Origin of the sequence: Cohnella boryungensis, assembly GCF_042651945.1 — a bacterium.
Taxonomy (GTDB): domain Bacteria; phylum Bacillota; class Bacilli; order Paenibacillales; family Paenibacillaceae; genus Cohnella; species Cohnella boryungensis.
Genome location: NZ_JBHSED010000012.1, coordinates 1 through 56179, shown reverse-complemented (window position 1 = coordinate 56179; position 56179 = coordinate 1). Strand labels below are relative to the sequence as shown.

Below are 56179 nucleotides of genomic sequence, written 5' to 3'. Positions count from 1 at the left end.
GAGCGCGGCCAGCGCGACCGCAGCCGCCATCGCGGCCAGCGCAGCGCCGGAGCGCCACGCGAGCTGCGCGCGCGGGGCAGGCAGGCGCACGCGCTGGCGCAAGGACAGCGCGTTGAGCAGCGCAGCAATGGCGTAGGCGGCCGCCATCGCGGCGGCGGCGCCTTCGATGCCGTAAGCGGGCACAAGCGCGACGTTCAACGACAGCTTGAACAGCGCGGCGGCGGCCAGATTGACGGCGGGCGCTCGCATCGCGCCCATCCCCTGCAGCAGCGCGGCGCTGACCGCCTGGAGCGTGCCGCCCGCCGCCGCCAAGGCAACGAGCGCCATCGCGGCGGTTCCGCTGTCATCGCCGAACAACGCAGTGTTAATCGGCCCTGCGAGCAGCGCAAGCCCTACGGCTGCGGCGCAGCCCAGCCACCAGGCGAACCGCATCGCGAACACGGCCCGCGAGACGAAAGCGCCATCGTCTCCGCGCGCACGGTCCGTCGTCAGCGCAGGCACGATGGCGGCAGCGGCGCCCGCCGCCCCCATAATGATTAATTGAAGCAGCGCCACGCCGCGATTATAGACGCCGAATTGCGTCATCGTCCAAGCGCCTTCCCCTCCATCCTCCTGTAATAAGCGCGGAATGGAGAAAGCGTCGATCAGGCCGAACAACGGCGCTACTACCGAGGCAACGGCGACGGGGATGGCGACCCTTACGATTTTCTTGACCAGCGCCGGCCGGCTTTCCGGCAAGGTCACCGGACGTACGGCGGGGCGGACCGTCCCGCCTTCCGCGTAGTTTTTCCTCAGCCCGACCGCGCTCAGCGAGAGGGGACGGCGCTCGCCCGCTCTTGCCGCAAAGATCAGCATAACGGCCAGACCCGCAAGCGCGCCGGCCGCCAACCCTCCATGCACGGCTGCCGCCGTGGACGAAGGCGACCATGCCGCATCTACAGCCAGCAGCAAAGCCCCGAGCATGAAGGCCACCCGTGCGGTTTGCTCGACAAGCTGGGAGACGGCCGGTCGAAGCATATTCATTCTGCCCTGGCTGTCGCCTCTAAGAACCGCAGTTGCCGGCGCGAACAGCAGCGCGAGCGATGACATGCGAATCGCGGCAGCCGCCGATTCCTGCCCCATCCAGCGGGCGAAAACGTCTGCGCCGGCCCACAGCAATCCGAACATCGCCAAGCCGCTGCCGATCAGCAGCAGGAGCGCCCAGCGCAGCACCCGACGCGCGCCTTGCTCGTCGCCTTGGGCCGTTCTCTCGGCCACCAGAACGCTCACGGCTACCGGTATCCCCGCCGCTGCCAGCGTCATCCACATGACCGCCAGAGCATATACGGCGCTGTACAGACCGAACACTTCGTCTCCGGCTATATTTTGCAGCGGAATTTTCTGCAGGGTGCCGATCAGCTTGGACAGCAGCGCCGCTCCGCCAAGGAGAGCCGCCCCTTGCCAGAGCGCCTTTTTCCCGGGATCTCCGGTTCCTGCGTCATACTGGACTCGCATCGCCTTCCATTCCCCATTCCGTTCCCGATCGCTCCGGGCTTCACTTGCCCATCCGGTACACTACCCGTTCTACGATTATAATCCAAAGACAGCAAGCAAAAAAGCTCTCCGGCGAACAAGCGGCTTGCTGTCCGGAAAGCTTCTGCCTTGAACGATATCGGTATGCCGTCTTATTGCTCCATTTGCTTGGCCAGGAAACCCGCCGCCGTCTCGACCATCTTGCTTTCCATTGCCCCCATGCTGACAGAGTCTTCCTTGCTCAGCAGAATGACTGTACCGATGGGGTCTCCTCCGGCTACAATAGGCGCCGCGGCAATCGAGCCCAGCGTCTCGCTCACGTCCCGCTGAACCTCGTAGCTTCCCGTTTGGGTCTCCAGCAAGATCTTGCGGTTTTCCATGCAGCCTTCCAGCAAGCTGCCGATCGGCTTGTCCAAATATTCCTTCTTCGAGGCTCCCGCAACGGCGATAAAGGTGTCGCGGTCGGAGATTAACGCGATGTGGCCCGTGCTTTCGTAGAGGGATTCCGCGTACTCCTTGGCAAAGTCGCCCAGCTCGCCGATCGGGGAATATTTTTTGAGGATAACTTCACCGTCGCGATCCACGAAAATTTCAAGCGGATCTCCTTCGCGGATGCGAAGCGTGCGGCGGATTTCCTTGGGTATGACGACTCGTCCGAGGTCGTCGATGCGGCGTACAATTCCGGTTGCTTTCATAGCTCGTGTTGCCCCACTTTCATTGGTGTATTCGCTCTGCTGCTGCCGGCGCGAATGACTGGCCGACCTGTATGACGAACGCTTTAACAATCGGAAAAAGGTGTCATCGAATCGTAAGGATAGTATTCAACCTCTCCCATTTTCTTATGCGTTCGCCCTCGGCTGGTGTAATTCTCCATACGGAAGGGATACCCCCTGCACCGGCGGGGTGGGTGGGACGAGACCTCAGGTTCTCGTTCACTCTTAGCTTATTTTAGCATGTCTGTGGGGCCGATTTCCTCTTTCCGCCAGTCCCGCTTCCGCCGATACGGGTGCGCTAAGCGCGTGAAATCCGCGATTCGAGCCGGCTTTTGGCGATTTTCGAACTCATCCGCCCGTTCTCCCTGTGTTGCCCGGATTTCCGTTCTTCGGCGAGGCAGACAGCTCCGCTTACTTGTCGGATACCCAACATTTCGTCCGTTTAAACATATCGAGTCAAATAGAAAATCGCCCGGACGCCGCCGTCAGTTGCAGCGATGCCCAGGCATGGCACTCTTCCGTACTTATAAGGTCAAATGCTTGAGCACCGCCGGATTGTCCAGATCTTCTCGGGCGCCCTGCCAGACAATCGTTCCCTTCTCCATGATATAGAAGTAATCCCCGACGCTGCGAACGAAGTCAAGGCTCTGCTCCACCAGCAGAATCGCCGTCTTGCCTTCGTCCCGGATTGAACGGATGACCTCCTGGATATCGTCGACGATAGAGGGCTGAATGCCCTCGGTAGGCTCGTCAAGGACGAGCAGCTCGGGCTCCGAGATCAGCGCCCGGGCGAAAGCGAGCTGCTGCTGCTGGCCTCCGCTCAGATCGCCCCCCCGACGCTTGTAGAAGGTCGGCAGAACCGGAAACCTGTCGATGGCCTCGGCGGGAATTTCCTTGCTTCGACGCTGAGCCGAACTGCGATGGGCCTCCATTCCGATTCTCAGATTCTCGTACACCGACAGCTGCGGGAAAATCTCCCTCCCCTGCGGGACGTACCCGATCCCTCTTTTGGCCCGATCCCCCGAAGCCCGCTTCGTCACATCCTCGCCCTTGAAGATCACCCGGCCTTGCCGCGCCTTAAGCAGCCCCATGACGCTCTTCACCAAAGTCGACTTCCCTACCCCGTTGCGTCCCATCAGGCACACCACCTGACCAGGCTCCACCGCAAGCGATACGTCCCGGAGAATGACGCTTTCTCCGTAGCCCGCTTCAAGCCGTTGAACTGACAACATCGTAATCCCGCCTTTTTCTGCCCAGATACACCTCCGCGACCCGGTCGTCCCGCTGCACCTCGTCCATGGTTCCTTCCTTCAGCAGCTTCCCTTCGTGCATAACGGTTACTTTGCTGGCGAAGTTTCGCACGAATTCCATGTCATGCTCGACCACGACAACCGTTCGCTTGCGGACGATTTCCTGCAGCAGCTCGCCCGTTTTCTCCGTTTCCTTGTCCGTCATTCCCGCCACCGGCTCATCCAGCAGCAATATTTCAGGCTCCTGCAGCAGCATCATTCCGATCTCCAGCCACTGCTTCTCTCCATGAGAGAGCAGACCTGCGCGCAGCTGCCGCTTATGGCTTAACCCGATTAACGCCAATTCCGCATCGATTCGCTCCCGGTCCCGCGGCTTCATCGAAGCCCGCAAGGCGGCCCACACGCTCCGGTTTTGCGACATGGCAATTTCCAGATTCTCCTCGACCGTTAAGCCGGAGAAGATAGACGGCGTCTGGAATTTCCGGCCGATGCCGAGCTGCGCGATCTCATGCTCCTTACGCCGGGTGACATCGACCTTGCCTCTGCGGCCGTTGAATTCCACGCTTCCTCCAACCGGCTTCACCTTGCCGCATATCGCATCCAGCATCGTCGTTTTCCCTGCTCCGTTAGGTCCGATCAGAAACCGCAGCTCTCCGGGAGCCAGCTCCATGCTCATTTCCTGAACCGCCCTGAAGCCGTCAAACGACACCGTTACCTTCTGACACGACAGAATGGACCTGGATTTCATTCTCGCTTCGCCTCCTTAGAATCTTTTGGCGCAATTGCCGGATCAGACCGACAATGCCGCCGGGCATGAACACCGTGACCGCGATAAACAATGCTCCGAGAAAGAATAGCCAGAAATCCGGATAGGTCGCGCTGAGCTCGCTTTTCCCTTGCGTCATGATGACCGCTCCGATAATCGCCCCGATCAGCGTGCCGCGGCCTCCAAGGGCCACGAGCAATACCAGCTCGATCGAAGGCACGATAGCCATCATCGTCGGAGAGATAATGCCGACATGGAGCACGAAGAGCATGCCCGCGAGTCCCGCCAGCCCCGCCGATACGGCGAACGCCGTCATCTGATATCGGGATGGATCGTAGCCGAGAAACCGCGTCCGATTCTCCCCGTCCCGGATCGCTCTCAGCACCTTGCCGAAGCGGCTCTTGACCAGCAGCCTACACAAGAGGAAGGCGGCGAGCAGCGCTGCGACCGTAGCCAGGTAGAGCACCGTCTTCGCCATATCGGATTTCAGGCTGTAGCCGAACATTGTCGTAAACCCCGTTAACCCGTTCGTGCCTCCCGTATAGGCTTGCTGCCCCACGAACAGCGTAACGGTAATGATTACGAGCGCCTGGGTAAGAATCGTAAAGTAAACTCCCCGGATGCGGTTCCGGAAGGTAAAGAAACCGAGCACCAGCGCCAGCAGGGCGGGAACAGCTATGCCCATCAGCGCTGCGAAGAGAAAGCTCTTGAAGGGCTCCCAAAACCAGGGAAGCTGCTTCAAGCCCATCCAATCCATAAAGTCGGGAAGCCGAGAACCGCTGGAGACGAGCTTCAGATGCATCGCCATCGCGTAAGCTCCGAGCCCGAAAAATACCCCGTGACCCAGACTCAAAATTCCGGTGTAGCCCCACAGGAGATCCAACCCGAGCGCCACGATGGCGAAAGCCAGACACTTGGCCAGCAGGTTTAATCGAAAATCGCTTAAATAAAGCGGCGCCGAGAACAGAACGGCCGAAGCGGCCGCATAGCCGAGCAGCAGCCAGACCCGGCGCGACAAGTAAGACGCAAGCTGCACTGCGGTCACCTTCTTCCTTGCGAGAATCAGACATCAATCCAGGGAACGGGTTCGAACCGCGAACATTCCCATCGGCCTCCATTGCAGGAAGGCGACAATGCCGAGAAATACAAGCACCTTGCCCAACGAGGCGTCCGTCCACCATTCGAACATTGTGTTGAACAGGCCAATGCCCGACGCCCCCGCAACCGTGCCGATCAGTTTGCCGACGCCGCCCAGGACAACGACCATGAACGCGTCAACGATATAATAAGTGCCGATAGACGGGCCGATGGGGCCGATGAGCGTCAGAGCGCAGCCCGCAATGCCGGCGATGCCGGACCCGATTGCGAAGGTGAACGCATCCACCCGCCTTGTCGAGATGCCGAGGCAGGCCGCCATGTCCCGGTTTTGCATGACAGCCCGCATCCGCCTCCCGGCGTTGCTGCGATAAATATACAGATACATGGCGATCAGGCAAATCGCGACGAGCGCGAGGATGAACAACCGCTTATAGGGAAGCACGACGCCGGGGATAAGCGTCAGCCCGTCGTTCAGCCAGGAAGGACTCGCCACGGCAACGTTGGGCGCTCCAAAAATCGTCCGCGCAAGCTGCTGAAGCATCAGCCCGACTCCCCAGGTCGCGAGCAAGCTGTCCAGCGGCCGATCGTATAGAAAGCGAATCAGCGTTACCTCCAGCAGATAGCCTATGGCGAAGGCCAGAATGAAGCTGACGGCAATCGCCACGGGAAAATAGGCGTCAAACACGTTCTGCGGCAGAGCGGCCTTGAAGATTTGCTGGGTCATATACGCCCCGTAAGCGCCGATCATGATAAACTCCCCATGGGCCATGTTGATGACTTTCATCAGACCGAACGTAATGGCCAAGCCGAGCGCGATCAGCAGAAGAATGGAGCTGACGCTTAGTCCGTTAAACACTTGGGATATCCAGATTTCCATGGCGTTGCCTCCCGCTCTCGTTGCCGCCGCTTCGGAGAAGCGAGGGGAAGCTCCGGCTTCCGCCGAACACTTCCCCTTTCCGGCCGCAACCGACTCTCTTCTTTATTCGCTCAGTCCTTTGGCCCAATCATAGGTTTTCAGATAAGGGTCGGGCTTTACGGGCTCGCCGGAATTCCATAGCTCCACAATTTGACCGTCGGCTTTAATCTCGCCGATCCGAACCGTCTTGTAGATGTGCTGATTGTCCCCGTCAATCGTAACCTTGCCTTCCGGGGCGTTAAATTCAATCCCCTTGGCCGCTTCCTTCACCTTGTCTACGTCGAAGGAGCCGGCCTTCTCGGCTGCCGCCGCCCACAGATAGACCGCGACATACCCCGCTTCCATCGGATCGCTCGTCACGCTATCCGCTCCGTACTCTTTCTTGAAATTCTCGACGAACACCTTATTTTCCGGCGTATCCGTCGTCTGATAGTAATCCCAGGCGACGAGGTGACCGACCAAATATTCGGGCCCGATGCCCTTCACTTCTTCCTCGGCGACAGACACCGAGACCGTCATCAGGTCGGCGGCCGTAAGGCCCGCGTCCTTCAACTGCTTGAAGAAGGCGACATTGCTGTCTCCGTTCAGCGTATTGTAGACAACGTCCGGCTTCGCTTCCTTGATCTTGGCAATGATCGTCGTATAGTCGGTATGCCCGAGCGGCGTGTACTCCTCGGCGACCGTCTCGCCGCCGTTGGCCGCAAGCTGCGCTTTGATTATCTTGTTTGCCGTTCTCGGGAAGACGTAGTCCGAGCCCAGCAGGAATACTTTTTTCTTGCCTTTCTCAAGCAAGAAATCGATGGAAGGGATGATTTGCTGGTTCGTGGTGGCTCCCGTATAGAAGATGTTCGGAGAAGACTCCAGGCCTTCATATTGCACCGGGTACCAGAGCAAGCCGTTCAGCTCCTCGAATACGGGAAGCATCGCCTTCCGGCTGGCGGACGTCCATCCGCCGAATACGGTGGCGACTTTATCCTCCGAGATCAGCTTGCGGGCCTTCTCGGCGAACGTGGGCCAATCCGATGCGCCGTCCTCGACTACAGCTTCGATCTGCTTGCCGAGCACGCCGCCCTTGGCGTTGATTTCCTTGATCGCCATCAGCTCGGAATTCTTCACCGTCACTTCCGAGATCGACATCGTCCCGCTTAAGGAATGCAGGATTCCGACCTTTACCTTATCCCCGCTTCCCGCTGCCGACGATGCCGGGGCCGAAGACTCCGCTCCTGACGACGCCGGCGAGGAGGGCGAGGCTCCGCCCGATTCCTTGTCGTTGCCCCCGCATCCTGCCAGCACCAGACTTGCCGTCACTGCGATTACGAACCCTTTCAACCCGTTTCCCTTCCTCATCCTTCCACTCCCCGATCCTTTGTATTGGTTTCTCTCTATATCCGAACGTTTTGCTCTCTACTGGGCTCAACCGTTCGATAATTAACATTATATGGTTCGTGTAGATTTTATGTCAATATATCTTACATAATTTATAAAAAACAAACCGTAAACTTAATTTTGTGTATTCTATGTCATATAATATAACTCAAATGTGGAAATAACTCCGGTGTTGAGAAATAAGCGGCAACATTGTGTCATATATTTTAAGCACAAAAAAATGTACTCAACAAGTGTAAGCGTTGAGTACATTTGAAAAATTAAAGGATGAAGACCTCTACTCGATTTGATACGCAGCTTGCAAATACTTAATTCTCCTAATCACTTCAATTCGAACATGTTCAGGCTCAACACAAATACATTTTTCTCCAAACCGAAGGAGAAAACCATACCCATGGTCATCTTCAATAAAAGGAAAGTCAACCATCCAATGCTTCGAATCATAAGCTTTAATGCAATCCTTGCCACAGTATTCGGTCATAATATCTAATAATGATTCGTTAACCAAGAGCTTGATGGTGATCGTTTCTCTTTCGGATTTTGCTTCCAATGCAGACTTGAATTCTCTAGGAATAAAATGCTTATCAAGGACCCTTAAAAAGGAAATTCTGGTCAGTCGGAATGTCCTAAAGGCTTCCTTCGTTGTACAAAAGCCCTGAAGATACCAATTCGTGTCCTTCATTATTAAACGATAGGGTTCGATTACGCGTTCCGTGCGCATGCCATTTTGATCTGCATACTTAAAAGAAAGTAAGCGCCTCTCTTTTATTGCGCTGTTCATTTCGTCAAAGTTAGGCTTTGGATATTTCAGTCCATACCAGGGGCTGTTGTCCACTATGACTTGATTATCGAAATCTCGAACATCTTCTTCAGAGAGCATTCCTTTTATCTTGGTGATTGTTTGGTGAATTTCATCGCTAGACATGGAAGATTGAATGCTGTTTAAACCGATCAAGAGCGTATTAATGTCAGAACTCGTAAACAGCTTCTTTTTTATTTTATAATTCTCCATTATACCAATACCGCCATGATTGCCAGGGTATGAAACAATGGGAATCCCCGCTTTATTGATGACTTCTATATCGCGGAAAATCGTTCGCGTTGAAACCTCAAACATCTTTGCTAGCTTTGAGGTACTCACTCTGTCGCTTTCCAACAATAGCATGACGATGGATAATAATCGATCGATTTTCATTCTTATCATCCCTAAATTTATTTAATTCGTTAAACAACTATGCCATATAGTTGTCATATATAGATATGCTAGATTGTGTTTGTCGATACTTCTCGATAGAATCGAACAAACCATTTGGAGGGAATAGTTTAATGGCTACAGTTTTGTTCATCACAGCGCATCCGCAAGATAACGGTTCTTCTTATAGTATGGCCGTTGGTAAAGAGTTTATCAATTGCTACAAGGAAACGAACCCAAGTGACGAGATCGTACATTTGGACTTGTTTAAGATGGATATTCCTTATATCGATAGCGATGTATTAAATGCTCGAGAAAAACTTATGGTTGGCAAACCTTTTGAAGAATTGACTGTTTCCGAGCAAGCAAAATTGGCTCGTATGGAGGAGTTGGCAACGCAATTTTCCAAAGCAGATAAATATGTTTTTGTTTCACCCTTGTGGAACCTGTCCTATCCGCCCGTTGTAAAAGCCTATATTGACGCCATTTGCCTTGAAGGCAAAGCAGTGCAACATACAGAAACAGGTGTTATTGGACTTCTGACAAACAAAAAGGCAGTGCATGTTCAGGCCAGCGGGGGCTTTTACTCAGAAGGGCCTTTTGCCTCTTTTGAGAGTGGTCATAGCACGCTTAGAAATTTCATGCAGTATGTTGGTGTTGCTTCTTTCCAAGGTATCTTTATCGAAGGTGTATTAGCTGTTCCACATCAAGCAGAAGCAATTAAGGAAGCTGCAATCATAAAAGCTCAAGAAATGGCAAAGCTTTTCTAATGGCTTAATCCTTACGGATCTTCTGATCTACTTGGTCCGTTAACGAAAAAAAGACGCTTGCGCGAACCCTCCGACAGAGTCTCGATCGGAGTTCGCACAAGCGTCTTGGTCAGGCTATTCGTTTGTTATTTCGCAGCCGATGCCGACGGCGATGCGCTTGGCGACGCAGATGCCGAAGGGGACGCTGACGGCGATGCGCTCGGAGAACCGGAGGCGCTAGGCGACGGCTCTTCCGGCAGCGTAATCTTGATGCCCAGCTTGTCCTGCTCCGCAGTCAAAAATTCGTTCAATTTTGTCGAGGCAAGCTCTTCCTTGATCAAGTCTTTGGCTGCATCCGAAAGCTTGTCCGCAGACGTAGCTTCTTCGCGGCTTTCAACCTTCATGACATGATAGCCGAACTGGGTCTTAACCGGCGCCCCGATCGCGCCGATCGGTTGCGTGTTCGCCGCTTCCTTGAATTCCGCTACCCAGCCCTTGGCGACCTGCTTCTCGTACAAACCGCCGTTTTCCTTGGAGCCTTCGTCCGTCGAATACTCCTTAGCAAGAGCAGTCCAATCCCCGCCGGCCTCCAGCTTGGACTTGACTTCCTCGGCCGTCTTCAGCGCTTCCTCTTCCGACTTGAGCTCGGCTCCCGTATTCGGATCATTCGTGCCGATCAGAATATGGCGTACCGTCACCACGTTGTAGTCGGAAGGCGCCTTGTCGAATATCGTTTTGATTTCCTCATCGGTTACCTTGCCCTTAAACTCCTCGGTCTTGGCCGCGAACACCGATTGGAACTCGACCGTCTCTTGATAGAAGGCAATGGCCTCTTTGACGGAAAGGTTGTCGGTATCCATCTGCTTCTTCAGATCGGGGTTCGTATTTCTGGCTTGCTCCAGCTGTGTCTTGAACGTATCTGTCGCGGTCTTGGCTTTGTCCTTGTCTTCTGCCGATATGTCTTTAACTAGAACCTTGCTGACGATGTACTGCTTGATGATCTGCTCCTTAATTTGCGGAATCGAAGCATACATAGCCATCTGGTTGCCTAGAATCGTTGCTTGAAAAGCAATGTACTTGTCGAAATCCTTGTCCGTAACTTCCCCTCCGTTATAGGTGGCGATTACGGTCGCTTTGTCTTTCTTGCCGCAGCCGGAGATCAATGCGACAAGCATGACCGCCGCCAAGGCCAACAGCGCCAACCGGCGATACGGCATGCCCTTATGGTGCAACATCCTGTAGTTCCCCCTTCAATTTTGTAGCTTCTCTGTATTGTACCAGAAAATCCTCTGCAAGCGCCAATAAAGCGTTCTCATCGAGCCCCCGCACCTTGAAACGAATTAGGGGCTGTGCCTCCCCAAGGGCAGCGCTCATTCGTCCCTGGAATTTGGCTTCAAGCAGCTTCAGCTTTTTCTCGTCTACCTCGGCACGCTGACGCTCTTCCAGCTTTAACGTCAAATCGTCCCCGCGGCGAATCATCGACTCAATGCCATAGAAACGCCCGTACACCTTCAAGCGCGCGACCGCCATCAGATTGAGTACGGCTTTAGGCGGCTCTCCGAAACGATCGATCAGCTCCTCCAGCAAATCTTCGACATCCGCGAGGGAAGCCGCTGTCGCGACCTTCTTGTAGATTTCGATCTTCTGAATGCTGTCGTATATATATTCCGGCGGCAGATAAGCGTCTACGCCCAAATCGAGCTGCGTATTGACCGGCTGAGGCGGCTGCGCCTCTCCGCCCATCTGCAGCTTGCGGCTCTGGATTTCCTCTGCGAGCATCTGGGAATACAGATCAAAGCCGACCGAAGCGATAAAGCCGTGCTGCTCCGCGCCAAGCAGATTGCCCGCCCCGCGAATCGACAGATCCCGCATGGCGATCTTGAAGCCGGAGCCCAGCTCGGTGAATTCCTTGATCGATTGAAGACGTTTCTCCGCGATCTCCGTCAACACCTTATCCCGCTGGTAAGTGAAATACGCGTAGGCAATCCGGTTGGAGCGCCCTACCCGGCCTCTCAGCTGATACAGCTGGGAAAGCCCCATCTTGTCAGCGTCGTGCACAAGCAAAGTATTCACGTTGGGAATGTCGACCCCGGTCTCGATGATGCTCGTACTGACAAGCACGTCATATTCCCCGTCAAGAAAATCCAGAATAGTGCGCTCCAGCTCCTGCTCGGTCATCTGCCCATGAGCGACGGCTACGCGGGCTTCCGGGACGAGAGCGGTAATCTGCTCGGCCATCTGATAGATGCCCTGCACGCGGTTGAACAAATAATAGACCTGCCCGTTCCTAGCCAATTCGCGCTCCACAGCCTCGCGAATAAGCGTTGCGCTGTACTCGACGACATAGGTTTGAACAGGAAAGCGATTTTCCGGCGGCGTTTCGATGACCGACAGATCGCGCACTCCCAGCATGGACATGTGGAGGGTTCGCGGAATCGGCGTCGCCGTCAACGTCAGAACGTCTACATTCGTCTTTATTTTTTTCAGCTTCTCTTTGTGAGTCACGCCGAAGCGCTGCTCCTCGTCGACAATGAGCAAGCCCAGATCCTTGAACAGAATATCCTGGGACAAGAGCCGATGGGTCCCGATCACGACATCAACCGTGCCGGCCTTCAAGCCCTTGGTCGTCTCAGTCTGCTCCTTGCGGCTACGGAACCGGCTCAGCACTTTGATGTTGAACGGGTAGCCCGAGAAGCGCTCGCGGAAGGTCTCATAGTGCTGCTGCGCGAGAATGGTCGTCGGCACGAGGAGCGCCACCTGCTTGCCTTCGATCGCCGCCTTGAAGGCAGCGCGAATGGCGACCTCCGTCTTGCCGTACCCCACATCTCCGCACAGAAGACGATCCATAGGGCGAGGAAGCTGCATATCCTTCTTGATCTCGCGTATGGCGCGAAGCTGATCGGCCGTCTCCTCGTAAGGGAACATCTCCTCGAACTCTTGCTGGTATGGCGTATCGTCGCCGAAGCCGAATCCCGTCGTCGCTTGCCGCTCGGCATACAGCTTGATCAAGTCGTCGGCGATATCCTGCACGGATGAACGGACCTTGGACTTTGCCCGGTTCCATTCCGCTCCGCCCAGCTTGCTGATCTTCGGCTCCTTGTCTTCATTCCCGACATACTTCTGAATCAGGTCGAATTGCTCAACGGGCACCGACAGCCGATCTCCTGCCGCGTAGACGATATGCAGGTAATCTTTATGAATGCCGCCGACTTCCAGCGTCCCGATGCCAAGATATTTCCCGATGCCGTGATTCTGATGTACGACGTAGTCGCCCACCTTGAGCTCAGTATAGCTTTTAATGCGCTCGGCATTGTCAAGATGACGGTCAACCCGTCTAGCCTTGCGCTGCTTCTGAGTGAACATCTCGCCTTCCGTGATGACAACCAGCTTGATCGAAGGCAACTCAAATCCACTCTGCAGATTGCCTTGCAGAATCTCCGGCGGTTCGATCTGATAATCCTCAAGCACGCGCCTCATTCGATCGGCCCGCTCCGAATTGCCCGCAAGCATGAGAATGCGAATGCCGCTCTTGCGCCAGCGCTCCGTCTCGGCCTTTAATACGTTCATCTGCCCGTGAAAATTTTGCATCGAGCGGCAGACGAAGTTAAGGATATTCTGCGGCTGAGTATGCGGGATTTGACGTACGAACAAGGAAAGGTACAGCATTTGGAAGCCCTTTGGATAGAGCGCCTGTTCAGCGGACACAGCCAGCACGAATCCCGGCAGCGACTTGCCCTGCTGCAGCAGATGGGTCGTCCATTCCGACTCGTCGCGCTCCAGCTGGCGCGCGGTTTCGGCCAGCCTGTTCGGTTCGTCCATCAGAATAATCGTATCCTTAGGCATATAATCGAGCAGCGTCTGGCGCTCGGGATACAGCAATGAAATATACTTGTAAATTTCGGGAAAATAAACATTTTGGCGCAAAAGCTCGATTTCCCGGGAAATCTCGGAGCTTAACCGTTCCTTGGCCTGCCGATCGGTCATTTTCTCCAGTTGCTTATCCAGCAGATCGCTGGCATGCTGGGCCGCGTTCTGAAATCTCCGTTCTACGGCGATCCATTCCCGGCTTGGCTGTACCGTGTAGGCGTCCAGCTTGTCAATCGAGCGCTGATCGGCGGGATCGAACGTGCGAATAGAGTCGACCTCGTCATCGAACCACTCTACGCGATAGGCGTTCGCAGAGGCCAACGGGAAGAAATCGACAATGCCCCCCCGCACGCTCAGGTGACCCTTCTGCTCCACTCGGTCGACCCGCTCATACCCTAGCTCGATCATTCTTCGCAGAAACTGATCCATAGGCAGATGCTCGCCGACGCGAAGCTCGATATGCGCTTCGGACATCGTCTTCAGGTCGGGCAAAAATCTGCGAAACCCGGCGAACGGCACGACAATAACGCCGCGGAAGCCTTCGGCAAGCTTCAGCACGGCATCCAATCGACGCGCGGATGTCTCCGGACTAGAGATCGCCGTCTCGGCCGCAATGAGCTCATTCGCGGGATAGAGCAACACTTCGTCCGGAGATAGACATTCCTGCAGATCGTCGGCGATTTTCTGGGCGGAGAACATGTTGTGGGTCACAACAAGAATCGGACGCTTGATTTCCCGGTAGATTCCGGCAATAGCCGCTTGACGCGCAGAGCCGGACAAGCCTGCGACAAGCTGTTCCCGCATTCCGCCCTTCAGCCCTTGGATAACGCTAATAAGATCCGGATCCATAACTAGCGATTGGATTAGCGGCTTCATGGCATTTCCCCTCTCAAGACCAACGCTTCGTCCGTCCGGCGCGCCCGTGCGCGAGATGCCGCCGGATCGTCGAAGCCAGTATATAGAATCATGCTTACATCCGTTCCGCAAAATCAAGAAAAAAGCCCCGGCACAAGCCAAGGACTCCTGGAGGATGTCGGAACGTGAGGCTCGCGGCGCTTATTGCAGCGGATTAGACAGCAACGCCAGCTCGGGATGCGCCTCCAGAGTCTGGCTGCAATAATCGCAGATGACCCTTACAGTCACGTCCCCGTTGGAATTATACGCTATTATACGCTTTCGCTCTTCGGGGGTCAAGAATTGCAAGCCGAGCCGATATTCCGGAACCTCCGTATTCTCGAACTTTCCGAGCGGCATGGAGCAATGCCGGCAAATATAGTTCACAGCCATATGTATGCCTCCTGGGGTTGGCTTATGCGGCGCTTGCCGCATCTTCTCCCCAGTATGCCCCGCGCCCCCGCGTTTTAAGCGTATTACCCTTTTCCGTTATATTTGGCCATCGTTTGCTCGAACGTGTTGCCCAGCGCGAACTCGATCGCGTCGCAGGCCTCCTGGATGGAGCTCTGAAGGCTTTCCTGCTCCGACTTGGCGAAGGCCGAGAGCACGTAATCGGAGATCACCATGCCCTGCTGCGGCCTGGAGATGCCCACGCGAACCCGGTTAAAGGTTTGGGTGCCCAGATGCTGAATAATAGACTTGATGCCGTTGTGCCCGCCAGGGCTTCCCTGATACCTCAGCCTGATTCGGCCTACCTCGGTGTCCAGATCGTCATATACGACGATCAAATCCGCTATATCCGCCTTGTAGTAGTCCATAAAGGCTCGGAGAGATTCTCCCGACAGGTTCATGTACGTCATCGGCTTCAGAAGCGCGACCTTCTCGCTTCCGATTCGTCCTTCTCCGATTAAAGCTTTGCATTTATTCGTTCCAACCTCTACGCCCATTCGACGGGCCAATTCGTCAATAACCTTGAATCCGGCGTTATGCCTTGTATGGACATAAGCGGAGCCCGGGTTTCCCAATCCGACAATCCATCGCATTAGCGCGTATCTCTCCTTCGACAATTTCTAAAAATAATTATTTCCCTCATGCAACGAATGCCAGTCCTCGCGTGTCCTAAAGGATACAGAACTTAAAGAGAAAGAGGGGTGAATTGATGTGTACATGAACGGCCAGATGATCTACGACGATCAACACTTCCTGGATCATATGTGTTCGCAAGTCCCCGTGCAAATTTATTGCGGGAGACGGCATAGTGACATCGGGTTCATCGAATATTATGGCAAAGAATTCGTTCAGGTCAACAACATTTTCTACAATCGCAAACAATTTACCTTCGTGTCCAGACCCGGTTATTAAACGGTTGTTTCTCTCAACACGATTCTAACATAAAATAAAGGCCGCGCAGCCGCGCGGCCTTTTCTATTCCAACCCACTCAACTGCCCGCTTCAATCCTTCTCCACAGCCAGCGCAGCCTCCGAATGCTTGCGATCTTCCTCTGCCTCGTCCTGCATCGCTTCAAGCTCCTCTTCGGTGCGCTCTTTCTGCGGAGCCAGCACAGCCACCACAATCGCATCCGGCTCTTGCGTCGCGACAACGCCGCTGGGCAGCGCCAGATCGCCGACAGTCAGATGCTCGCCCATCTCCAGCGCGCTCACATCGGCTGTAACGGCTTCGGGAATATCCTTCGGATAACACTCGATGCCGATCTCGTGAAGAACAACCTGAAGCATGCCGCCTTCCTTCTCCCCGGGGGATACTCCGGTCACCTCTAGCCGCGCAGAGGTCGAGATCTTCTTATTCATGTCGATTCTGCGAAAATCAACATGCATGACCTCGCGGGAAATCGGGTCTCTCTGAAGCTCAGAGAGCATGACAGGCTGCTTCCCCGCCCCGGGTACCTCCATATCCATAACGGCATACGGAGAGCTTCTCAGCATAGCCGATAATGCCTTGGCGTCTATCGTAATCATGGCAGGCGTGTCCATTCCCTTGCCATAGACCACTCCGGGAACCTTCCCCGAATTCCGAATATTCCTCAGTTGACCCTTAGTTGAAACTTCTCGCGAATGCGCTTGAAGTGTCGCGCTCATGCTTGATCCCCCCTCAAAAGGTATAGCCTTGTTTTACCCCAGGGGGAGACGCATTAAACATGGGGCTCGAACAGATCGCTCAATGACCGTTGCTCATGCACCCGGACGATCGCTTCTGCCATAAGGGGAGCAACGGACAATACCTTCACCTTATCGGTACCGCAAGGCATCTTAAGCGGAATCGTGTCCGTCACAACGATCTCCACCAGGGGCGCCGAGTGCAGACGTTCGATGGCCGGCCCGGACAGCACCGGGTGCGTGCAGCAAGCATAGATCGCTCCGGCTCCGGCCTGGGTGAGCGCATTCGCCGCAAGAGCGATTGTGCCCGCGGTATCGATAATGTCGTCGATCAGGATCGCCGTTCTGCCGGATACGTCCCCGATAATATTCATCACCTCGACGACTCCTGGCTCCGGACGACGCTTATCGATGATCGCAAGCGGCGCTTGAAGGGTATCTGCTAGCCTGCGGGCGCGAACGACCCCGCCGTGATCCGGCGACACGACGACAGGCGAGGCTAACCTCTTGCTCTGGAAATAATCTCCGAGAATCGGCACGCCGAGCAAATGATCGACGGGAATGTCGAAGAAGCCCTGAATTTGCATCGCGTGCAGATCCATAGCGATTACACGGTGCGCCCCTGCGGTCTCGATCAGATTCGCGACCAGCTTGGCGGTAATCGGATCTCGGGAACGGGCCTTTCGGTCCTGTCTGGCATAGCCATAATAAGGCATGACCACATTGATCGTCTTGGCGGAAGCCCGTTTAAGGGCATCCACCATGACGAGCAGCTCGATTAGATGATCGTTCACGGGAGCGGATGTGGACTGAATGACGTATACATCGCTTCCCCTGACGCTGTCTTCCAGCTGAATATGAATCTCCCCATCGCTGAACCGATTCATGATGGCATTGCCCAGCTCGACTCCGATATGGCCGGCGATCGACTGAGCCAGCTTGGGATTAGAGCTGCAGGAAAAGAGCTTAAGCGTTGGATCCGAATAGGCCATTGCGCATTACCGCCTTTGTTTATTCGGTGACTTTGGCTTTCTTAGCCCGTGCTTGTGCACGGATTCTCTCTGCATAGCCCGGCTTGTTGACCTGCCGTTCGCGGGCGATCGCGAGATCGTTCTCCGCCACATCGTGCGTGACCGTAGAGCCCGCCACGACGTAGGCTCCGGTGCCGATCTTGATCGGTGCGATCAGATTGGCATTGCTGCCGATGAAGGCATTGTCGCCAATCTCGGTGATTGACTTATTATATCCATCGTAGTTGGCCGTAATCGCACCGCAGCCGAAGTTGACTCCGGAGCCGATGACGGCGTCTCCGATGTAGCTCAGATGAGGCACCTTGCTATCTTCTCCGATTGTCGCGTTCTTAATCTCAACGAAATCGCCGACCTTGACGCGGCTGCCCAGCTTCGTTCCGGGACGCAGGTATGCGAAGGGGCCGACATTGCAAGCTTCCCCGAGCATGGCGCCTTCGGCAACGGTCTGACGCAACGCAGAACCGTCTCCTACGACCGTATCGGTAAGATCGGATGCCGGACCGATGACGCAGTCCGATCCGATCGCGGTACGTCCTCGAAGATAGGTGCCGGGGTATACAATTGTATCCGCACCGATAGTGACATCGCTCTCGATATAGGTGTTAGCCGGATCGATCAGAGTTACGCCGTTAATCTGGTGCCGCGTCATGATTCTGGTGCGCATGAATTTCTCAGCCTCGCCTAAGGCGATACGATCATTTACCCCGATTGCCTCGGATGAATCAGGCGCAAGATAGGCCGCGACCGTATGGCCTTCCTTTCTCAGGATGGCAATCACATCGGTCAAGTAATACTCGCCCTGGGCATTGTTGTTCGTTACGTGCTCCAAGGCCTGAAAGAGCTTGCGATTGTCGAAGCAATACGTTCCCGTATTGATTTCCTTAATCGCCGCCTCTTCGGCCGAGCAATCTTTATGCTCCACGATCCGCTCCGCTCCGCCGTCCGCGCCTCTCACGATTCTCCCATAGCCGGAAGGCTCCGCCAGCTCGGCTGTCAGTATCGTCGCCGCCGCCCCCTGGCTCGTATGGAGGCCGATCATCGCCTGCAAGGTTTCCGATCTGACGAGCGGCGTATCGCCACAGATCACGATCGTTACCCCCTCCTCGTCCTTCAGCAACGGGGCCGCTTGCAGAACCGCATGGCCAGTACCTAATTGCTCTTCCTGACGGGCATACTCCACCTGCTCTCCAAGCTTTTCTTGAACCGCCTCGGCCCCATGTCCCACAATTACGACCGAACGCTCGCAAGAGGCTCCTTTTACAGCATCCAGCACATGCTCTACCATCGGCTTGCCGCATACGGCATGCAAAACTTTATATAGCTTCGACTTCATACGCTTGCCCTGTCCCGCAGCAAGCACGATCGCCATTTTTTTCATCGGTTGAGTAAACCCCTTTCTTCCAATCCGCTTTCATACTTTCTCCAGCATCATAGCTTATTCTAACACAAATGAAAAGAGAGCCTGATTAAGGCTCTCTTCTCTAGGCATTCACTATTAAGCCCCTTCAACCATAACTTCTTCATCTTGCGCAGCCCGCTCATATTCAGCCAGCACTGCGGCTTGAATTTTCTCGCGCGTTCCGGAAGAAATTGGATGAGCAATGTCCCGAAACTCGCCATCCGGGGTCCGCTTACTCGGCATAGCGACGAACATGCCATTGTTCCCGTCAATGACGCGAATGTCGTGTACCACGAATTCGTTATCGATGGTGATCGAAGCAATGGCCTTCATGCGCCCCTCCGAATTGACGCGGCGGAGTCGTACGTCTGTAATTTGCACCTTGTGTTCACCACCTTTGTCCCATCAGAAAGACTTGGTGTAATATTCCACAAAATCGTGCAGATTCCTTCTTAAATATGGAAAAACTATTGCTAAAAATCAAATAAATTTTTAATTCTTTACAGTTTCGACAGGGATCGCCGCGATCAATTCTATTTCGACAAAAACATCCTTTGGCAGTCGAGCAACTTCGACAGTCGACCGTGCAGGCGTATGCGCCCCGAAGTATGAAGCATAGACCGTATTGAAGTCCGCAAACTGATTCATGTCCTTCAGAAACACGGTCGTCTTAATGACATCCTGGAATCCGGCGCCCTCAGCAGCCAGAACAGCCTTCAGGTTAGCCAGTACCTGATGGGTCTGTTCCTGAATGGTTCCGACGACCAGTTCGCCTGCCGGAGTCAGTGGAATTTGTCCCGAAGTGTACAGCATATTTCCTGTGCGCACGGCTTGCGCATAAGGTCCGATAGCTGCCGGAGCCTCGGTGGTGGAGACAATTTTAAGAGCCATGTTGTAACGTCCTCCTTCTAGTAGAAAAAGTTGCCTGGCTGAACCTTGATTTGACGCGTCTTCAGATCAACTTCCGTCAAGCGGGCCAACGAGACGTAATCATGCAGCAGCCGCTCCTCGTTATCGACCTCGCCGGATTCCGCGAATACGCCGACCCCCGCGACGACGGCCCGGAATTCGTACAGCAGATCGACCATTCCCTGAATCGTGCCGCCCGCCTTCATAAAGTCGTCGATGATGAGCACACGCGACTCTTCCTTCAGCGCCCTGCGCGCCAGAGACATCGTCTGAATTCGCTTGGTCGAGCCGGAAACGTAGTTGATACTTACCGCGGAGCCCTCGGTCACCTTGTGATCCCTGCGCACGATAACGACCGGCAAATTCAAATACTGCGCGGTCGCATGCGCAAGGGGGATGCCCTTCGTCTCTACGGTCATGATGACGTCGATATTGCGATCGGCGAACGCCGAAGCGAACATCCGCCCCACCTCTTGCATCAGCGAGGGCTGTCCCAGCAAATCCGTCATATACAAGTACCCGCCCGGCAGCAGCCGATCCGGCTGTTCCAGCTCGCGGCAAATCAAGCCCATGCGCTCCAGAGCCTGATCCTTGCGGCACTTCGGCACGAATCGTACGCCGCCGGCCGCTCCGGCAAGCGTATTCAACTCTCCGATGCCTTCGTCCTCGAATACTTCTTTAATAATCGCCAAATCCTCGCTAATAGACGACTTGGCCGACTGATACCGCTCCGCGAAAGCTGTTAGGGAAATTAACGTATGGGGACGGGCCAATAAATACTGCGTCATCTCCACGAGCCTGGCGCTCCGTTTCAATTTCTTCACGTTCCCCTCTCCCGTCCAAATCCGAATAATTTACCTGTATCATAACACTTTTATACGGTTTTATACAAGGTAAGCACAAGGAACTGCCCTTTCGGGAAGTATTATGTCAACATTCTTGCCACATAGACTTCCTTGCAAAATCCTCTTAGCCCGTTATAAACCCTAGCCACCTTGACTTCCTTCGAGACCAACCCGAATACGGTAGGGCCGCTCCCGGACATTAATACACCATCCGCTCCCGCCTTGATCATGCAATCCTTAATCTGTTTGACCTCCGGATAGCGGTTCAGCGTGACATTCTCCAGCACATTGCCCAGCTCTGCGCACATGTCCGGGAAGGATTGCCTGGAAAGCGCGCTAAGCATGTTCGGGATCGACGGATGCTCCTTCAACTCGTTTACACGAAACTTGCCGTACACATCTGCCGTGGAGACGTTGATTGGCGGCTTGGCCAGAATCACCCAGCACTGCGGCGGAGGAGAAAGACTCTCCAGCTTCTCGCCGCGTCCACGCGCAAGCGCGGTTCCCCCGCGAATGCAGAAGGGCACATCCGAGCCCAGCTCTGCGCCCAGCTCCTCCAGCTCTGCCGTGGGCAGCTCCAGATTCCACAGCCGATTAAGCCCTCGCAGCGTCGCGGCCGCATCGCTGCTGCCCCCAGCCAGCCCGGCGGCTACCGGAATTTGTTTGTCCAGGTGGATATAGACGCCGCGCTTGACTCCGTAGCGTTCTTTAATCAGTCTGGCTGCCTGAAAGGCCAGATTCTTCTCATCGAGGGGAATAAAACCCACTTGGCTGGAGAGCACGATTTGATCCCGCGGAAGCTCCTCCATCTCAAGACGATCCGCCAGATCGACCATGGTCATGATCATCTCAACCTCATGGAAGCCGTCTTCGCGCTTTCGCAGCACATCAAGCACCAGGTTAATCTTGGCGGGTGCTTTCTCGTATATTTTCGACAACGTATCCTCACCAACTTCCCCAAGCATAAACAGTCTGTTGCGGCATAGAAGAGGGCGTGTCCAGCCCTCGGAACCTTTACATAATTATAGCAAAGGAACTCTTCAAATGCGAAAAGAGAGCGAACCCCCGCAGCCATGCGGGAATTCGCCCTCTCCTTCGAGTCGGCGGCTACGGACGCGAAGAACGGGCCGCCGCTTGCTCGGCGATCTCGATCGCCCTCTTGACCATGTTCCCGGCGTCTTTCGTGCGTATGCCTCCCCAGCCCTCGCGCTGGACCGTATCATAGATGCCCAAGTCCTTCGCAAGCTCCGCCTTGAATGGCTCCGACATAACGCTTCTTCTTCTGCCCATCGTAGTTTTCGCCTCCTGTATCGCAGGTGTCGTCGAATGCGGCCCCGCACTCGTTAGAATGCCTCCGGCTTTCCCCGCGCATGCAAAACGGGCAGCATAGCGCTGGGAACCCGGCGCGATGCTGCCCGTACTATTCAACCGTGTCAATGCGATAAATAATTGATGCGAACCTGGCCATCGTCATTGCAGAGCATGACTTCCACGGATTCGGTCAAGATATCGGCATAGCTGTACGAAACCCGCTTAAACGTGTGCTGCTCTTGATCCAGCTTGACAATGAAAACCGATGGGTAGATTTCTTCCAGTACCCCCGTGCGTTCGATGGTCTTGCGTCGTCCACCGTTGGCGCGGAGCATGATTTTGGAGCCGACATGCGGTTCCAAGCTTCGTTTGATCTCCAGAAGCGCATTTTTAGCCATGATCCACTACCACCTCTTTCCCTGTAAATTATATCTAAAATCAGGGGAGGTGTCAAATGAATCAAAATATTATAACAACGATGCTGATTTTCTGTCAACGGTCATTTTCCTTGAAGGGACAGGCCTTTTTACAAACCTGCATTTTTCCCCTTTTTTTCCGTCACAAAATGTTCACATTTTGTTCGCTCTCCACCGTTTTCAGATTAGGGACCCCTATCCGATAGCGCCCCATCGTTTCAATGCCGCCTACTCCCTGCCTGCCGCTGATCGTATGCGCGATGACATCGGAAATGTTGATCGTATCGCGGAACGGCGTAAAAGACGCCCGTACGGCCACATAGACGGGGTCTAGCGCATGAATCATGATTCGGCCCGGCGAGCTTGCGAAATTCGCTCCTGCCTGCAGCAGCGCTTCAAAATGAGATTGGCAGGCTCCCGCTACAACGACCAGCGAATCGCGGCTGCGCTCGTATTCTCTGGCTACGTTGACGGCCTGAACGAAGTTCAAGGAGTTTTTGTAGCTGCTTAATTGCTGAAGGTCCTCTCGCTGCTTCAGCACGCCGTCATGACCTGTGATCACGACGATGTCCGGCTGGAACTGGGGCAGCATCCGCAGCAGCATATGCGGCATCTGCGACTCGTGGCAATGAATGCCTTCCGCAGGCACTTTGAGCTGCGCGTATACCTGCATGCTCTTCTTCAAATAATTGGCGTCCCCGTCCAGATGGAGCACCTTGCCCGGCATTTCGAAGAAGGGTTGACGACGATCGTCCGGCGCCGTCGTATAGCCTGCACGATCGGCTTGACGGCTCCGTTCTTCGCGAATCCGCCGCAGCGATTCATTCGCCTGAATGCGCGCCAGGCGCGTCCCTCCGAGCTCGTCCGGATTTCGTACCGTTCGAAGATCGGCGACCGGCGCGTCGGCCAACAAGCGGTAATCCATCCCTCTCAATACGGCTTGCTGCGCAGTGAAAGCCGCAACGCGGAACAAGACGTCCCCGCCATAGGATTTCCGTACGACTAGATCCCCCTGCTTCATGGGCCAATCACCTCTTCGTCTATCCTATGGGGCGGAGAGGCAATGGGTGCGCGTCCGGATACAGATCCCCGCTAACTGAGCAGACCTTCCCGGCTCAGCATCTCGCAGAGCCGCGCAAACTCCTCAAGAGACAGCGTCTCGGCCCGACGCTCGGGCTGAATCCCGCACTCCCGGAGCAAGTCGGCAAGCTCTCCCTTGCGCTCCTTGCCAGATAGAGCGGTCAGGTTGTTCGACAGCGTCTTCCGACGCTGAGCGAAGGAAGCCTGAACCACGCGGAAAAACTTCGCCTCATCCGGTACGCTTACCGCAGGCTCCGATCTGCGCTTCAGCTTGATTACAGCCGAATCGACGTTTGGGGCGGGAATAAACGCCTTGCCCGGGACGACGCACACAAGCTCAGGCTCGCAATAATATTGGACGGCAATGCTTAAGCTGCCGTAATCCTTGCCTCCAGGCTTGGCAGACATCCTTAGCGCGACTTCCTTCTGCACCATAACTACGATGTTCTCGATGGGCAGATGCTCCTCCAGCAGCTTCATGATAATCGGCGTTGTTACGTAATAAGGCAGATTAGCCACGACGCTCACGCCGGAGAGACCGGTGAATTGCTCTTTCCACAGCTGCGTCAGATCCGTCTTGAGAATGTCTCCCTGCACAATGCTGACATGGGCGTGCGGAGCCAGCACATCGCGCAGGATCGGAATCAGCCGCCGGTCGATCTCGACCGCTGCAACCTTGCCTGCGGCATGAGCCAGTCGTTCGGTCAAGGACCCGATGCCCGGACCGACCTCCAGCGCCCCGCGCGTCTCGTCCAGCTCCGCGGCTGCGATAATCTGATCCAGTACGTTCTTGTCGATCAGGAAGTTCTGGCCCAGGCTTTTCTTAAACGTAAAGCCGTGCTTGCGAATAATTTCGCGAGTTCGGTTTGAAGTTGCGATATCTTGCATAATTATCTATCGTCCTTCCTGCTCCATCTGCTCCAGAGCGGCTGCAAATTCAGCCTTCGTAATCCGGAACATGAGACATCTCTTGTGAAATTGCTTGCCGTTCGCATATCCGATGCCCAGAAGCTCTCCCATCCGCTCTCTGCGGCGCGCCGAGGCCTGATGAACGATTAGCCCCGCTTGCAGCAGATCGCTCCATTCGATCTCCGAAGCCCTGTCCTCGTTCGTCTCCGGGCCTCTCACGCGCTCCAGCGCGCGGCGAATCGCTTCATCCGAGGCGTGCTCTACGCCGATTCCTTTGCTCGAACGCGCTTCGTCCTTCGTCAGAAACGCATGCTTGCAGCCCGGCACACGTTCGGAGACGATCTTGCGGATGCGTTCGCCTGGAGCGTCCGGGTCGGTAAGCACGATGACGCCCCTGCGCTCATAGGCGAGCTCAATACGTCTGAGCACGTCCTCTCCAATCGCGGAGCCGCCCGTCTCGATCGTATCCGCCCCTACCGCCCTGCGGACCGCAGTCGTGTCGTCCTTTCCTTCCACGACAATCATTTCATGAATCATCTGTTTTCATTCCGCCTTTACGAAACCGTTCCTACAAGCGTATACGAGATTGAAGAAGACGGCAAGTCGCTCTCGCCTGGAAGCGGTGAATGCAAAAAAATCGGGAAGGCGCCCGCAGGCCCTTCCCGATTGCACGCTTATATAATCGCTTGCCAATAGATGCCCACTAGTCTGCGGACGGCTTGACCGGACCGATCACGTACACCGTAAATCCGCGCTTCAGGCCAAACTTGTTGACATGCGCTTCGCTATCGTAGTAGACGTCGATCTTCTTCCCTTTAATCGCACCGCCGGTGTCCTCGGCCCTACGGAAGCCTATGCCTTCGATGTATACCCACCAGCCGATCGGAATAACCTTCGGATCGACCGCGATCGTGCGCCCTTCCTTGACGATGGCGCCTGACGATGTCACGCCATAGCCTACGTCGCCCTTGGATTTCCCAGTAGAAGCGAATCCCGCCGAATAAGCGGTCAGCGTTACATTGCTGAGCATCCGCTTTATTTTGACGCTTTTGCCGTTCAGCTTGACGACCTTGGCCTCCCCCGCCGACGGAGCCCCATTGTAAGACAGCGTCACGACTTCCGCCTTCTTCTTCGTGCCTACGGCTACGACCTTCTGTACGGCAGGCTGAGCCACCGTTTTCTCAATCAGTTCCTGACTGACCAGCTTGCCATCCTCGTAGACGCGCTCGGTCTTGAAAACGACCAAACCGTTCTTGCCTGCGGAGATGACTTTTGTATTGCCTTCTTCGAGCTCTGCGTTGTTTTTTTCTACGATCTTGAAGGCGATCGGATGCTTGGTCTCTGTGACTTCTTTACGCACCCGGACGACCGATACGGTCATCCCCTCCTCCAAGGGTTTATCCGATGCCGGACTGATCCGGTCATGCTCGGATAGGTTGATGTTCAACGAGTCGATGACTCCCCCAACGGTATCTTCCGTCGAATAAGCAATTTGCTCACGTCCATCGGCCTTGATCTTGACGCTGACCGCGCGGTCAATGACCAATCGGCTTCCCTCTTGCAGGGTGTCCGTGGCATTCATCGAGACCCGATCATACGGCCCGATGAAGATGTTCTGCTCTTCCAGAAATCCAAGCACATTCGAGGTCTTGGTTTTCAGAACAGTTGTGATGCCTCCGTCCACCATTGTGACATTCTTGGTCGCCGCCTTCTGCAGCAATGACACGAACATGATGGTAACGGCAAAAACGAGTATTGCGCCTAATAAGGCTGCACGCAAATGCTCATGCTTCCAACGCAGTGCGAAAAGCTTGCCGGTCGGTCGTTGATCATGGGTTCCCTCAACAGGAATAATGCCCATATCCCGTTCCTCCTTCATAGCCCCGCCGTCGACTGTAATGCATGATACTTTGTCAGACGCGACTAATCCAAAATGGTTAACGACGCTTCGCTGCTCAGACCGAATTTTCGCGGTTTCGGCTGAGTCGGCTAAAGGCCGCCTTCCCCAGTTGTTCGCGCTCTTTTTTGAAGAGCACGAGCCTCAGCATCCTTTTTTTCAACACAAAAAGCCACCGAGACAGAGGATCTGTTCGTGGCTTCCGCATGTAGAAAGAAGTTGGAATGTTGCGGCACGAGGTTGACCTCTCTCTATCACGCTGGCGGGGTTAGCTGTCGGATTCGGGCAAAGAGAGTTGCCCTAACGGCTGCATGGCAGGACGAGTCACTCAGATAGAGGCGCGTCTTGACACTTGCCGTATTCACCCCAAGATTGCTCGGACCGCTTTGGACGCCTGAATTCATCGTCGCCGCGTTGGGTCCCCCACTCTTCCGTTCGGAAGATTAAGCGCACTGGAAAAGGATTGTCATATTCAAACTTTCTGTTGAAGATCATAACCTCTTTACGATCTAGGTGTAAAGACGTTGCATTGGACGAATTTGACCGTTTTCACGGAAAATCGCTTCAATGGGGAGGATTATACGGACTAAAAGCCAGTTTTTTCTTCAAACCAGTCCGTTTTCCTCCCTAATATTCCGTTTATCTCGTTAAGCCCAAACAGCGCCGCCCGTTTTCGCTAGTTATTTTTTCAATTTCTTCCACGGATATGGATTTAATTTCAGCTGCAGCCTCAGCAACCAGGCGAACGTAAGCGGACTCATTTCGCTTTCCACGATATGGGTGAGGAGCCAAATATGGGGCGTCCGTTTCCAGCAATATGCGATCCAACGGAACACGTTCGAGCACTTCCTTAGGTACCCTCGCGTTCTTGAAGGTAACCGGTCCGCCGAACGAGATATAGAAGTTCATATCCAGGCATTTTTTCGCCGTCTCCCAGCTGCCCGAGAAGCAATGCATGATGCCTCCCACCTCTTCGGCCTTCTCCTCCTTCAATAGTCTGACGACATCCTCATGGGCATCGCGATTGTGAATGACAATCGGCTTGTTCAATTTTCTGGCCAGCCGAATCTGTTCGCGGAACACCGTATGCTGAATCTCCTTCGGAGACGTGTCCCAATAATAATCCAGCCCGATCTCCCCGATCGCTACCACTTTCGGATGACTGCAAAGCCGTTCGATCCAGGCCAGATCCTCCTCCAGCCTCATATCCACAGCGTCGGTCGGATGCCAGCCGACTGCCGCGAAGATATACGGATATTTCTCCGCCAGCGCCATGGTTGAAGGAATCGTTTCGCGGTTAAAACCTATATTGACGATCGTATCGATCCCGGCCTCAAGAGCGCGGGCAATGACCTCCTCGCGGTCGTTGTCGAACTTGGGTGAATCCAGGTGAGCGTGCGTGTCGATCAGCATGTCGCAAGTTGTCTCCTTCTATAGGTAAATTCAAACATCCCATACTATTTTCTTCTATTATATAGACAGCTTCTTGCGGGTTTCGGGACTGAGCCGATCCGCGAGCGGCAGCACCTTCTCCGCCGGGTAATAGATGTAATACTTTCCTCGGTGCAAGCCTGCGATAGAGCGGATAATATCCGATCTGACGGAGATTTCCGCAAGCTCCTCCTGCTCGTCCAGAAGCAGGATGGGAGGCTTCTCTTTACTATCCGGCAGAGCGCCCGGTTGATATACGTCATAGGGGGAATCCTCCGGCGTATCGACCTCCATGTGGTAGTCCGGGTGAAGTCCGATCCTCTCCCATTCCTGGCGTACGTGATCCAGCCATTCCCGCTCTTCGCCGACCAACGGAACGTACTTGTAAAGCTGCCGATTCAGGAAGCGGCCGCAGAGGTCGGAGAGCAGATCATCCCGTTCTTCCGACCATTGCCCGAAGGCGGTCTGGACCATCGCTTCATCCAGCTTCAAATATTGACCCAACGTAAGCGAGCCGGACAGCAGAGCCCGAAGCGGCGGCAGCAGGAAATCGAATTTGTACCCGGCATGGTACAGCTCGCTCGCTCTCCGAAAAATTTGTCGCAACAAAATGTCGGAGCTTCGGGTCACAGGGTGAAAATACACCTGCCAATACATCTGATATCGGGACATCAGGTAATCTTCCACGGCATGCATCCCGCTTTCCTTCACGACAATTTTCCCTTGATAGGGCCTCAGTACGCGAAGAATGCGATCCAGGTCGAATGTTCCGTAGTTGACCCCGGTAAAGTAAGCGTCCCGCAGCAGGTAGTCCATGCGGTCCGCGTCCAGCTGGCTGGAGACGAGACTGACGACAATCGGCTTCTCGTATTTCTTGCGAATGACCGCTGCAACCCGTTCAGGGAAGAGAGAGTCCACCTCGCGAAGCACGCGGTTGACTTCGGTGGCTCCCAGTACGATCTCGCAGGTCCATTGTTCGTGGTCAAGCCCGAAATTTTGCTCCAGAGAGTGGGAAAACGGCCCGTGTCCGACATCATGCAACAAAGAAGCGCAAAGACTGAGCAATTTTTCCTCTTGCGGCCAATCGACATATCCATTACGCTCAAATTGCGAAATGATTTTCCTTGTAATTTCATATACACCCAGCGAATGGGAGAAACGACTGTGCTCTGCCCCGTGAAAAGTAAGATAGGAGGTGCCTAATTGACGGATTCTTCGAAGTCGCTGGAACTCCGACGTATTGATCAGCTTCCAGATGGTTAAATCCTGCACGTATACCGAATTGTGCACCGGATCCTTGAATACTTTTTCCTCGTGTAATTTCGTCAACATGAACCTCACCTCGATTTTAGTCGTCTTTCGACAAATTCGACCGATTATATCGACATTTGTCGAATAAAGTCGAATAACGTTTTCTTTGCGCCTCGCGTTCGCCAATCTCTTGAATTGCTTAACAATCGCTTGACTGGATAGGATTCTCAGCAATTTTTCATTTATTTTATGCCATTTCAGACCCGCTGATAGGTTGACTTTTTTGGGAATCGTTGGTACGATAGAAAACGGAAAAAAGAGAACTTTGTCGAATGTTGGCGAAAACTTGGACAGGCTTTAATCAAGAGCCGGTTGTTTTTATTTTTTACTATACGAGAGGGGTACTGCCAAATGATGAAATCTACTGGTATCGTGCGTAAAGTTGATGAACTGGGACGTGTCGTTATTCCGATCGAGCTGCGCCGCACGCTCGGAATCGGAGAGAAGGACGCGCTGGAAATCTATGTGGACGGAGAGCGCATCATGCTCAAGAAATACGAGCCCGCCTGCATCTTCTGCGGCAACGCGGAGAATGTAACTTACTTCAAAGGCAAAATTGTTTGCAGAGAATGTTTGAAGGATTTGCCTTCACCTGTGACAAATTAGAGAAAATAGTTTATAATAAAAATTGCATTCAAATAATTGTTAATTCCAACCTTTTTATACTCCTTGCCCCTCCCGGTTTCTCGTCTCGGGAGGGATTTTTTTTGTATTCCTTTCTTAATCTTCCCCGTTCTGCTCCAGCAAAGCCTGATAGACATCCCGCTTCGACAGCCCCCGGTCCGCGGCCGCCGACTTCATCGCCTCTTTGCGAGCTTGTCCCAAGCCTTCATAATGGGCAACATGCCGGGCAAGCGTCATCGATTGCCACCACGCCTCCGTTGAAAGCTCTCTCGTGGAGCTCCCAGGCTCGTTTTCCGAACGCGTTCCTTCTATTATTAGACAGCACTCTCCGAGCGGCTTATTCTGTTCAAGATAGGACAGGCACGCTTGAACCGTTCCTCTCACAGCCTCCTCATGCCGCTTGGTCAACTCCCGCACGATGGCCATCCGCCGTTCACCCCAACGCTCGCTTAAGATAGCCAGCGTTTTCTTAAGTCTGTGGGGCGACTCATAAAAAATTAGCGTGCCGGTTTCCCTCTCCAGTCCGTCCAGCAGCTTGTTAAGTCCTTTACGCTCCCTCGGCGGAAAACCGACGAACAAAAAGCGATCCGTCGGAAGTCCGGACATAATCAGCGCGGACAGAGCCGCATTCGCACCAGGGATCGGTACGACGGGAATACCCGCCGCAACCGCGTCCCGTACAAGCTCCGCGCCGGGATCCGAGATCGCAGGAATGCCCGCATCGCTTACGAGTGCGATGTGTTGTCCCTGCAGCAGCAGCCGGATCAATTCCGGGCCGCTCGCATCCCGATTATGCTCGTGATAGCTCACCAGCCGATTCTGGATGTCGAAGTGAGTCAGCAGCTTGCGTGTCTGCCGGGTATCCTCGGCCGCGATCATCTGCACTTCCTTTAAAGTGCGAATCGCCCGATAGGTCATATCCTCCAGATTCCCGATCGGCGTGGCGACCAGATACAGCGTGCCCGGCGCCTCGCGCACGGAGAAGCTGCGCTGTACGGAAGCCTCTTCGTCCGATTGCTCCACTCGATACCCGCTCTTCTTCACTGTGCCGTCCCCTCCTTTGCTCCAGTCTTCTTCGGCGAGCTTGGCTCACGGCCATTCGGTCGCTTGAAGTCCGGCAGCTCCGCTGCACGGCCATAGAATACCGCCAACAGCTCGGGGGTATACTCCCCGTCTTCCTCGTATACGATAAGCGGCGGCTGCAGTCGTACTTCGGGCTTGCCGTCACGCGTTCCTTCTATTAATACCATATTCGCCTCGGACTCCCTTCTTGGATGCACGAAACGGATTCTTTTCGGTTCAAACCGATAACGGCGCATGAGGTCGAGAATATCGACAAGCCGACTGGGTCTGTGAACCATGGCGACTCTTCCTCCGATTCGAACGGAGCGCGCGCAAGCCGCAATCACATCCTCCAGCTTGCAGCCGATCTCGTGCCTGGCCATCGCCTGATGGTAATTTTCCTTATAATCCCCGCTGCGAAGCGGCAAGTAAGGCGGATTCACCGTAACGACATCGTATCGTTCGCCTTCCGGCTTCCATTCCCGCAGATCGCCCTCGATGATCGTTACTCGATCTTCCAAGCGGTTGCGGCCGACGCTTCTGCGCGCCATATCAGCCAGCCTTGGCTGGATTTCGATCCCGTCGATGACGGCCTCGGTTCTCGTCGTGAGCAGCATCGGGATTACGCCGTTGCCGGTGCATAGGTCGAGAATGCGCCCCTTCGCCGGCACGCCGACGAACCTGGCCAGCAGAACCGCATCCAGAGAGAAGCTGAATACTTCCGGGCTTTGAATAATTTGCAAATCGTGCGTCAGGAGATCGTCCAACCGTTCTCCGGGATGCAGGGGAAATTCCTCATATGGCTCTTCGTTCATGATCGCACACCTTCAATAGAAATAGCTTCAACTGCCTCTGACCCTAGCTTAATCAAATTCACCAGTGGTTGCAAACCTATCGGGCGGTTTCATTACCCTTCAAAGAATGCCAAATAGATACGCTTAACGCCAATCCTAGCACCGTCATCCATAATACGCCGGCGATGACAACAGTCTGAATAGAACCCCCTGTAGCTGCAATTCCGAATAAGACGGTCGTGACGGCAATGAGAATCGCTTCGATAAAGCCGTTTACACTGCCTACGCGTCCCATAATCTCAACTGGAATATGGTTTTGATAGTAAGTCGCAAATCCGGTATTGGCGAAAGCCAGAAAAAAAGCGAGGACAAAAAAGCCCACGGCCGCGACATTAAAAGACGAGGAGAAAGCGTAAACGATGTACCCGCCGCACATCCCCATAATCCCTCCAACAATCATCCAATCCGTGGTGACGCGGTTAACTATTAACGTATTTACGCTTGCTCCGATAACAATTCCCACGCCTGCGATACTCACCAGAATGCCATAGTCGCCTTCGGACAGTCCCAGTATCAAGGTGGCGAATGCCGCCTCCAGGGAGTCTACCGCGGATGCCATAACAATCGTTACGCTGCTGAAGAGAATACAAATAACCATAACCCACTTATGCCGACGGTAAAAGCCATGAACAACGTTCCAATCTTTCTTAATCAGTGTCCAGGTTATTTTGCTATCTGCGACACCGCCGGAGGTTTGCTCAAGATTGGGCATGAACATCGTCACCACTCCCGACACGCCAAGGGCTGCCGCATTTAGAAGGATGGCGATAGAAGGTGTGCCCGTCATGAACAGTAATCCGGCAATCGCCGGACCGATCAGGAATGCGCCGGACCCGATCAGTCCATTCAAGGAGTTAAAGCGCCGTCTTTGTTCAACGGGCATCAGTTGAGTAATATACGTGCTGGACACCGGCCCGAAGACGGACCCTGCCATATTAATAAAGAAAACGATGAGATAGATGTAATAAATCGTTGAGAACAAGGGCAGCAAGGCAATTAACATCGCCCTCGCCATATCAAGGAAAATCATCAGATTTCTTTTGCTCATGCGGTCAATGAAGCTTCCCGACCATATGTTCGTACACAGCGTGGACAGTGGCTTTAGAACGTACAGAACTGATACTGCGAAAACGGATTGCGTCATATCCAGCACAATTAAATTAAGCGCGATAAAGTAAATCCATCCGCTCACATTGGAAACACCGATTCCGAAGAGCAGCAGCGTCGGATACTTCCACGACTTCAGCAACGATTCAAGCTTCATGCCGATTACCCCTCTCGTAGATGATAATTCGACAACGGCTAACGCCGTCTTTAGAGATGGCGGTCAACGTTTATGTCTGAGACATTTGAGTAGGAATTAACCATTTTTCACTTATAATCGTTGGAACAAAAAAATCCCACCCCCAAGACCGAAGTCTTGGGGACGAGATTCGTCATCGTGGTACCACCCCAGATTCGCCAATCCGTCACCGGATCAGCCTCGTCGAGTACGGCATAGGACATGCTTATACTCTAGCTCTGTAACAGGAGCTCCTGTCACACCACCCCCGCAGACGAACGCGGTTCCGATGTGATGCTCGGAGGCTTGTTTCCATAAGCCCTTCTTTACTCCGTCTCAGCTCTCGGAGCTCTCTGTCAAAGAGGTGGCTTTATGTACTCTTCTCGTCATCGCATTTCGGCTATAATACACGACTGGGACTTAATTGTAAATAACCTCTTCGCAAGCACAACAAAGAACAAACAATGAACAAGAAAAAGGACTGTAATCGTCCTCTCGTTCTGTTATACTGACTCCAGCTTTAATGCCAATCGTTAAGGATTGGATGACCTGCTTGATATTCGCAAGATATACTCAATATCCATAGCGAGGAGAGGGAATGTCATGAAAAAGATCAGATGGGGAGTCATGGGCACGGGGGGCATCTCGAAAAGCTTCGTTTCCGACTTTCCTTATGTTACCGGTGGAGAGTTGCTTGCAGTCGGCTCCCGTTCGCAAGAGAGCGCCGATCGGTTCGCTCAGACTCATCAGATTCCGCGCGCTTATGCAAGCTACGAAGCTCTTGTAAGCGATTCCGAGATTGATGCGATCTACATCGGCACGCCCCATCCTTATCATAAGGAGAACGCGCTAATTGCATTGCGCGCCGGAAAAGCCGTTCTGTGCGAGAAGCCCTTTACGATGAACGCGCGCGAGCTGGAAGAGCTGATCGCCTGCGCAGCGGAGCATAAACAATTTCTTATGGAAGCGATGTGGACGCGGTTCCTTCCGGTCTTCCGCAAGATTAGAGAATGGATTGACGCCGGCAGAATCGGCGAAATCCGTCAGGTCAAAGCGGACTTCGGCTTCCGGCTTCCCGACGATTACGATCCCCAAGGCCGTCTGCTTAACAAGGAGCTGGGCGGAGGGGCCTTCCTGGATGCCGGCATATATCCGCTGTCCCTAGCCTCGATGGTATTCGGCGCGGAGCCGGCGAAAGCCGTAAGCACCGTACAGATCGGGCCGTCCGGAGTGGACGAGCAATACTCTATTCTGTTGACCTACCCAGGCGGTCAAACTGCGCTGCTTAACGGGGCCGTACGTCTTGCCCTTCCGAACGAGGCTTATCTGATCGGAACGAAGGGATATATTCATATCCCGGCTCTCTTCCTCAACTCCAAGTCCGCTACTCTCCACTTGCACGGAAACGAAGAAGGGAACGAAACCTACGTAGACGACCGAGCTTCTTCCGGCTACAGCTTCGAGATCGAGGAAGTCAACCGGTGCTTGCAGGCAGGGCTTAACGAGAGCCCTGTTATGCCGTTGCAGGAGTCCTTGGACATTATGCAGCTGATGGACAGAATCCGCAAGGACTGGGGCTTGCAGTATTCCGCCGATCTCAAGTAGAGTTCTGATCGTCCGAGGAAACAAGAGGACCCGTGTCTTGTGCTAATTCCAGATCAGGAAACGCGCAAGACACGGGTCTTTTATACCTTTAGGTTCTATTGACTCAGGTTCGTTGCCCTCAGGCTTCCAGCAACCGGCGATGAAGCTTGACGACCGCTTTCCTGACTCCGCTTTCCTCTCCGACCGCACCGCAAGGCCGGTGAACCTCGCCTGGGAAGAACACGGCAAAGTCGCCTGCATTCAAGATCAATTCCGACTCGTCCTCCAGCCCCGAATAGAAGGCGATATCCTTTTCCTCCCGGTCGTCTTGAACGATCTGCTCCTCCTCAGCCCGCGTGCGATATCCGATTCGTTCCTTCCCCTCGATGACCAGTTGAATATCGGCATATGTCCTGTGCGCCTCGGGGCGAATGTCCCGCGCCGGACGCGTTCGCACCTCCTGCACGAGCACGAAGAGTTCCTCCCCCTGAAGCTCGTACCTTCCCGGCTCCTTCTCAAGAATCCGCCGCTCCATGACTAGCTCCAGAGCTTGGCGAACGGCTGCGGGATACAGGGCAGTCTTGTCCCTGAAGCTCCGCAAATCGCTTAAGATCATCTTCTCAGCCCTTCCCTTCGGAAGCATCTATGGAGTAAGTCTTCGCAAGTCTCATGGATAGCTCATGGACTTGTTCAACCTCCAAGCGGAAGGTCGCGCTCAGTTCCCGTTCGTCCTTCGTGCGGCCGATGCAATTATGCAGCACGCCTTCGAGCATCAGATAGTATTTGGCGTTGATCGGATAGAGCTGCTTCTCGATCCAAGAGGCCATCGTCAGAATCGGCACCAGCTTTTCAGCCTCCTCGGGCCGCTCCTGCCAATGGTTCAGCAGCCAGACATAGAGCTCTGGATGAAAGTTGGCCATAACGCTGCTATATCCGGATATTCCGAATTTCAGCGAATCAAGCAAGGTTGTCGTGTTCGCGTTAAAAATTTTCAAACCGCTGCCCTTGACGGCTTCCATGCGGCTTCTCAGCATTTCAAGATCGCAGCACGTATCCTTGAGGAAGGTAAATCTTCCCGTCTCCGCGCACCAGCGGAGAAGCTCCGGCGTCACGAGCCTTTTGTACGGATAAGGACATTCATAGAAGCCAAGCGGCATAGCTTCCGGCAGCCTGTCCAGCAATCGCTTCAGACTGGCCCTCAACTGCTCGTCCGAATCCCCGGAGTCGGCCAAGCGGTTCGTAATGAGCACCAATGCGTCAATGCCCGTTGCGGCTATAGCGTTCAATTCTTCCACTTGGTCTTCGAAATTGTCGGAAATGTGCCCTGAGGCGATTACCTGAACACGTCCAGCCGCTTTCTTAACGACGAAAGCAGCAATTCGAACCCTCTCTTCTAGGCTCAGGCTGAACATCTCGCTGGACTGACAGACGGCGAACAAGCCGTCTACGCCTCTGGCGATATACCACTCCGTCAATCGGCCCAGCGCATCGTAATCGACCTCTCCTCCTGCTGTATAAGGAGTGAGCATGGTCGGCCACACGCCGTCTTTGATTTCCTTAATCATCGCTTTCCCTCCTCTATTAAATCTTGCGTATATGAATCGTCTGTAAAATGCCGTAAGGATGAACGAGGTATTCCGGGGTGTATTCCCCGCCCTCCACCCGGAACGATTCCCAGCCTGTGGAAGGGACGGCCCCTCGTGCTTGATGGAAAGGTCCGAACAGATTGCGAGGGCTGCCCGCCGCCTCGATATCGATGCGATTCGAGCCGTTCTTCAGAAACGCGGTAACGTCCAGTCCATTCGCCGCTCGCCACGGAATGGAGCCAGCCTCCTGCCCATTGACCGAGACATCAAGCGTCACTGCGGAGTACTCGCCCATGTGAAGGATCGCTCTCTCGCCTTCTTCTAGCCGGCAATCGAATTCGAAGTGGTAGATCATACTGCCCGCATAGTGAAAATAGCCTTGCAATCCCCAGTCTCCGAAGCGAAGCTTACTGGGCTCCGCAATGATGGCGCGCTCGGGGCTTACTCCGAAGTCTCCGATGAGATAGCAGTCCTCCAGCTCCATACGATTGAGGTAATCGCAGGAGAGCAGGAGCTCATTGTCGCCAAGCCGCAATCCTTCCAGGCGTACGCGTCGAATGGCGCGGTCCATGAACCAGCCTTCCGGCGCCGACTCGGAGCGCAAGCCGTTCAGCTCTACTTCGATTCGGTCGGCTTCTTCCAAAGCCAGATAGACTTCTTGATCGGGAAGGACGTGAACCTGGAAGCGAAAACGCAGCTCAAGCTTGGCTCCATCTCCCGGATGGGGGTGATCCGCCCACTTGTACCGCTGCGGCAGCCCGTTGTAATACACTTGCCTCATTCCGAGGCGATCTCGAACCTCGCGCTGGGCCTGCCACACCTCCAGCTCCTCCGACCAAGCTCCGTCCGGCCCTCCAAGCCGATATGCGCACTTATCCAACACGAGGGCGTTCGGCATCGTTCTTGTGAAGGAACTCAGGGGACCTAGAGAAGCATGCAGCTTCACCGCGAAGGGGTTCAGCGCCATCTCTCCGTCGTCAAGAATCGGCTGCTTCGGCGCGGATTGGCCTTCCTTGAAGATGACGTACAGCCTCGATCCCGCCGGAGGGTAAGCCGTATCCACGACAAGTTTGCCGTCGATATATTCCGCCTCCACTTCAGCAACTTCTCCTGTGAGCGGATTCCATTCCTCTATACGGCCTTCGAAGTCCGCAGTCAGCCGCACGTTCAATGACTTCCCGCGATCGTTGTTGACCACAAACAGCGTGCGGCAATCCTCCAGCTCCTTAAGCAGATAGAGCATCTCGGGCGCCTCGGTCATGTAATCGCCCGTCAGGCTGATTCGTCGAGGCAAGCAGCTCTCCAACGCGCCAACAACCGCTTCCGCATTGGGAACCCGCCTCAGGTTCGGGTGCGCGAAGAGCTCCTCGCAGCTTGAATCCTCCCGCCCCTCGATCTGGCAGGGCACAGGCTGCACGGCGATAACCTGACCGCCTGCTTCCAGATAATCGAGCAGCAACCGATACGTGCTTCTCAGCATCGTCTGCATTGCCGGAATGACTACCACACGGTATCCGGCCAGGTTGACGTACAATTGCCCGGGAGCTACACGCCCCGCTTCCGCCATGATCGTCTCGTCGCCCAGATCGAAATCGTAGTGTGCGCCGAGCAGTCCGCGCAGGAATCGGTTGAACTCGTCCCCATACTGGTTGATGCCGGGAATATCCCGGTCCTTGTTGCGGTCGGGAATGCCGTAAGGATTCGCGCCGAGCCTTGCCCAGGCCGTGGACGCCGGATGCACAACCAGCACGTCGCGCACCGCCATTCCCGGCTGCATGACGGAGCCGACCCGCGCGAAATAGTCCTCCACTACGCGATTGCGATTCCACCAGGTCGTATTGTAATTGAATACTGGCGGATAATCCCGCTTCCGGCAGCCTTTGATCGAATACAGGGCCAGGTGCTGGGATCGGAGATTAACGCCCATTACATACTGGAAGTCGCCGACCCACTTCTGACCCTCGAAGGTAAATTCCCATCCGGCGCATCCGTAGGTTTCGGTAATAACTTGCTTCCGGCCGTACTGATTGGCTACGCTCGTACATTGCTTAACGGTAATCGTCTCATCGACCTGTTCCATCAGAATGTCGATGCCGGGAACGTGCTGATACCGATAATTCGGCATGATCGCCCCGCATACGCGCGTCGCTACACCCAGCTTGTTCTCCCATAGATAGTGCCCGGTGAAGAGCAAGCCATTGTCCTCGCACCACTGTCCAAGCTGACCCGAATAAGATTCGGAGAACATATCCGAGACGGTTCGCCAATAATCGTGACGAGCCGCAGACGACAAAGCTCCGTTGAAGAACACGTAAGGCAGCGTATCGAAGACATCCGACCCGCGCTTGTCGAGATAATAGGCCGGGAACGAATAAGTCCACGGCAGCCATCCGCGACCTTCCGTAAATCGGCAATGCCGATCGGCTACGCTGGGCTCATCGGTGAAGACCCCGGCCACCGTCTTGCCGAACTGCTCTCCGATCGCTTCCTTGTAGGCCTCATAGGTCGTGTCGATGAATAGCCTGACCGAATCGGGATTCAGATTATCATGCGGCGATTCGTCGTTAAACCATTCGCAGGCTTCTGCCACCTCGACCCGGCACACCAGCAGTACCTCGTTGTCATTCGGCTTTGGATAGCGCAGCCCCGGTCTGCATGCCAGCCTCTCGCTTCGGTAGATTTCCATGCCGTCAATCTCCGCGCGAAAGAGGGCTACATGTGATGCTTCCACCTCAAGAGCCTCCCGAGTCAGCTCGATCGTCAGCCCCTTGGCTCGATAGGCGTCCCCTTGCGCCGGAACAATGCCGCCGGCAGAGCCGGAAGGCCAGCGATCCTCATCGTAAATCCAGGCGATCATGCCGTTATCCGCAGCGGTCTGTACCGCTTGCTTGACATGATCCATCCATTCTTCGCCCATGTATCGGGTCTCCAGACCATCGCGGGAGTGCATGAAGAACCCTCCCACGCCTTGTTCCTTCATCCCTTCGATCTGGCGGACGATTTCCGCCTTCTCCAGCTTGTCGTTCCAAGCCCAGAACGGCGCGGACCGATGCTCCGCGCCCGGATTGCGGAACGATTCTCTCAGCTTGTCAGAATTCATCGTTGTCGCCTCTCCTCTCCGTCCCGCTTAGCCTTTGACCGAACCGAGCATCGCGCCCTGCACGAAGTACTTCTGCACGAACGGATAGATGCATAGAACCGGAAGAATCGCGACGAAGACGACGGCATATTTAATGGTCTCCGACATCGATGCCATATCCGCGCCCATCTGCGTCGTTTGCGAAGCCATGTCCCCTTGAATGACGATATTGCGCAGAATAATCTGCAACGGATACAGCGCCTTCTCGTTCAGATAGATCAACGCCGGGAAGAAGCTGTTCCATTGACCGACCGCGTAGAACAGGAACATCGTCGCCATTACCGGCATGGACAGCGGAAGAACGATCTGCAGCAGCGTACGGAACTCTCCGGCTCCGTCAACGGTGGCGGATTCATGCAGCGCCTCGGGAATCTGCTCGAAGAATGTCCTCATCAGGATCATATTGAATACGCTGATCGCCGTCGGGATGACCAACGCCCAGATCGTATCGACCATTCCGAGCGAATTGACGACCATGTAACGGGGAATAAGCCCTCCGTCGAAGAACATTGTGAAAATAACGAACAAGGAAAATAGAGACTTCCCGTAGAAATGTCCGCGCGAGAGCGGATAAGCGCATAAGGTCGTCAAAATTAGGCTGATAAGCGTTCCGAGCGACGTATATAGAATGGTGTTTCCATAAGACCGCAGAACTGCGGGGTCGTCGAACACGTATTTGTAAGCTTGCAAGCTGATATCCTTGGGCAGCCACAGCACTTCGCCGCGGCTGACGGCGTCTCCCGCGCTGATGGATACGATTCCCATATAATAAAGCGGGTACAACGTAATGACGATCAAGACCAGCATGATGACGATATTCACACCGTCGAACCAGGTTTTCTTGGTTGTCACCGAGCTCTCTCCTTTCTAGAACAGTCTGGCGCCGCTGAACTTGCGCGACAGCTGGTTAGCCGTAATGACCAGGATGAATGACAGGATCGATTGGAAAATACCGACCGCCGAAGCAAAGCTGAAGTCGCTGTCGATCAAGCCTCTGCGATACACATAGGTTTGAATCACGTCTGCGGTTTCGTAAGTCGGTCCGCTGTACAGCAGCAATATTTTCTCGAAGCCGACGGATAGCATATGCCCGAGCGAGAGCAGCAGCATGACCATGATGACGGTCGTAATTCCCGGAATTGTAATGTGACGCATCTTTTTCCACCTGCTGGCGCCGTCGATCGTTGCCGCTTCGTACAGCTGCGGATCGATACCGGTTAGCGCGGCCAAATAAATGATCGAGCCCCAACCGAGTCCCTGCCAGATATCGGAGCCGATGAAGATCGTTCGGAACCACTCCGGCATGGAGAGGAACGTAATCGATTCCGCTCCGAACAAGCTCCGAATTTGATTGATCAGGCCGTCCGAGGACAAGAAGTTCACCAGCATGCCCGCCACGACGACGGTAGAAAGAAAATGCGGAATATACGTAATGGATTGGATGAACCGCTTGAACAGCTTGGCCCGAAGCTCGTTCAGCAGAAGTGCGAACAGAATCGGCGCCGGAAAGAAGAAGATCAACGAATACAAGTTAATGACAACGGTATTGCGTACCACCTGCCAGAAATAGGTATCTGTCAGAAACTGCTCAAAATACTTCGTTCCCGCCCAGGGGCTTTTGAAAAAACCTTTAACAATCGAAAACTCCTGAAAGGCCATAAAGTTGCCGATCATCGGCGCATACTGAAAGATCAGGAAATAAAGAAACGGGAACGCGAACATCGCATACAGGGCTTTGCTCTTGCTGATCTTCCGCCATGCTTCGCTCCGTCCCGTTGCCGCTGGTTTACTTAAAGAAGACATCGGTTTCTCTCCCTTCCTAGGAAAAAAGCCGCCGCTCCCGCCAAAGGCCAGAGGCGGCGGCACCCCGTTTCTATTTAGGATTGAACGCGCGCAAGGGCATCGTTATAGATTTTGACAAGCTCGTCCGCGCCTTTGGCTCTGCACTGCTCGACGAAGGCCGCCCAGTCGCTCTCCAACGCTCCATCCTTGATAATGAACTTATCCATGTTGGACGTAATGAAGGAGTCAAGCTCCGTTCTCAGCTGCTTCAGCCGCTCCCGCTCTTCTTTGTTGAACGGGGGATCGTTCGTAAAGCGGACGTTGATTCCGGCTTCTACGTTCTTCAGGTTCGTGTCGCTCCAGGCGAGCGCGTCGGCGCTTTGGAACGGAATGTTCGGACGATCGTCGTAATGAATGGCCAGACCCAGATAACCTGTGCCCAGAGCGGATTGCATCGCATAATACGGCACCGGCTTATCCTTGTACTTGTTCAACGTTTCTTCCGTCAGCTTGAATTCGCCGTTCTCAATCTTATAGTCCTCGTTCTCTACGCCCAAGGAGGTGAGATTCGTGCCCTCTTCCCCGTACATCCAGTCGATAAACGCGATGACCTTATCCGGATCTTTGACTTTAGAGCTGATGACATACGACTCGCTCAGATGGTCCAGGCTGTACACCAGATTTCTTTTTACGCCGCTCGGGCTGGCTAGTACCGGAATCATATCAAACTTCGCATCGGGATTCTGCTGCTGCAGAATCGTGTTGAACGTATTGCCGAAGCCGTTGTTATCCTGGAAATAGAACGACTTGCCGGAATTCAGCTTCTCCTGCCAGGTTTGCGAAGTGGCTGTCGTGTAATCCTGGTCCAGCAGCTTCTCGCTATACAACTTGTGCAACCAGGTCATGGCTTCCTTGAAGGAATCCGAATAAGGACCGAACTCATACCGCTTGGTCGCGGGATCGTAGTAGATTTTCGTGCCGTTGCTCGTCGTATAGCCGCTGCCGAAGCCGAATGCGATCGGATTGATCAGATTCTCCGTCCCGGTCAAGCCGTTGGCGGCGCGGGAAGCAAATGGATAGGAGCTCGGATTCACTTCCTTCAGCTTCTTGAACGTCTCGTACAGCTCTTCATAGGTAGTCGGAACCTGGAGGTTCTGCGCCTTCAGCAGATCCATGCGGATCATCGGAATCTGTCCGGCTTGCAGATCCCACTTGGTGACGAGCGGGAAGCCGAACAGCTTGCCGTCGATATAGTTGTTTTTGACCTCAGGGTGATCCTCAAGCACCTTTTTAAAATTCGGCATCTTGTCGAGATAGGACGTCAAGTCCAGAAAGACGCCCGTGTCCGAGTAGTTCTGGATGTCGTCTTGCTTCACCAGAATAACGTCGGGAATCGTGTTCGTGGCGATAAGCGTCTTCTTCTTGTCGTCATAGTTGCTCTGCGGAACGCTCTGAAGGTTGAGCTTTACATTCTGTCTCTTCAGAATTTCTTGTACCGCCTTCGAGTCGTCTACAATCGCCTGGCTGGGATGTTCATACCGCATCCAGGTCAAGGACATGAACGCATCGTCGCCGCCCTTGGATTCGGAATTGCCGGAACCGCTGCAGCCCGCGAGCAAGCCTCCTAATAAAACAATGGACAGCGCCGCAGCGCCGCCGGTGAACCAGGTTTTCTTTCTCGTTCTCATGTGTTACCCTCCCGTTGAGATATGGATCGTGACGCAACCTCATCGTAATGGCTTCCCGTATCCCCCGGGAATAATCAAAACGGAATAACGTGTGCCGTTATTCCGCTCTTCGGTCCTTGATTCAATTGTCCGCCTTGATTCAAAAAGTCACTTTTCCTTGTCTTCCCTACGGCCATGGGCATTCCTGTAGTCCATCGGAGAGATTCCCTCGTGCTTCTTGAACAGGCGCAAGAAGGTCGTCCGGCTGTTGATTCCGGTCATCTCCGCGATTTCCCCGATTTTCAGCTCGGTCTCGAGCAGCAATTCCTTGGCTTTCTCGATCCGGGTCAAGCTGATCGTATCCGTAATGCTGCTCCCCGTCGTTTCCTTAAACAATCTCGATACGTATTTCGGAGACAAACCGATCTCGTCGGCGATCATCTCCAGATGAAGATCCTTCGCATAATGCAAAGCAATATATTCCGTGATCAAGGCGACGACCGTACCCGATCTTCTCTCTTGCTTAACCGCCGTCTCCTCGATGATACGAGCGAAGAATGAGTAGAGCGCATCCGTGCGCTCTTGCCACTCGGTAGGCAGGACATGCTTCTGCAGCAGCTTCTGATGCTGCTGCTCGGTTACGAATCGAAATACCTCCTGCTTCCGCTCCGTCAAGTAGCGGTAGCCGGTCTGATAGACGGCCGCGAGCAACGAGCCGAGATTCGAATACGAAACGCCTCGTTGGCGGTTGGTCTCGATGATCGTCTCCAGCTCCTTCTTCAGCAGCTCGAATTCCCCGATTTTCAGCGCGTTCACAATTTTCGTCTCGTCGAGGAACGAATAGTAATAGACCTGTCCCAATTCCAGCTCTGCGGCATCCAGCACCGGATTGTCCGGCCGGGAGCGCATATTGTCCAGCAACGTGATCGCTTCGGAATAGGAAGAGGACATGGCCGTCGTCTCTGCATAGGCATTGCCTACGCCAATCAGCAGATCGCAATAAACCATATCGTATTCGAACGTCTGGCGAATCGTCTTCAGCGCGGTGTCCAACTGATCTCGATCTTCATCCGTACGCAGATTAACCATGCAGACATACAGATTGTGCTCGCATTCGACCAGGTAGCAGTTCACGTACTTCCTCATAATTCCCAAGAGAACGATTTTTAATTTCTCCAGAATCATGACGCGATCCGCTTCTGCAATATCGTGGTAGAAACGGTCGCGGAATTGGAACATGAAGCAGCAGCACAAATAGCGGCCTTGAACGAAGCCGATGTCGGCCATAATCCGCGTCACCGTATGCTCGTCCGTCCGGGGGCTTCCGTTAATTAGATCGCGGAAATATTGCTCCACCCGGTCCGTGGAGATGTGCTGCAGCCGCTCCGAGATGTCCAGCTTTTCCTCCATCAGCTCATGAATCCGCCGGCTGATCTCCCCGAATTCTCCTCTGGCCCAGTCCGATTCCCGGCTTCCGGCAAGCTTCGGCTCATTCAACAAAATACTGCGAATGTTGCGAATCGGATTGTACAGCCGAAGGCTGAAGATTAGGGAGAAGACGATTCCGATCAGAATCAAGCTGACGCAAATCCAGAAAATCAGCGTAAGCACGCCGGAGGATTCATAATTGAAGGCGTTGACGGGAGTCGTGGAATAGTACTGCCAGCCGAAGGAAGGAGAAATTATCCGGGTGACCAGCACGGACTCTCCTCCGAGCACCATTTTCACCTGGCTGATCTGCCCTTCCTCCTGTGCGAAGCTTCCCTTGATCTCGGCAATATGCTCCTCGCCCAACTCTCCCGAGCTCATCATCGTCGTATTCTCCGAGTCCATAACGACGTAAGAGGTCGAGTCATAGATCGAGTTGCTGGTTAACGCTTTCAATATCGCACGGACAGGAATGGTCGTAACCGATGTGATGAGATGCCCGTTAACGTACTGCGTCGTTATCTCCGGGATTACTGTGCGGCTCACATCGACAGACAGACGTACGGTCGTCGGCGGAACGACCTGAAAGATGCTGTCCCGCTTCAGCTGATCTTTCCAGTAAGCCTCCGGCAAGTTCTCGAACACGTAGAATTTGTTGAAGAACGTCGAGAAATCGACGACTCCGTCGGCGGTATATACTTTGTCTTCGTCGCTGTACATGAAGACGGTATCGATAAAGGAGCTGAGCGTGCTTCGATTGGCCGCAATGGTCCGAATGATGGAAGACACGCTGATCTTGTCCTGAACATTCTGAAGTGAATACGGTTTCAAGTGCTGCTGTACAATATCGTTAATCAGAAGATTGTTATGCGTCGTTCGTACCATTTCCAGATTGACGTCGATATTCGAGACGGACGCGGTCAGATTCGCTTGAAGCCGATCCGACACTTCCCTGTTCATTAGTCTGTCCACGTTGACATAGACAATATAACCGATCAGCAGGATCGGAATAAGCAGCGAAATAAAGTATGACAATATCTTGAAGAACAGCTTATGCTCCTGCATGGGAACCTCCCATCATTCGTCCACCGAAAACCGATGTCCGTCAAAAAAGCAACGAACCCGTGAAGGCCGTCGCTTAATTGTGAATCGTTTATTTGCTTAGGAAGGATAAGCAGAACAAGCAATCTCCTTCCATCCGCAGATGACCGTAATACACGTTGCAAATATGAAAGCCTTCATGATAGAGACGGGCCAAGTTGTCGTAGCCCTCGCCAACGCCCATGCTAGGTACGGCAGGCTTGTCACTCCCGACGACAGCCGGTTCGTCCGCCGCCTCCTGAGTGACCGCTACGGATTCCGTTTCCCGCTTCAACACTTTTCTTAACTGCTGATTCTCGATTGTGAGCCGCTGATTCTCTTCGATCAATTCCTTGATCTTCAGCTTTAGTCCTCCGAAGTCGGCATGGACCTTTCCCAAATCCGATTCGAGCTCATCGATGCGAAGGAAAATGTCTTTCATGAACTAATATCCACCTCAAGGCATCCGATTATGTCATTTTAAGACGACATCGTCAAATGGCAGCTCTTTCACTTTACCCATATCGAACAGCTGAACGTGTACGCTTCGAGAGCCTAGGTTGATTCCGACGACTTTGCCTTCTCCCATCGAGGTCACGACCATCTTACCCACCGCGGGAAGCTCTTCCTTAGCGCTCTCGTAATTGTCATGCTCGTATTTCAGGCAACACATCAGGCGACCGCACAAGCCGGAAATCTTCGTTGGATTGAGGGACAGGTTCTGATCCTTGGCCATCTTGATCGAGACCGGCTCAAAATCGCCCAACCAGGAAGAACAACAAAGCACTCGCCCGCACGGACCGATTCCGCCAAGCATCTTGGCCTCGTCGCGTACGCCGATCTGCCGCAATTCAATGCGGGTTCGAAATACGCCGGCCAAATCCTTCACGAGCTCCCGGAAGTCAACTCGACCTTCCGCCGTAAAGTAGAAAATGATCTTATTCCGGTCAAACGTGTATTCCACGTCCACGAGCTTCATCTTGAGCGCGTGATCCTTGATTTTCTGCAGTCCAACGGTAAATGCGTTCTTAGCTGCGTTGCGATTCTCCTCGACGGCTTTGGCGTCGGGGTCTCCCGCGATCCGGATGACTTTCTTCAATGGAAGAACGACATCGTCTTCTCCTACCGTCTTCGGGCCGACGACGACTTTGCCGTATTCTACGCCTCGCGCCGTCTCCACGATGACATGCTGATCTTTGGATACCGGATGCTCGGCGGGATCGAAATAATAGATCTTGCCCGCTTTCTTAAAGCGGACTCCCACCACATCGTACAAATCTATCCCTCCCGCACGTTCACCAGAAATTGCTCCAGCGCCAATTGCGGCGCTACGTGAGCTTTTATTCTTCTTGCCGCCGTCAGCGCGGATTCCATGACCGTGACCCAGGACGAGATCGGGCGGCTCCATGCCGTCTTGGCAATCCATTCGCTCTGGTCCGGGAACACCATATGGCTCTGACGGCCGGTCATTGCGTAAATCATATCTCTATACCACAAAGCTAACAGCTGTAGCAAAATTTCGACATGTTCCGAGAGATCCGTCTTAAACACCTGCTGCTGCGCATGAAGCAGACTTGCAGTGAACCGGGACGGGTTCTCCCTGCCTAATTGTATCACTACGTTTCGGATATCTGCAAACCAATTCTCATCTACCAATTTACGGCTGGAGGCCAGCCCGGAAGACAGGTTCACGGCCGCTCGCGCAAGCAGCGGCGACTTCCCTTCCTGTACAAGGATGCTCTCCAGCGCCGCACGGTCGCCCGGCACGAACGAAACCAGCTGCGTCCGCGACAGAATCGTCGGCAGCACGGCCTGAGCGCTTGGCGCGAGCAAGATCGCGACAACCGGAGACGGCGGCTCCTCCAGAAATTTGAGCAAGCTGTTGCTCGCCTGCGTCGTCATCGTCTCGGCGCCCTGGATAATATACACTTTATAGCCCGCTCCGGCGCTGCGATACGACAATTCCCGCTGCAGCAGACGAATCTGCTCAATCTTCACGGATGCCCCGTCCGGTTCAATGACGTGAAGATCGGGATGGTTGCCGTGCAGCACCTTGCGGCATTCCAGACACTCTCCGCAGGCATCGGTCCCGTCTCTCTCGCAGAAGATCGCTTGAGCGAACGCCCCGGCCATCTCCATCCGCCCAGATCCGGGCGGTCCGGCGAACAAATAGGCATGCGCGATCCGATTCGCCTTCAGCGCGTTGCGCAGCAGCGCTTTCGCCCGATCCTGTCCGGCAATGTTTTGAAACCCCATGAAGCGAAACCCCTTATAATGAACAAGCTTAGAATGCGATATTAATCAAGATCCCGCGAATTTCGCCGACCTTCTGAAGCAGATCGATGCGCCCTTCTTCGCTTTTCAGCAGCTCTTCTCCCATAGCGATAAGCATGGCGTCCACTTCTTCGAGCAGCTTATATCTTTTACCCCGGCCTCGACGGTCCCAACCTCTCGATTCCTTCAAGGCAATGCCGCGGCGCACGGTATCCTCCAGGAAAGATTTTACCATCTGCCGGTAGAGCACCAATTCCCGAATGGTCATGGAACGGGTCAGCCTGTCTCCCTGCAGCCGAATATCCTCCAGCTTGCGCTGCAGCTCCTCATGCGTCCGCTGCTCCTCCTGCTGATGCATCAGATCGCCGAAGCTCTGGGACTGGGCGGGTCTGTTCGGCACCTCACCGCGTTGTATCGTTTTGTTAACGGGATATAGGCCCGGTTGGATCTTCATATCCACTCACATCCCAATTGTTAGAAATGTTCGAATCGTTCGACCGGAAGTACGAACACAGCCGCTCCGCCGACCTGAACCTCCACAGGGAATGGAATATACGAGTCGGCCGCTCCGCTCACCGGAGACACCGGCGTGACCAACTGATCCCTCACCTTGCAGTTGGCTCGAATGACATCCAGAATGTGCTGGATTTGATTATCCTCGATTCCGATGAGGAAGGTTGTATTGCCTGAGCGGAGAAATCCGCCCGTACTGGCCAGCTTGGTCGCCCGGAATCCTTCCGCGATCAAGGAGTTCGACAACCGGTTGCTATCTTTATCCTGGACGACGGCAATCAATAATTTCATGTTCAGGCCTCCTAGAAATTAGAATGGGGGTCTGTCGCTTTCTTGTCTATTCCTTATAAATTGGACACGCCCGGGTCAAAATCCTCTTTTTACGGCGTCTGCAATCTCTTCTCCACGATCGCCCAAGCCGTTTCCGCCAATTCGACAGGGCTCTTGTCGGCATCCAACGTATGGATTCTATCCGGGAAACGCTTGGCGACTTCCGCATATCCTTCCCGGACGAGCTGATGGAAGGCCAGACTTTCCAGATCGAGCCGATTCACCTCGCGATGCAGATTCGCCGCGATCCGGGACATTCCTACTGCGGGATCGATGTCCAAGTACAAGGTCAGATCGGGCATGCAGTCTTCGGTCGCGAACCGGTTAATCTCCCATACTTCATCAATCCCAAGCCCACGCGCATGCCCCTGATAAGCCAGGCTGCTATCCACGAATCTATCGCAAATCATAATCTCTCCCCGGGCTAATGCAGGCATCACGATCTCCGCTAAATGCTGGCGTCGGGCAGCAGCGTAGAGAAGCGCCTCCGTTTTCGGGTCCATCTTTGTATTCTTCTTATCCAGAATGACGTTCCGGATAGACTCGGCGATCGGAACGCCGCCCGGTTCGCGGGTCCTGCTCGTCTTCCTGCGCGTTTCTGTATAAATTCTTTCCGTAAGCCGTGTAATGAGCGTAGTCTTGCCGGCTCCTTCTCCGCCCTCTATCGTGATGAATAATCCGCCTCGCACCGAGCCTTCCCCTTTCAACCTTAAACCTTGATGCCGAGCCTTCTTTCCGCAAGCTTAATGACTGCGTAAGCTATGCCGATGACAGCGCTTATTCCCATCATATCAAAGCAGACATTAAACATAAACAAATGCTTTCCCAAGTCGGCTTCTCCGTCGCCGATCAGCGGGATGATCCAAGAGAAAATTCCGGCCAGCGCGACAACGAATAACGTCTCCGCTCCCAAACGTATTCTTCTCGATGCGGCCTTTGCCCAGATCCAAGCCAGCGCAACGCAATAGGCCAGGAAGAAAACGACGTACGCCCATGCACGGTGCGGCATGGTCTCGGCCTTGAAGCGACTCCATCCGTCGAACGTATCGGACAGCGTTCTTGGAGGCCTGCCAGCGGAGGGATCATAATTGCCCAGATAGGCAGGTCGGATATACATGGCGTTCGCCGCCGCTTTATCCAGCTTCTGCACAAACCGGGAGGGATGTCGCGAATAATACGCGACAATATCCCGATGACTCAACCTCTCCAGCACTTCCCGGTGCAGGACGGGATCGCTCTGCGGAATAACGGTGTCTTTCTGAAAATAATTCGTTCCTGCCAGTGCCGCATATTTATCGGGTATTCCTAATTCCTTCATATCCCTCGCCACATTCGGGGAATCCTTCAGCACGCCGTAGAAGATCGACTGATAGAGATTCGTATGCTTAAGGCGATTAGGCGCGACCACGATCATCAGCGCCGAGATCGCGATCAGGACGCCGACGACCGTCCAGACCTGTCGTTGCCATCTGCGGTCGGAACGCAATCCGGTCATCCGCCATGCCAGCAGAGCAAATGCGAAGCCAAGGGGCGCATTCTGTATCTTCGAGGTCGCAACCGCTATCGCGGCTGCGGCGAACAATGCCAGCAGCTTGCCGTTCGGTTCGGCTGCAGCGGATAAGGACAATGCCGCGGCCAGCATGAGCAGCATCGCGATATACGCATACGGCTCTCCGAAGAAGGATTGGAAATAAGCCGTGTAGCCGATGTCTCCGAACACGAACAGGATCGCGACCGCCGAGCCTGCTGCGAGCATGAACGTACCTTTCCGACTGCTCGTAGAAGGCAAATGTCGAACAAGCAGCGCGACAGCTATAGCAAACAGAGCGGCATAACCAGCGCCCAGCACCCGAATGTCGAACACTTCCCCGTTAACCAAGCGTCCCATCCAACCCGCAAGGGCGACAAGAATCACATGAGTCGATACGTATCCGCCCACCGTATGCTCGCCGTATCCGAACCGGGAATAGGCGTAGTTGAAATAAAGCTCGTCGTAAGAAAGCTCAGGATGCAGCACTCTTAATCCCGACACGGTCAGCACCCGGCCGAAATCTCCGTTATCCGCCACGCCAATGACGGGGGGAACCATAATTAAGCCTATCACCAACAGCCCGGTCGCAATTCCCGCAATCCAGGCGATCCCGTAACGGATGTCCCTCCGGGTATGTCCCGTCACCTTTATCCACCTCTAACCCTCATTCGCCGATCCGCTCTGAATCCGAATCGTTCGAAGACCGGGATCCTTCGCGCCTTGTATCCGCGCGCCCTCGTGTCTCCATCGGATCAGTTGATCGACAGTGCTCTCCGTTATGGTTTCGCCCGGAAAGAGCATCGGTATACCCGGAGGATAAGGAATCACCCATTCCGCGGCTGTTTCTCCTATGCTATGCTCCAGCAGCACCTCTCTAGACTCGTTCGGGCCGTAGCCGAAGCGAACCGGCTCCGGCAGAGAGAGCGCCATCCCTTCTGTCGTTGGCTTACGCGGCCGCGCATCGGTTTCATGGGGCAATATCGGCAAGCTATCTGCAATTGCGCTCAGCGCTTTTGTCAGTTGTACGCCGTCCTCCTCAATTGAGCCGGTTCCCAGCGCCAGCACCGCATAACGCTCATCCGCCATCTCCGGCACGCAGCCCTGCTCAAGCAGCGCGTCCCGGAGCGCAAATCCGCTTAGCTTGCCCGCCTCGTGGAACAATACCAGCTTTAGCGGATCGTATACGATGCCTTTGCTTATGGCATTGCCGTAACCCAGCGCTCCGAAAGGCATCCGCTCCAATGCCTCGACAACCGCCCTCACTGCCCTAAGCGCCGGATAGAAGGCTTGCTCCGATTGAACGTGAAGCTGTCTGCGGGCAAGATCAAGGGAGGCTAGTATCGGAAAGGAAGGGCTGGAGCTCTGCACCATCGTGAGCGCCTGCCGAACAGCCGTTCTTTCCAGCCGATCTCCTTGCAGATGCAGCATCGCGCCCATCGTCATTCCGCCGAGCATCTTATGCGTAGATTGCACCACCGCGTCCGCCCCGGCTCTCAAAGCCGAATTCGGAAGCTGGGGATGAAATCCGAAGTGAGCCCCGTGAGCTTCATCCACCAGCACGGGAATATCGCAGGCATGTGCAGCTGCAACTAACGGCCCCAGATCGGAGCTCATGCCGTAATAGTTGGGCGATGACAAGATAACAGCCTTCGCCTCCGGATAGCTTTTCAGCGTCTCGCCCAGCAGTCTCACCGCCGGAATGGTAGCGAGCCCTGAAGCTTCATCGACGACGGGCGGCAGCAAGATCGCGCGCGCGCCAGCCAGCATAAGCCCGTGAATGACCGATTTATGAACGTTGCGCTGCACAATGACGAGCTCTCCAGGCCGGCACACGCCCAAAATCATCGCCAGGTTGCCCGAAGTGCTGCCCCCCACCAGGAATCGGGTTTCATCCGCGCCGAAGCAGTCGGCCGCCAGCTCCTGGGCTTCCAGCAAAGGTCCTTCCGGATGGTGCAAGTCGTCTGTGTCGGCCAGCTCGGTCAAGTCCAATGCCAGCAAAGTCTCATAATAGGTGCCGGCAGAGGGCTCTCCCCAAGCGGTTCGCTGCTTGTGTCCCGGCACGTGAAAAGGCGTCGCCCGCAGCTGGGCATGAGCGATTAACGCCTCGTACAATGGCGCCCTGTATCGATCTGGCTTCAAGAGTAAGACCTCCTCCGCACGTAATGTTGAATTGTTCTCATTATAGTCAAATCAAAAAAAAGGGACAACGATCGCTCGTTGTCCCGTTTCCCAGCTCAATTACGATTCCGACGCGCTTTTCTTCCGAAGCCTCTCCGGCAGCACCATCAACGCCGGCACCAGCATCGGCAGTAGAATAAAACAGAGGACGACCAGTCCCACGATAACGGCCGCCGCCAGCTCAATCAACAGCACTAGACCGGACGGCATGAGCGTTGCGAACGTTCCGCCGAGAATAATCATCGCCGAGATGATGACGCCTCCGACGCTCTGGGCCGACTTGACAATGGCCTCTTTCGCCGAAATGTTGCCGTATTCCTTATATCGCATCATCAGGAAGATACTATAGTCTACTCCCACCGCCACAATGACTATGAAGGAGAAAAACGGTACGAACGAGGATACTCCATCCGCGCCGATAAACTTCTCCGAGACCAGCTTGGAGGCGCTCATCGCAACGTAGTAGGAAGCAATTAGTGCCAGCACGATGTATATAGCCGGCCAGAAGGCCCGAATAACGAACAGCAGCACGACAAATACGCTGACGATAACGATGATCGCGGTACTGTTAAAGGATTTAATCTGTGCTTTGTTCATATCGTAGGTCATCGAGCTTGGGCCCGCGGCAGCTACGGCGGCTTTCTCCAATGCCGTTCCTTGAAGAGCGGCATCGAATTGTCCGTTAATGCGTTCGATGGTATCCAGCGCGGCAGGCGAGTAAGGATCGTCCTTCAGAATAACGATCAGCTTGGTAATCTTGCGGTCCTTGGACATGAAGCTGGCTAACGATTGCCCGAAATCCGGACTCGCAAGCACTTGATCCGGCACGTAAAATTTCTTGGAGCCGTCTGCTTCGGTCTGACCGCTCGCATAGAAGAAATCAATCGGAGCCGCCTGGGGCTGCGTCACGCTCGATACCGCAATGACGCCTTCGGTCTTCTTCAAGCGCTCCGTAAGCTTCTCGATGGCGCTCAAGGCCTCGTTATTGTCCATGGCTTGATCCGATTCGATCATAACCGTTGTCGGCAGCGCCTGTCCGCGGCTGAAATGCTCGCCGACCAGACTAAAGCCCTTAGTGGATGGATGTCCGTAGCCCATCTCGTCGATCTGATCGAAGCTCAGCTTCTGACCGCTTGTCAGCAGTACCGGAATCATCAGCACGAGAATGATCAATGTCGTCAGCAGCGGACGCTTGACGGAGATTTGCGTCAGCATCGCCCAGAATCGGCTTTCCTTATGGCCGGCCGCCTTCTTGGAAGGCCAGAACAGCTTCGTGCCCAGCACCTTCATCAGGAACGGGGTAAGCGTCAGAATCTCCAGCACGAGCACAACTGCCCCGATCGCCACGACATTGCCGGATTTGTATATGCCGAAGTCCGAAAGTGTAAGCCCCGCGAAGGCGATAAAGACGGTAAGAATGCTGTAGACAATCGTTTTTCCGGCTGTCTTGTAGGAAGTGATGATCGCATCGTCAACCGATTTTCCGTTCCCGAGCTCCTCCTTGAACCGGTTAAAGAGCAGGATATTGTAGTCCGTTCCGATCCCGAACAGGATAAGAACAAGCAGCATCTGGGTTACGCTGGTCACCGGGAACTCCAGCTTGTCGATGATCTGGGCAGCAATGCCCATGGAGACAAGATAGGAGACCCCGACGGCTGCCAGCGACACGAAAGGAATCACAAGCGACCGGAACATTACGACGAGTACGACCAGGATGAAGATAACCGTCAGGGCCGCGCTTTTTTCAACGCCTTCCGTGGTCGCCTTTATGTAGTCGTTCTGAATGAAATCTTCTCCGCTTAGATAATGCTCCACGCTGAGATTTCCTAGAGCAGCCTCGATATTGGACTTGATATCATCAACGTTGCGGCCATCCTTCTCCAGGATGAAGGTAGCAAGCAGTGTCGTTCCATCTGGCGAGATCAGAGAGGACTTCGCCTGCGGTATCGCGATCGGATCGATCATCTGCTTAATGCCGAGCTCCTGCTCCTTCGCTCTCAAGCTGCCGATACCGGCGCCAATCTGCTTCATATCTTCGTCTGTCAGCTTATTTGCATTATAAAAAATAAGAAGATTGCTCGCGCCTTGCGTCTCGTTCATCTTGCTGAGCAGCTTGCCCGCGATCTTGGATGGGCTGTCCTCTGTCAAAGGATCTTGGCCTCTCTGATGCAGGATCGCGTTGACGTCGGGCTGAATGACGGTCAAGACCACTGTAACCGTCAACCAGACGGCCATCAGGGCCCATCTCCATTTAATGATTGTTTTCACAGCAACCACTCCTGTTCTCTTTGTCTGAATGTATTAGTCCCGCTATCCCCTTGGAGTAGACGGATAAATATTGATCGATCAGGAATTTCAGCGTCTCTCCCTCTTCGTTGTCCCTGAAAATGACGCAGATGCCTTCAACGATCGTAGACGCTAGCATCCCGGCCACCGCGCGATTCTCCGCGGAAGGGGAAACCTCGTCGCCTACGGGCTTGGCAAGCACCCTCTCCAATAGGGACGAGACCAAATCCTCCAGCTCCGGCTTTACGCCCTCGTATTTGGTCCCCTCGCTCCGGTTCAACAGAATTGTAAACTCGGAGCTATAGGTCTTGAAGAGCTCGATAAAGGCCCGCTCAATCCGGCTGAAAAAGTCGGGGGCGCTTGTCGCTCCCCTGGCATAGCTCAATTGAACTTTCCTTCGGATCTCCTCCAAGCTATCGATGTATTGATTGTGCACAGGAAGAACAATCGCATCGAAAAGCTGCTCTTTATTCTTGTAGTACCGATAGATATTGCCGCTTGTAACTCCTGCCGCCATCGCGATTCGCCGTATGGATGCATTCGAATATCCGACCTGCTTAAACTCTAATAAAGCGGCTTTGAGGATATTCGCTCGAACCTCTTCCTTCAGAATTTGCAATAGTAATCACCTGTTCATTATTAAAATTCAAAATTGATTATACCCATTTTTTCCAAGGGATGCAACACGGAAAATTCGGCTGCCCCAATAAAAAAGCCAGGCAAGCTTAAGCTTGCCTGACCCTGCTATCTCCGCGTTTATGCATGAAATTTAACCCATAATTGCCTTAGCTGCCGAACGAAAAAAGGATACTTCTCATCCTCCGCGTTTGTTCTAACCATCTCGGATTCACAGGATGTACAAATAAATTCCGTTACGATCGTCATTCCCTCGGCTTGCTGCTCGCCGCAAACGATGCAGGTTTTCCGTTCCCCCGATTCCATGAACATCCCTGCCTTTCCCTATTGTTGTATCTAGTATGTCCGAATTCTATGAAAATATACATATTCATAGCCGCGATTGCATTGCAAACATAACAATAATTGCCGGATTATCCGATAGTAATGAACAGAAAGCGTTATGCGCAAGGAGGACAATCAAGGATGGACGACCCGCAATCCAGGAAGGATGCTACCTTCTATAATTATAAGCTTATTCGCAAGATTCCTCTCCGTCCCGAGAGCAAATACAGCTACATGGCTACGGCTCTGTTATTGTCTACCGTGTTGTATTTTATAGACAGCTGGAGAGGCTTAAGCTACTCCTTCGTCGGGGTCATTGTCATGCTTCTGGTTCATGCGCTCGTTCTTAGAATTACTGTAAAACGGGTAGACAAGCTGTCCGAGAAAAGATGGACCTTCCGCCGGGATTGGCCCTGGATCGGCCCCCTTCCAATTATGGATACGCAATTGTCTCTGTTCCGACGACTTCATTTCCATCTCCTTCTTGTCGGATGCTGCGTCGCCGGCCTCTTTTACCCCTGGGCGCACTCCTCGCTCGTCATCGCCATGATGTATTGGCATATTTGGCTGCTCACCCCTCGCTTCAAGCTGTTATGGTCGCTGCGGAAAGAACGCCGCGACGGCATTGTCCGACTGGAGTCCAAGGAAGTTTCTTATTACCACCAATAAGACGTTTCGATCATCGTTGCGCGGCGGGGTGACGCAGTGTACGATGACATAGCGGCAATCAAAACGTCTACCTCGTCCTGAAGGAGCGCGGTAGACGCAAATACTTTCTATATAGCAAGTAGAAACGGCTTCGCCGTCCTTAGGCACGGCGGCGGCATACGTTTTGTATCGAGCTATCAGATAGGTATAAGGATGTCTAACTTTTATAGTTTCTGATATTGCAAAAAAGCACCCGTTAGGGTGCTTTCTCTGCCCAGCCTGGCAACGTCCTACTCTCCCAGGACCCTGCGGTCCAAGTACCATTGGCGCTGGAGGGCTTAACGGTCGTGTTCGGGATGGGTACGCGTGGAACC

Annotated in this window: 53 protein-coding genes, 1 rRNA gene, 1 riboswitch and 1 other annotated feature; of the genes, 5 read left to right on the top strand and 49 right to left on the bottom strand. The window is 54.1% G+C overall.

What is annotated here, in order from left to right:
• The 8 genes from ACFO1S_RS07845 to ACFO1S_RS07810 form a co-directional block, all read right to left on the bottom strand.
• The coding region (locus ACFO1S_RS07845) for a polysaccharide biosynthesis protein (RefSeq protein ID WP_378126554.1) at window positions 1-1494 on the bottom strand (1494 nt) is incomplete at its 3' end.
• A gap of 170 nt (window positions 1495-1664) precedes the next feature.
• Complete coding sequence (spoVT, locus tag ACFO1S_RS07840) at window positions 1665-2207, bottom strand: stage V sporulation protein T (RefSeq protein ID WP_204605252.1); 543 nt, start codon at window positions 2205-2207, stop codon at window positions 1665-1667.
• Window positions 2208-2749: 542 nt separating this feature from the next.
• Window positions 2750-3457 carry an urea ABC transporter ATP-binding subunit UrtE gene (gene urtE / locus ACFO1S_RS07835; RefSeq protein WP_204605251.1) on the bottom strand — a complete coding sequence of 236 codons (708 nt, stop codon included), beginning with the start codon at window positions 3455-3457 and terminating at the stop codon, window positions 2750-2752.
• On the bottom strand, window positions 3435-4223 hold the full coding sequence (gene urtD, locus ACFO1S_RS07830; protein ID WP_204605250.1) for an urea ABC transporter ATP-binding protein UrtD: 789 nt from the start codon (window positions 4221-4223) through the stop codon (window positions 3435-3437). The genes urtE and urtD overlap by 23 nt, the downstream gene beginning before the upstream one ends.
• Window positions 4174-5277 (bottom strand): urea ABC transporter permease subunit UrtC, encoded by a 1104-nt coding sequence (urtC, locus tag ACFO1S_RS07825; protein WP_204605249.1) that lies wholly within the window; start codon window positions 5275-5277, stop codon window positions 4174-4176. The genes urtD and urtC overlap by 50 nt, the downstream gene beginning before the upstream one ends.
• 33 nt (window positions 5278-5310) lie before the next feature.
• The gene (gene urtB / locus ACFO1S_RS07820; RefSeq protein WP_204605248.1) at window positions 5311-6216 is read right to left on the bottom strand and encodes an urea ABC transporter permease subunit UrtB; all 906 of its coding nucleotides are present in this window, start codon (window positions 6214-6216) and stop codon (window positions 5311-5313) included.
• A gap of 102 nt (window positions 6217-6318) precedes the next feature.
• Window positions 6319-7602, bottom strand: a complete 1284-nt coding sequence (urtA, locus tag ACFO1S_RS07815; RefSeq protein WP_204605247.1) for an urea ABC transporter substrate-binding protein — start codon at window positions 7600-7602, stop codon at window positions 6319-6321.
• A gap of 316 nt (window positions 7603-7918) precedes the next feature.
• A complete protein-coding gene (locus ACFO1S_RS07810) occupies window positions 7919-8836 on the bottom strand; it encodes a helix-turn-helix transcriptional regulator (protein WP_204605246.1) in 918 nt (305 codons plus the stop codon).
• 131 nt (window positions 8837-8967) lie between these two features.
• Between ACFO1S_RS07810 and ACFO1S_RS07805 the strand changes: the two genes are divergently transcribed.
• Window positions 8968-9603: an NAD(P)H-dependent oxidoreductase gene (locus ACFO1S_RS07805; RefSeq protein WP_204605245.1), complete on the top strand. Its 636-nt coding sequence runs from the start codon at window positions 8968-8970 to the stop codon at window positions 9601-9603.
• A gap of 125 nt (window positions 9604-9728) precedes the next feature.
• On the opposite strand, the gene ACFO1S_RS07800 is transcribed toward ACFO1S_RS07805, so the two are convergent.
• The 4 genes from ACFO1S_RS07800 to pth form a co-directional block, all read right to left on the bottom strand.
• Entirely contained in the window at window positions 9729-10817 is a 1089-nt protein-coding gene (locus tag ACFO1S_RS07800; RefSeq protein WP_204605244.1) for a peptidylprolyl isomerase, read from the bottom strand.
• Window positions 10804-14325, bottom strand: coding sequence for a transcription-repair coupling factor (gene mfd, locus ACFO1S_RS07795; RefSeq protein WP_204605243.1), 3522 nt, complete (start codon window positions 14323-14325; stop codon window positions 10804-10806). Before mfd ends, ACFO1S_RS07800 begins: the two co-directional genes overlap by 14 nt.
• 180 nt (window positions 14326-14505) lie before the next feature.
• The gene (locus ACFO1S_RS07790) at window positions 14506-14736 is read right to left on the bottom strand and encodes an anti-sigma-F factor Fin (protein ID WP_204605242.1); all 231 of its coding nucleotides are present in this window, start codon (window positions 14734-14736) and stop codon (window positions 14506-14508) included.
• A gap of 83 nt (window positions 14737-14819) precedes the next feature.
• The gene (pth, locus tag ACFO1S_RS07785; RefSeq protein ID WP_204605241.1) at window positions 14820-15386 is read right to left on the bottom strand and encodes an aminoacyl-tRNA hydrolase; all 567 of its coding nucleotides are present in this window, start codon (window positions 15384-15386) and stop codon (window positions 14820-14822) included.
• Between the two features lie 124 nt (window positions 15387-15510).
• On the opposite strand from pth, the gene ACFO1S_RS07780 reads away from it, so the two are divergent.
• The gene (locus ACFO1S_RS07780; RefSeq protein ID WP_204605240.1) at window positions 15511-15705 is read left to right on the top strand and encodes a hypothetical protein; all 195 of its coding nucleotides are present in this window, start codon (window positions 15511-15513) and stop codon (window positions 15703-15705) included.
• Window positions 15706-15795: 90 nt separating this feature from the next.
• On the opposite strand, the gene ACFO1S_RS07775 is transcribed toward ACFO1S_RS07780, so the two are convergent.
• The 15 genes from ACFO1S_RS07775 to ACFO1S_RS07705 form a co-directional block, all read right to left on the bottom strand.
• A complete protein-coding gene (locus ACFO1S_RS07775; RefSeq protein ID WP_204605239.1) occupies window positions 15796-16440 on the bottom strand; it encodes a 50S ribosomal protein L25 in 645 nt (214 codons plus the stop codon).
• A 53-nt stretch (window positions 16441-16493) separates the two neighbouring features.
• Entirely contained in the window at window positions 16494-17450 is a 957-nt protein-coding gene (locus ACFO1S_RS07770) for a ribose-phosphate diphosphokinase (RefSeq protein ID WP_204605238.1), read from the bottom strand.
• Between the two features lie 19 nt (window positions 17451-17469).
• Window positions 17470-18867 (bottom strand): bifunctional UDP-N-acetylglucosamine diphosphorylase/glucosamine-1-phosphate N-acetyltransferase GlmU, encoded by a 1398-nt coding sequence (gene glmU / locus ACFO1S_RS07765; RefSeq protein WP_204605237.1) that lies wholly within the window; start codon window positions 18865-18867, stop codon window positions 17470-17472.
• 117 nt (window positions 18868-18984) lie between these two features.
• The gene (gene spoVG, locus ACFO1S_RS07760; RefSeq protein WP_035119511.1) at window positions 18985-19269 is read right to left on the bottom strand and encodes a septation regulator SpoVG; all 285 of its coding nucleotides are present in this window, start codon (window positions 19267-19269) and stop codon (window positions 18985-18987) included.
• Between the two features lie 111 nt (window positions 19270-19380).
• Window positions 19381-19779: a RidA family protein gene (locus tag ACFO1S_RS07755; protein ID WP_204605236.1), complete on the bottom strand. Its 399-nt coding sequence runs from the start codon at window positions 19777-19779 to the stop codon at window positions 19381-19383.
• 17 nt (window positions 19780-19796) lie between these two features.
• Window positions 19797-20621: a pur operon repressor gene (gene purR, locus ACFO1S_RS07750; protein ID WP_204605235.1), complete on the bottom strand. Its 825-nt coding sequence runs from the start codon at window positions 20619-20621 to the stop codon at window positions 19797-19799.
• A 101-nt stretch (window positions 20622-20722) separates the two neighbouring features.
• A complete protein-coding gene (ispE, locus tag ACFO1S_RS07745; RefSeq protein WP_378126548.1) occupies window positions 20723-21580 on the bottom strand; it encodes a 4-(cytidine 5'-diphospho)-2-C-methyl-D-erythritol kinase in 858 nt (285 codons plus the stop codon).
• A gap of 169 nt (window positions 21581-21749) precedes the next feature.
• Entirely contained in the window at window positions 21750-21932 is a 183-nt protein-coding gene (locus tag ACFO1S_RS07740) for a small, acid-soluble spore protein, alpha/beta type (RefSeq protein WP_204605233.1), read from the bottom strand.
• Between the two features lie 143 nt (window positions 21933-22075).
• Window positions 22076-22351: a biofilm formation stimulator Veg gene (veg, locus tag ACFO1S_RS07735; protein ID WP_204605232.1), complete on the bottom strand. Its 276-nt coding sequence runs from the start codon at window positions 22349-22351 to the stop codon at window positions 22076-22078.
• A 160-nt stretch (window positions 22352-22511) separates the two neighbouring features.
• A complete protein-coding gene (yabG, locus tag ACFO1S_RS07730) occupies window positions 22512-23390 on the bottom strand; it encodes a sporulation peptidase YabG (RefSeq protein ID WP_204605231.1) in 879 nt (292 codons plus the stop codon).
• A gap of 71 nt (window positions 23391-23461) precedes the next feature.
• Window positions 23462-24337 carry a 16S rRNA (adenine(1518)-N(6)/adenine(1519)-N(6))-dimethyltransferase RsmA gene (rsmA, locus tag ACFO1S_RS07725; protein ID WP_204605230.1) on the bottom strand — a complete coding sequence of 292 codons (876 nt, stop codon included), beginning with the start codon at window positions 24335-24337 and terminating at the stop codon, window positions 23462-23464.
• A gap of 6 nt (window positions 24338-24343) precedes the next feature.
• Window positions 24344-24895, bottom strand: coding sequence for a ribonuclease M5 (gene rnmV, locus ACFO1S_RS07720; RefSeq protein WP_204605229.1), 552 nt, complete (start codon window positions 24893-24895; stop codon window positions 24344-24346).
• Between the two features lie 166 nt (window positions 24896-25061).
• On the bottom strand, window positions 25062-26219 hold the full coding sequence (locus ACFO1S_RS07715) for a G5 domain-containing protein (protein WP_204605228.1): 1158 nt from the start codon (window positions 26217-26219) through the stop codon (window positions 25062-25064).
• A 278-nt stretch (window positions 26220-26497) separates the two neighbouring features.
• Window positions 26498-26715, bottom strand: a riboswitch (cyclic di-AMP (ydaO/yuaA leader).
• A gap of 179 nt (window positions 26716-26894) precedes the next feature.
• Complete coding sequence (locus tag ACFO1S_RS07710) at window positions 26895-27668, bottom strand: TatD family hydrolase (protein ID WP_204605227.1); 774 nt, start codon at window positions 27666-27668, stop codon at window positions 26895-26897.
• Between the two features lie 57 nt (window positions 27669-27725).
• Complete coding sequence (locus ACFO1S_RS07705) at window positions 27726-29018, bottom strand: HD domain-containing protein (protein WP_204605226.1); 1293 nt, start codon at window positions 29016-29018, stop codon at window positions 27726-27728.
• 330 nt (window positions 29019-29348) lie between these two features.
• On the opposite strand from ACFO1S_RS07705, the gene ACFO1S_RS07700 reads away from it, so the two are divergent.
• The gene (locus ACFO1S_RS07700) at window positions 29349-29603 is read left to right on the top strand and encodes an AbrB/MazE/SpoVT family DNA-binding domain-containing protein (protein ID WP_027086730.1); all 255 of its coding nucleotides are present in this window, start codon (window positions 29349-29351) and stop codon (window positions 29601-29603) included.
• Between the two features lie 114 nt (window positions 29604-29717).
• Here ACFO1S_RS07700 and rsmI read toward each other — a convergent pair whose 3' ends face one another.
• From rsmI to ACFO1S_RS07685, 3 genes are all read right to left on the bottom strand, one after another.
• Window positions 29718-30665: a 16S rRNA (cytidine(1402)-2'-O)-methyltransferase gene (gene rsmI / locus ACFO1S_RS07695; RefSeq protein ID WP_378126546.1), complete on the bottom strand. Its 948-nt coding sequence runs from the start codon at window positions 30663-30665 to the stop codon at window positions 29718-29720.
• Window positions 30662-31498, bottom strand: a complete 837-nt coding sequence (locus tag ACFO1S_RS07690) for a tRNA1(Val) (adenine(37)-N6)-methyltransferase (RefSeq protein WP_204605225.1) — start codon at window positions 31496-31498, stop codon at window positions 30662-30664. Before ACFO1S_RS07690 ends, rsmI begins: the two co-directional genes overlap by 4 nt.
• Before the next feature lie 76 nt (window positions 31499-31574).
• Entirely contained in the window at window positions 31575-32801 is a 1227-nt protein-coding gene (locus ACFO1S_RS07685) for an MFS transporter (RefSeq protein WP_204605224.1), read from the bottom strand.
• Window positions 32802-32956: 155 nt separating this feature from the next.
• Window positions 32957-33218 (bottom strand) — a binding site (T-box leader).
• 204 nt (window positions 33219-33422) lie between these two features.
• On the opposite strand from ACFO1S_RS07685, the gene ACFO1S_RS07680 reads away from it, so the two are divergent.
• Window positions 33423-34424 (top strand): Gfo/Idh/MocA family protein, encoded by a 1002-nt coding sequence (locus tag ACFO1S_RS07680; RefSeq protein WP_204605223.1) that lies wholly within the window; start codon window positions 33423-33425, stop codon window positions 34422-34424.
• A 118-nt stretch (window positions 34425-34542) separates the two neighbouring features.
• Here the strand turns inward: ACFO1S_RS07680 and ACFO1S_RS07675 are convergent, their stop codons facing one another.
• From ACFO1S_RS07675 to ACFO1S_RS07590, 18 genes are all read right to left on the bottom strand, one after another.
• Entirely contained in the window at window positions 34543-35019 is a 477-nt protein-coding gene (locus tag ACFO1S_RS07675) for a NanQ anomerase/TabA/YiaL family protein (RefSeq protein ID WP_204605222.1), read from the bottom strand.
• 4 nt (window positions 35020-35023) lie between these two features.
• Window positions 35024-35968, bottom strand: coding sequence for a dihydrodipicolinate synthase family protein (locus ACFO1S_RS07670; protein WP_204605221.1), 945 nt, complete (start codon window positions 35966-35968; stop codon window positions 35024-35026).
• 16 nt (window positions 35969-35984) lie between these two features.
• The gene (locus ACFO1S_RS07665) at window positions 35985-39089 is read right to left on the bottom strand and encodes a glycosyl hydrolase (protein WP_204605220.1); all 3105 of its coding nucleotides are present in this window, start codon (window positions 39087-39089) and stop codon (window positions 35985-35987) included.
• Between the two features lie 27 nt (window positions 39090-39116).
• Window positions 39117-39980: a carbohydrate ABC transporter permease gene (locus ACFO1S_RS07660; protein WP_378126544.1), complete on the bottom strand. Its 864-nt coding sequence runs from the start codon at window positions 39978-39980 to the stop codon at window positions 39117-39119.
• Window positions 39981-39995: 15 nt separating this feature from the next.
• A complete protein-coding gene (locus tag ACFO1S_RS07655) occupies window positions 39996-40931 on the bottom strand; it encodes an ABC transporter permease (protein ID WP_204605219.1) in 936 nt (311 codons plus the stop codon).
• A gap of 74 nt (window positions 40932-41005) precedes the next feature.
• Window positions 41006-42598, bottom strand: coding sequence for an extracellular solute-binding protein (locus ACFO1S_RS07650; RefSeq protein WP_204605218.1), 1593 nt, complete (start codon window positions 42596-42598; stop codon window positions 41006-41008).
• Window positions 42599-42745: 147 nt separating this feature from the next.
• Window positions 42746-45070 carry a helix-turn-helix domain-containing protein gene (locus tag ACFO1S_RS07645; protein ID WP_204605217.1) on the bottom strand — a complete coding sequence of 775 codons (2325 nt, stop codon included), beginning with the start codon at window positions 45068-45070 and terminating at the stop codon, window positions 42746-42748.
• Window positions 45071-45158: 88 nt separating this feature from the next.
• Window positions 45159-45527, bottom strand: coding sequence for an initiation-control protein YabA (locus ACFO1S_RS07640; protein WP_204605216.1), 369 nt, complete (start codon window positions 45525-45527; stop codon window positions 45159-45161).
• Between the two features lie 33 nt (window positions 45528-45560).
• On the bottom strand, window positions 45561-46361 hold the full coding sequence (locus ACFO1S_RS07635) for a PSP1 domain-containing protein (protein ID WP_204605215.1): 801 nt from the start codon (window positions 46359-46361) through the stop codon (window positions 45561-45563).
• 2 nt (window positions 46362-46363) lie between these two features.
• Window positions 46364-47341 (bottom strand): DNA polymerase III subunit delta', encoded by a 978-nt coding sequence (gene holB / locus ACFO1S_RS07630; RefSeq protein WP_204605214.1) that lies wholly within the window; start codon window positions 47339-47341, stop codon window positions 46364-46366.
• A 28-nt stretch (window positions 47342-47369) separates the two neighbouring features.
• Window positions 47370-47813, bottom strand: coding sequence for a YaaR family protein (locus ACFO1S_RS07625; protein WP_204605213.1), 444 nt, complete (start codon window positions 47811-47813; stop codon window positions 47370-47372).
• Between the two features lie 20 nt (window positions 47814-47833).
• Window positions 47834-48163, bottom strand: coding sequence for a cyclic-di-AMP receptor (locus ACFO1S_RS07620; protein ID WP_204605212.1), 330 nt, complete (start codon window positions 48161-48163; stop codon window positions 47834-47836).
• An 89-nt stretch (window positions 48164-48252) separates the two neighbouring features.
• Entirely contained in the window at window positions 48253-48891 is a 639-nt protein-coding gene (gene tmk / locus ACFO1S_RS07615) for a dTMP kinase (protein ID WP_204605211.1), read from the bottom strand.
• Between the two features lie 20 nt (window positions 48892-48911).
• Complete coding sequence (gene wsfD, locus ACFO1S_RS07610) at window positions 48912-50378, bottom strand: glycan biosynthesis hexose transferase WsfD (RefSeq protein WP_204605210.1); 1467 nt, start codon at window positions 50376-50378, stop codon at window positions 48912-48914.
• A gap of 12 nt (window positions 50379-50390) precedes the next feature.
• Window positions 50391-51872: an aminotransferase class I/II-fold pyridoxal phosphate-dependent enzyme gene (locus ACFO1S_RS07605; RefSeq protein WP_204605209.1), complete on the bottom strand. Its 1482-nt coding sequence runs from the start codon at window positions 51870-51872 to the stop codon at window positions 50391-50393.
• A 99-nt stretch (window positions 51873-51971) separates the two neighbouring features.
• Window positions 51972-54179: an MMPL family transporter gene (locus ACFO1S_RS07600; RefSeq protein WP_204605208.1), complete on the bottom strand. Its 2208-nt coding sequence runs from the start codon at window positions 54177-54179 to the stop codon at window positions 51972-51974.
• Entirely contained in the window at window positions 54163-54816 is a 654-nt protein-coding gene (locus ACFO1S_RS07595) for a TetR/AcrR family transcriptional regulator (protein WP_204605207.1), read from the bottom strand. Before ACFO1S_RS07595 ends, ACFO1S_RS07600 begins: the two co-directional genes overlap by 17 nt.
• A 137-nt stretch (window positions 54817-54953) precedes the next feature.
• Entirely contained in the window at window positions 54954-55139 is a 186-nt protein-coding gene (locus ACFO1S_RS07590; protein WP_204605206.1) for a sigma factor G inhibitor Gin, read from the bottom strand.
• Window positions 55140-55298: 159 nt separating this feature from the next.
• Here ACFO1S_RS07590 and ACFO1S_RS07585 point away from each other — a divergent pair, with 159 nt between their 5' ends.
• A complete protein-coding gene (locus ACFO1S_RS07585) occupies window positions 55299-55826 on the top strand; it encodes a transposase (RefSeq protein ID WP_204605205.1) in 528 nt (175 codons plus the stop codon).
• Between the two features lie 256 nt (window positions 55827-56082).
• Here the strand turns inward: ACFO1S_RS07585 and rrf are convergent.
• Window positions 56083-56179, bottom strand: a 5S ribosomal RNA gene (gene rrf / locus ACFO1S_RS07580); the annotation flags it as partial.

Excerpts from the sequence above, each read along its gene's own strand:
- ACFO1S_RS07790 (WP_204605242.1), bottom strand. The coding sequence starts at position 14,736 with ATGGCTGTGAACTATATTTGCCGGCATTGCTCCATGCCGCTCGGAAAG.
- veg (WP_204605232.1), bottom strand. The coding sequence starts at position 22,351 with ATGGCTAAAAATGCGCTTCTGGAGATCAAACGAAGCTTGGAACCGCAT.
- mfd (WP_204605243.1), bottom strand. The coding sequence starts at position 14,325 with ATGAAGCCGCTAATCCAATCGCTAGTTATGGATCCGGATCTTATTAGC.
- ACFO1S_RS07585 (WP_204605205.1), top strand. The coding sequence starts at position 55,299 with ATGGACGACCCGCAATCCAGGAAGGATGCTACCTTCTATAATTATAAG.
- ACFO1S_RS07620 (WP_204605212.1), bottom strand. The coding sequence starts at position 48,163 with ATGAAATTATTGATTGCCGTCGTCCAGGATAAAGATAGCAACCGGTTG.
- ACFO1S_RS07665 (WP_204605220.1), bottom strand. The coding sequence starts at position 39,089 with ATGAATTCTGACAAGCTGAGAGAATCGTTCCGCAATCCGGGCGCGGAG.
- ACFO1S_RS07685 (WP_204605224.1), bottom strand. The coding sequence starts at position 32,801 with ATGAAGCTTGAATCGTTGCTGAAGTCGTGGAAGTATCCGACGCTGCTG.
- ACFO1S_RS07655 (WP_204605219.1), bottom strand. The coding sequence starts at position 40,931 with ATGTCTTCTTTAAGTAAACCAGCGGCAACGGGACGGAGCGAAGCATGG.
- pth (WP_204605241.1), bottom strand. The coding sequence starts at position 15,386 with ATGCGATGGATTGTCGGATTGGGAAACCCGGGCTCCGCTTATGTCCAT.
- ACFO1S_RS07680 (WP_204605223.1), top strand. The coding sequence starts at position 33,423 with ATGAAAAAGATCAGATGGGGAGTCATGGGCACGGGGGGCATCTCGAAA.
- ACFO1S_RS07645 (WP_204605217.1), bottom strand. The coding sequence starts at position 45,070 with ATGCAGGAGCATAAGCTGTTCTTCAAGATATTGTCATACTTTATTTCG.
- urtA (WP_204605247.1), bottom strand. The coding sequence starts at position 7,602 with ATGAGGAAGGGAAACGGGTTGAAAGGGTTCGTAATCGCAGTGACGGCA.
- ACFO1S_RS07590 (WP_204605206.1), bottom strand. The coding sequence starts at position 55,139 with ATGGAATCGGGGGAACGGAAAACCTGCATCGTTTGCGGCGAGCAGCAA.
- ACFO1S_RS07755 (WP_204605236.1), bottom strand. The coding sequence starts at position 19,779 with ATGGCTCTTAAAATTGTCTCCACCACCGAGGCTCCGGCAGCTATCGGA.
- ACFO1S_RS07625 (WP_204605213.1), bottom strand. The coding sequence starts at position 47,813 with ATGAAGATCCAACCGGGCCTATATCCCGTTAACAAAACGATACAACGC.
- glmU (WP_204605237.1), bottom strand. The coding sequence starts at position 18,867 with ATGAAAAAAATGGCGATCGTGCTTGCTGCGGGACAGGGCAAGCGTATG.
- spoVT (WP_204605252.1), bottom strand. The coding sequence starts at position 2,207 with ATGAAAGCAACCGGAATTGTACGCCGCATCGACGACCTCGGACGAGTC.
- ACFO1S_RS07740 (WP_204605233.1), bottom strand. The coding sequence starts at position 21,932 with ATGGGCAGAAGAAGAAGCGTTATGTCGGAGCCATTCAAGGCGGAGCTT.
- ACFO1S_RS07640 (WP_204605216.1), bottom strand. The coding sequence starts at position 45,527 with ATGAAAGACATTTTCCTTCGCATCGATGAGCTCGAATCGGATTTGGGA.
- yabG (WP_204605231.1), bottom strand. The coding sequence starts at position 23,390 with ATGAAGCAGGGGGATCTAGTCGTACGGAAATCCTATGGCGGGGACGTC.
- rnmV (WP_204605229.1), bottom strand. The coding sequence starts at position 24,895 with ATGATTCATGAAATGATTGTCGTGGAAGGAAAGGACGACACGACTGCG.
- ACFO1S_RS07710 (WP_204605227.1), bottom strand. The coding sequence starts at position 27,668 with ATGCTGATCGACACGCACGCTCACCTGGATTCACCCAAGTTCGACAAC.
- ACFO1S_RS07810 (WP_204605246.1), bottom strand. The coding sequence starts at position 8,836 with ATGAAAATCGATCGATTATTATCCATCGTCATGCTATTGTTGGAAAGC.
- ACFO1S_RS07805 (WP_204605245.1), top strand. The coding sequence starts at position 8,968 with ATGGCTACAGTTTTGTTCATCACAGCGCATCCGCAAGATAACGGTTCT.
- ACFO1S_RS07670 (WP_204605221.1), bottom strand. The coding sequence starts at position 35,968 with ATGATTAAGGAAATCAAAGACGGCGTGTGGCCGACCATGCTCACTCCT.
- ACFO1S_RS07775 (WP_204605239.1), bottom strand. The coding sequence starts at position 16,440 with ATGAGCGCGACACTTCAAGCGCATTCGCGAGAAGTTTCAACTAAGGGT.
- ACFO1S_RS07780 (WP_204605240.1), top strand. The coding sequence starts at position 15,511 with ATGAACGGCCAGATGATCTACGACGATCAACACTTCCTGGATCATATG.
- ACFO1S_RS07770 (WP_204605238.1), bottom strand. The coding sequence starts at position 17,450 with ATGGCCTATTCGGATCCAACGCTTAAGCTCTTTTCCTGCAGCTCTAAT.
- ACFO1S_RS07705 (WP_204605226.1), bottom strand. The coding sequence starts at position 29,018 with ATGTTGACGAAATTACACGAGGAAAAAGTATTCAAGGATCCGGTGCAC.
- ACFO1S_RS07675 (WP_204605222.1), bottom strand. The coding sequence starts at position 35,019 with ATGATCTTAAGCGATTTGCGGAGCTTCAGGGACAAGACTGCCCTGTAT.
- ACFO1S_RS07715 (WP_204605228.1), bottom strand. The coding sequence starts at position 26,219 with ATGGGCATTATTCCTGTTGAGGGAACCCATGATCAACGACCGACCGGC.
- ACFO1S_RS07700 (WP_027086730.1), top strand. The coding sequence starts at position 29,349 with ATGATGAAATCTACTGGTATCGTGCGTAAAGTTGATGAACTGGGACGT.
- holB (WP_204605214.1), bottom strand. The coding sequence starts at position 47,341 with ATGGGGTTTCAAAACATTGCCGGACAGGATCGGGCGAAAGCGCTGCTG.
- ACFO1S_RS07690 (WP_204605225.1), bottom strand. The coding sequence starts at position 31,498 with ATGAACGAAGAGCCATATGAGGAATTTCCCCTGCATCCCGGAGAACGG.
- ACFO1S_RS07800 (WP_204605244.1), bottom strand. The coding sequence starts at position 10,817 with ATGTTGCACCATAAGGGCATGCCGTATCGCCGGTTGGCGCTGTTGGCC.
- urtB (WP_204605248.1), bottom strand. The coding sequence starts at position 6,216 with ATGGAAATCTGGATATCCCAAGTGTTTAACGGACTAAGCGTCAGCTCC.
- urtE (WP_204605251.1), bottom strand. The coding sequence starts at position 3,457 with ATGTTGTCAGTTCAACGGCTTGAAGCGGGCTACGGAGAAAGCGTCATT.
- rsmA (WP_204605230.1), bottom strand. The coding sequence starts at position 24,337 with ATGCAAGATATCGCAACTTCAAACCGAACTCGCGAAATTATTCGCAAG.
- urtD (WP_204605250.1), bottom strand. The coding sequence starts at position 4,223 with ATGAAATCCAGGTCCATTCTGTCGTGTCAGAAGGTAACGGTGTCGTTT.
- ACFO1S_RS07650 (WP_204605218.1), bottom strand. The coding sequence starts at position 42,598 with ATGAGAACGAGAAAGAAAACCTGGTTCACCGGCGGCGCTGCGGCGCTG.